Here is a 48,619-nt window from a genome sequence, read left to right on the forward strand (position 1 = left end):
CACGGTGTGCTCGACCTGGATGCGCGGGTTCATCTCGATGAAGACGTGGTTGCCGCTCTCGTCCACGAGGAACTCGACGGTGCCCGCGTTGACGTACCCGATCGCCCGCGCGAACTTCACGGCGTCGTCGCAGATCTGCGCGCGCAGCGCGGGGTCCAGGTTCGGCGCGGGCGCGATCTCGACGACCTTCTGGTGCCGCCGCTGCACCGAGCAGTCCCGCTCGTAGAGGTGCGAGACGTTGCCCTCGGCGTCCGCGAGGATCTGCACCTCGATGTGCCGCGGGTTCACCACGGCCTGCTCGAGGAAGACGGTCCCGTCGCCGAAGGCGGACTCGGCCTCGCGGGAGGCCGCCTCGATCGCATCACGCAGCTCGGCCGGGTCCTGGACCCGGCGCATCCCGCGCCCGCCGCCACCGGCCACCGCCTTGACGAACACCGGGAACCCGATGCCCTCCGCCGCCGCGACCAGCTCGTCCACGTCCGACGACGGCTCCGACGACGCCAGCACCGGCACCCCGGCCTCCCGCGCGGCCGCGACCGCCCGGGACTTGTTGCCGGTCAGGTGCAGCACGCTCGCGGGCGGCCCGACGAAGGTGATCCCCGCCTCCGCGCACGCCGCGGCCAGGTCCGGGTTCTCCGACATGAAGCCGTAGCCGGGATAGACGGCGTCCGCCCCGGCCTTCCTCGCCGCTTCGATGATCTCCTCGACCGACAGGTACGCGCGCACCGGATGGCCGCGCTCGCCGATCAGGTAGGACTCGTCCGCCTTCGCGCGGTGCAGCGAGTTGCGGTCCTCGTACGGGAACACCGCCACCGTGGAGACACCCAGCTCGAAGGCGGCCCGGAACGCCCGGATCGCGATCTCACCACGGTTGGCCACCAGGACTTTCTCGAACATCCGGCTCCTCGTTCCGTCGGACGTTGACGCAGGCCCCCGGATCAGGGACCCCGGCAGCCTGACACGGGGCCCGCAGCCCGTCGACTCTTGATTCACCAGATGAGACCACCGGTGTCACACGGGCGTCCTCTGAGGTTCCGCTGAGACGGTCGGGGTCCCGCCGTGCGGCCGACCGGGGCATCTCGGATCGAGGTCGGTGCGCCCGTCCCCCGGGTGGGGTACCAAGGAGGGATGACACGGCGTCCGCATCACCCGGGCGGCTTCGGGCCTGGGAACGGCTTCGGCTGGGAGTCCCCGGGAGAGCGGACGGCCCGGCGCGTCCGGCGGGCCGCCGGGCGGCGCCACCCGGGCCACCCGCGCTCCCCGCACCACGGCTACCGGCCCGGGGTGGCCGTCCCCTCGCCGTGGATCGCCCTGCCACTCATCGTGTTGCTGATCGGGTTGCTGGGCAGCGCCGCGGCGGCCACGGCGTTCATGGCGGTGTCGTTCTCCCCGCTGTTCCTGCTGGCCGTCATCGCGATCACCGCGCACCGCTCCGGCAGACGACGCGTGATCGCCCCGCCACCCGCGCCCGTCGCCGCCCCGCCGCCCCCGCCCGCCTGGAACGCCGCGCGCGAGCGGTTCGACCGGCTCCGCGAGGAGTACACGGCCTACGAGTGCGACGCGATGGCCGTGCTGCGCCTGCCCGCCCTGGCGGACGTGTCGGTCCCCAGCACGGGCCGGTTCGTCGAGGCGTTCGCCGAGGCCCAGGCGCTGGACACCGACACCCGTCCGGCCGACCGCGCACACGCCCAGGCTTTCGTCGCCGCGGTGGACCGTGCGGTGCGGGCGTGGGAGGCGGCACGAGACGCCGCCGAGCGGATCCGCCACTCCACCCTCACCCAGCCGGAGCGCACCGCGGTCGAGCGGGCCATCAAGCTGCTCACCACGGCCCGGGACTCGGACAACGACGCCGAGCGCCACGCCGCCTACGCCCTCGCCCGCTCCGAGCTGGCGAAGCTGGAGAAGGCCGGCGTGGTCCACCTCCCCCGCCAGGCCACGATCGCCCTGGAGAACGACGGTCGAGGCCACCTGAGCGCCTGAGCGGTCACAGCGTGGGGGGCAGGCCCAGCCAGGGCTTGTCGGCCGCGGCGAACCCGGTGATCGCGGCGATCCTCCCATCGACGATGTCCAGGACGTCGACGGCGAACAGCCGGTACACCGGGTCCGCCGGTGTGCGCAGGTACTCCACGACCGCGGGCATGCGGTTGACGGTCGCGACGACACAGCGCCAGTCGTCGTAGCCGGGCCCGCCGAACCCGCCCTCCACCCAGGAGTCCAGCGCGGCCCGCCCGCCGACCACGACGCCGGGGTCCGGAGGCATCGCGAAGCGCAGGTCCTCGCGCATGAGCGACAGCAACCCGTCGAGGTCGTTGCGCTCGTGCGCCTCCACCCACGCCTTCACCGTGGCCCGCTCGTCGTCCGACAGCTCCCGGGTGGCGGGGGTGCGCCAGTCGAGCCGTCGCTCGGGTAGCCGCTCGCGCATCGTCACGCGCGCCCGCTGCAGGGCACTGGTCACGGAGGCGACGGTCAGCTCGAGCGCGTCGGCGGTCGCGGCAGCGGGCCAGCCGAGGACGTCGCGCAGGATCAGCGCCGCCCGCTGGCGCGGCGGCAGGTGCTGCACGGCGACGATGAAGGCCAGCTCGATCGTCTCCCGGGCCACCGCCGACTCGTGCGGGTCCTCGGGGAGCATCCGGTCCGGGTAGGGCTGCAGGTAGCGCACCTCCGAGCCGCCACCCGGCAGCTCGGCGGGCACGGGCGTGCGGTGGTTGCGCTTGTCCAGGAAGTCGAGGCAGGCGTTCGTCGCGATCCGGTGGAGCCAGGTCCGCAGCGCGGCCCGGCCGTCGAACGACTCCCGCCCGTTCCACGCCCGCAGGAACGTCTCCTGGGTCAGGTCCTGTGCGTCCTCGTAGTTCGCGAGCATCCGGTAGCAGTGCACCTGCACCGCACGCCGATGGCGCTCGGTCAGCAGGGCGAACCCCGCGGTGTCACCCGCGCGGGCCGCCACGATGAACGTGTCCTCGTCGGTGCGCTGCGGGCCGGCGTCGGTCATGTCGCTTCCTTCCGGTCAAGGGGGCTACCAGAACCGACGACGCGGTGGAGGATTTCTGATCGGTGGCGCCGGGCGCTCGGGTCAGACCTTGTCGAGGTAGGCCGCGGCCGACTCGTCTCCGATCGTCTCCGTGACGAGGGCGCGGAGGCCGGGGTGGTTCTTCAGGCCCGGGTCGCTCGCCACCACGCGGGCGGCGGCGAGGCGGGTCTCCGCGATCACCTGCTCGTGCCGGAGCAGGGACAGCAGCTTGAGGCCGGAACGGGTGCCGGACTGCGTGGAGCCCAGGATGTCCCCCTCGCGCCGCAGCTCCAGGTCCAGCCGGGCGAGCTCGAAGCCGTCCGTGGTGGAGGCGATCGCGTCCAGCCGCTCGCGGGCCGTCGTGCCCGGCGGCATGTCCGTGACCAGCAGACACACCCCGGGCGCCGACCCGCGGCCGACGCGGCCGCGCAGCTGGTGGAGCTGTGAGAGGCCGAACCGGTCCGCGTCCATGATGATCATGCCGGTGGCGTTCGGCACGTCCACGCCGACCTCGATCACGGTCGTGGCCATGAGCACGTCCGTCTCGCCCGCGTCGAAGGCCCGCATCCGGGCCTCCTTCTCGTCCGCGGGGAGCTTGCCGTGCAGGATCCCGATCCGCAGCCCGGCGAGCGGTCCCTCGGCGAGCTGCGGGGCGACGTCCTCCACCGCCAGCGGCGGGCGGCGCTCCTCCTCGTCCGCCCCCGCGTCCTCATCCGGCTCCTCCTCGGTGTCCTTCTTCCTGGACACCGCGTACTCCCCGCCCACCCGCGGGAACACGACGTAGCACTGGTGCCCGCCGGCGACCTCCTCGCGGATCCGCGCCCACACCCGGTCCAGCCAGGAGGGCTTCTCCCCCGCCGGGACCACCGTCGTCCTGATCGGCGAGCGGCCCGTGGGCAGCTCGGTGAGCGCCGAGACCTCGAGGTCGCCGTAGACCGTCATCGCGACGGTCCGCGGGATCGGCGTGGCGGTCATGACCAGCAGGTGCGGGGTCCGCTCGCCGCGGCCGCGCAGCGCGTCCCGCTGCTCCACGCCGAAGCGGTGCTGTTCGTCCACGACCACGAGCCCCAGCTCGGCGAACCCGACCGTGTCCTCGATGATCGCGTGCGTCCCGACGACGATCCCCGCGGCCCCGGACTGGATGTCCAGCAGCGCCTTCCGCCGCTCCGCGGTGCTCATCGAGCCCGTGAGCAGCGTGACCTGCGTGGCGTTGTCGGCGGAGCCGAGCTCACCGCCCGCCCCGAGCGGACCGAGCATCGCCCGCAGCGACCGCGCGTGCTGCGTGGCCAGGACCTCGGTGGGCGCCAGCATGGCCGCCTGCCGGCCGGAGTCGACGACCTGCAGCATCGCCCGCAGCGCCACGATCGTCTTGCCCGCGCCGACGTCCCCCTGCACGAGCCGGTTCATCGGCAGCGGCCGCCCGAGGTCCGCCGAGATCTCCTTGCCCACCGCGACCTGACCCGCGGTCAGGGTGAAGGGCAGCCGGGCGTCGAACGCCTCCAGCAGGCCGCCCGCCAGCCGGGGCGACGGCGCGGCGGGCCGCCGCATCGCCCGCTCCCGCTGCAGCGACAACGCCAGCTGCACCCCGAACGCCTCGTCCCACACCAGCCGTGCCTTGGCCGCGTGCCGCTCCCCCTCGGACTGCGGCACGTGGATCCGGCGCAGCGCCGAGCCCAGCGACGACAGCCCGTGCTCCTCGCGCAGGGCGAGCGGCAGCGGGTCGGTGGGATCGTCCAGCAGCGTGAGCACCTGCCGCACGCTGCGCCCGATCGCGCTCGAGGGGACCCCCTTCGTGGCCGGGTAGATCGAGATGAAGGGCCGGTCCGCGGAGTCCTCCTCGAGCTCCTCGAACTCGGGATGGGTGAGCTGGAGCTGCGAGACCCGCCCGCGCCGGTAGACCGACACGGTCCCGGAGAACATCAGCGTGGCGCCGACCTTCACGATCCCCTGGACCTTGTAGGCGTTGAAGAAGGTGCAGGCCAGCTCGGCGCCCTTGGCGTCCCGGATCACCGCGTTCATCAGCGACCCGCGCCGGTTCTGCATCTTCCGCGTGGTCGCCGACGCCACGGTGGCGATCACCGTGACGTGGTCCCCCACCGCGAGCCCCGCGATGTCCGAGAGCTTCCCGCGCTCGACGTACCGGCGCGGATAGTGCCGCACCAGGTCCCCGACGGTGTGCAGCTCCAGCTTCCCGCCGAGCGCCTTCGCCGACGCGGCGCCGATGACGTCCACCAGGCGCGTGTCCAGATCGACCTTCACTCGACCCCCAACACCAGCGGGAAGTCCACCTGCCCGCCCCGGTAGACCACGACGTCCACCGCCGGGTGGGTGCGCCGCAGGTCCGCGGCCAGGTGCTCGCCCAGCTCGTCCGCGGCGTCCGCCCCCAGCAACGCGGTCACCAGCTCACCCCCCGCCGTCAGCATGCGGTGAGCCAACCACAGGGCACCGACACTCAGGTCGGGGGCGATCAGCACGACCTCCCCCTCGCTCATCCCGAGCACCTCGCCCGGCGCGCAGCGGCCGACGTAGGTCAGCGCCTCCTGCTCGGCCACCACCAACCCCCCGGTCCGGGTGCCCGCCGCGGCCTCGGCCATCGCGACGACGTCGTCCGCCGGGTTGCGGTCCAGGTCGTGCACGGCCAGCGCCGCCAGCCCCTGCGGCACGCTGGTCGACGGCACGACGACCACCTCCCGCCCCGCGTCCCGGGCCTCGGCCGCGACCCGGCCCGCGAGGTTGGACAGCGTCGCGTCGCAGACCAGCAGCGAGACGTGCGCGGCCCCGGTCTCCTCCACCGCCGCCAGCAGCCGCCGCCCGGTGACGGCGTGTCCCGGCCGGGTCTCCAGCACGTCCGCGCCCGCGTTGCGCGCCAGCGCCGCGGCCTCCGCGCCCGCCACGACCAGCAGCACCGCGCGGTGCCTGCGGAACTGCTGCGCCACGAACCGCATCACCGTGATCCGGTGCGGCCGCCCGGCCTCGATGCCCGCCTCGACCGCCGCGCCGACGTCCGAGCAGTGCACGTGGACGTTCCAGGTGCCGGTGCCGTCCCCGACGACGACCACGGAGTCCCCGAGCTCGGTGAGCCGCTCGCGCAGCGCGTCGACCGCCTCGTCGGAGGTGGTGTCCAGCAGGTACATGACCTCGCTGTCGTAGTCCGGCGACCCGGACTCGCGGGCGGTGGTCAGCGCGTCCGACGGGCGCACCGCGGGTCGGACGGGGCCGCGTGCGGGCGCCGTGCCGGTCACCGCCTCGACCAGGGCGTCGAGCACCACGGCGATGCCCAGTCCGCCCGCGTCGACCACCCCGGCCCTGCTGAGCTCGGCGAGCTGCCCGGTGGTGGCCGCGACGGCGGCGTGGGCGGCCGCGGCGACCTCCGCGGGCTCGGTGCCCGCCTCCGCCGCGGCGGCCAGCACGCTCAGGATCGTGCCCTCCCGCGGGACGGCGACGGCCGCGGTCGCCAGCTTCGTGGCCCGACGCAGCGCCCCGTCGAGCCCCTCACCCGCCGCCGCCGCGTCCGCGACGCCCCGCAGGAGCTGCGACAACAGCGTCCCGGAGTTCCCCCGCGCCCCCCGCAGCGCCCCGCGGGCCAATGCGGCCGCGGTGTCTCGACCGGGCCCGCCGCCCGGGGCCAGCGCCGCGACGGCCGCCTCCATCGTGAGCAGCATGTTGGTCCCGGTGTCCGCGTCCGGGACCGGGAAGACGTTGAGGCCGTCGATCTCGCCCGCCCGCTCACGCAGCCGCGCGACGGCGGTCTCGGCCCACCGCCGGAGCAGGGCGGCGTCGAGCTCGGGGGGCACGCACGCAAGCCTAATCGCGTCGGTTACCCTGGTCCCACGTGCCCGGCCTCTGCTGGGCCCACCTCCCATCGTCTACCCCGAGGAGTGTCCGACGTGGCTGCCGTCTGCGACGTCTGCGGCAAGGGTCCGGGCTTCGGCATGTCCGTCTCGCACTCGCACCGCCGTACCAACCGCCGCTGGAACCCGAACATCCAGACCGTTCGGGCCGTGAACTCCGGCGGGAACAAGGTGCGCAAGAACGTGTGCACCTCCTGCCTGAAGGCCGGCAAGGTCGCGCGCGCCTGAGCGCTCGCACCTCTCGCGGGGCGGTTCCCTCACGGGGCCGCCCCGTTCCGCTGTCCGAGGACCCGCACTCCCGACGCCGCCGGACCCGAGGCGGGTCAGGCGCTGAACCACTCCTTGAGCCCCTTGCGGGCATAGCGGATGGACAGCGTGCCCATCCCCGCGCTCCCGGTGACGACCAGGTGCGGGCCGGAGCCCGTGGGGCTGTGCGGCACCTTCGTCGACACGGTGCCCCACGAGGTCCGCACCCCGTCGACGTCCGCGGACGCGCCGGGCGGCAGTACGAGCGTGACCGAGCCCATCCCGGTGGAGACGTCCACGGACATCTCCGGCGGGACCCGGGTCTCGGTGAGGTCCAGGTGGATCGAGCCCATCGACGTCGTCAGGCGCAGCTGGGCGGGGACCGGCCAGTCCCCCGTGCGCTTGATCGAGCCGACCTCGGTGGTGAGGTGCGCCGACTCCTTGCGGGCGGGCGGCGTGACCGGACCCGGCGCGATGCTCGCGCCCGGCAGGTCCGCCAGGGGCGGCTCGAGCTCGGCGAACGTCTTCGCGGCGTAGACCACCCCGAGACGCTCCTCCAGCTCGCTCAGCGTGATCCGACCCTCGCCCATCGCGGTGTGCAGCCGCTGCGCGGCGGCCTCGCGGTCGGCGTCTGAGATGCGCAGGTTGCCCCCGTCCACGAGACCAGCCTAGTCGCCTCGAGCCCTGCCCTGAGATGGTCAGCCGCGGACCACCGAGCACCTGCGGACCCTCGCCCGGTCCGGGCTGGTCACGGTCGTACCCCTCGGCGCGCGCCGTGTGTACGAGGTGGAGGCGCCACCCCTGGCCGAGTTCGGGGCGCGGGTGCGGGGTCTGGTCGAGGCGCCCCGTGGTCGGCGTCGCGGTGCCGAGGAGCAGAACTCAGGGAAGCCGCCAGTCCACCGGCTCCCCACCGATCTCCTCGAGCAGATCGTTGGCTCGCGAGAACGGTCGGGAGCCGAAGAACCCACGGTCGGCGGACATCGGACTGGGGTGGGCGGACTCGATGAGCGGCACGTCCACCAGGAGCGGGGCGAGGTTGCGGGCGTCTCGCCCCCACAGGATCGCGACCAACGGCTCCGCGTCCCGCTCGACCAGCGCGCGGATGGCCTGCTCGGTCACCGCCTCCCAGCCCTTGTCCCGGTGCGACCCGGGCGACCCCGGCTCCACGGTGAGACACCTGTTGAGCAGCAGCACGCCCTGCTTGGTCCACGGCGTGAGGTCGCCGGTGGAGGGTGTGGGGAAGCCGAGGTCCTCGGTGTACTCGCGGTAGATGTTCGCCAGCGAGCGCGGTACCGGACGGGTCTCCGGCGACACCGAGAAGGACAGCCCGACGGCGTGGCCCGGCGTGGGGTACGGGTCCTGGCCCATGATCAGGACCCGGACCTCGTCGAACGGCTGCTGGAAGGCGCGCAGCACGTTCGCCCCGGAGGGCAGGTAGCGGCGCCCGGCGGCGATCTCCGCCCGCAGGAACTCGCCCATCTGCGAGACGACCGGCGCGACGGGCTCCAGCGCCTGCGCCCACCCCGCCTCGACGACCTCGGTCAGCGGCTTGGCGGCCATCAGACGTCCAGCCTGCGCAGGCCCGCGCGGAAGACCTTGCCGCGCTCCACGTAGGACTTCACCGCGTACTCGTACCGCCCCGGGTCCACCTCGAAGCCCTCGCGGACCCGGGCGGGCACCCCGAGCGCCATCCGATAGGCGGGGACCACGGCGTTCGGCGAGACGACCGCGCCCGCCGCGACGACCGCGCCCTCGCCGATCGTGGACCCGTTGAGCACCACCGAGCCGGACGAGATGAGCGCCCGGTCCGCGATGTCCGCGGCCTCGATGTGCACGTTGTGGCCCACGGTCACCTCGTCGCCGATCAGCGTGGGCACGTCCCGCGTGGTGTGGATGATCGTGCCGTCCTGGATGCTCGACCGCTCCCCCACGACGATGTGTCCGTCGTCCCCGCGGAGCACCGCGGTGGGCCACACCGTGGACTCCGCGCCGATCCGCACGTCCCCGATGACGACGGCGTCCGGATGCACGTAGGCCGTGGGATGGATGTCCGGTTCGAGATCTCCGAGCGCGTACACAGGCACCTCGGCAGACTACTTTCGGTGCCCGGGCGCCGTTCCGCCGGAGTCACCGCGCTCGGCGTCCATGCGCGCGGTCAGCTCGTCCACCACCAACAGGTCCCGGTCGAGGGTGCCCGTGCGGTAGGCCGAGCGCGCCACGATCTGCGAGATCACCGGGGCGGTGACGGCCTGGAACAGGATGACCAGCACCAGCGTGGCGGCGTTCTCGAACTCCAGCCGCACGGCGGTGCCGATCAGGATGAGCAGCAGCCCGAGGGTCTGCGGCTTGGTCGCCGCCTGCAGCCGGGCGGGCAGGTCCGGCAGCCGCAGCAGCCCGAGCGCGCCGAGCAGGCAGGAGAGCGCGCCGAGCAGCAGGAACACACTCGAGACGACGTCACGAAGCATCAGCGGTGTCGCTCCCATCGCTCCACGAGCCGGGCCGCGGTGGCGGACCCGACGAACCCGACGAGCGCCACGGCCGCGATCAGCGGCACCGTGGACCCGTCCCGGTAGATGGCGATGTAGACCGCCGACGCGGCCACGATCAGCACCACGAACACGTCCAGCGCGGCGATCCGGTCCAGCGTGCCGGGGCCCGTGAGCAGGCGCGCCACCGTCAGCAGCGCCGCGGCGCTGAGCATGCCCAGGACCAGTGCGAACACGATCGTCATGCCGCCTCCTCCCGCACCCCGACCGCGGCGATCACGATCTCCTGCAGCCTGCGCATCTGCCCGCGGACCTGCTCGGCGTCCGCCGCGCTGCGCAGGCCGAGCGCGTACACGTACAACAGGCGGCCCGGCCGGTCGATCTGCAGCACGAAGCTCCCGGGAGTCAGCGCCGCCGCGCCCGCGATCACGGTGATGATCCGTTCGGAGTCCGTGAGCAGCGGGACCGCGACGATCCCGGCCCGCGAGCGGGGCCCGTAGCGCAGCGTCTCGACGGAGACCTGCCAGCCGGAGCGGACGAGGTCCATGAGCAGGAACCCGACCAGCTGCAGCAGGGGCCGGGGCCGCAGCGGCAGCCGCGCCGCCAGCGGCAGTGGGAACAACGCCGTCACGACCGCCGCGGTGAGCACCCCGCCGACGACGATCGTGGGCGAGACCCGCCCCCACAGCAGGACCCACACGATGGTGAGCCACAGGATCTGCGGCCAGCGCCTGACCAGCGTCATCCGAGCACCGCCTCGAGGTAGGGCACCCGAGCGATGAGGTCCGAGCCCGCCCGCTCGGTGACCGCGGACAGCGGGCCCGCCGCCGCGGCGATGGTGATGCTCACCGCGATCAGCGAGGCGGTGGCCCAGTACATCGGCTGGGAGGTCTTCGCCGTGCCGACGACGAGCTCGTCCGTGGGGTCGGCGTCCGGCAGCGGCTCCTTCTCCGCGCCCCAGAACACCCGCAGCCACACCCGCACGACCGCCCACAGCGTGAGCAGGCTGGCGAGCACCACGAACCCGGCGACGACGGCCGTGCCGACCGTCCCCCCGGCGCCCGCCTGCAGCAGCGCCAGCTTGGCCACGAACCCGGAGGTCGGCGGGATGCCTGCCAGGGTGAGCGCCGGGACCGCGAACAGGATCGCCAGGACCGGTGAGCGCTTGGCCAGCCCACCCATCTGGTCGATCGACACCGTGCCGGTCCGCCGCGTGATCAGGCCGCTGACCAGGAACAACGTGGCCTGCACCGTGATGTGGTGCACGACGTAGAGCGCGGTGCCCGCCACCCCGTGCGGGTCGTGGACGGCGAGCCCGAAGAGCATGAACCCGATGTGGCTGACCAGCAGGAAGGAGAGCAGCCGGTTGAGGTCGTTCTGCGCCAGCGCCCCCAGCGCGCCGACGACCATGGTGAGCACCGCCAGCACCAGCAGGACCGCGCTGGGCCCGTCCCCCGGGAACACCAGGGTCTGGGTGCGCAGCAGCGCGTAGATCCCGACCTTGGTCAGCAGGCCCGCGAACAGGGCCGTGACCGGCGCGGGAGCGTTCGGGTAGCTGTCCGGCAGCCAGAAGTGCAGCGGCACCATGGCCGCCTTGATCCCGAAGGTGACGATCACGAGCATCGACAGCAGGGTCCGCAGCCCCGGCGGCAGCGCCGCGACCCTGCCCGCGAGATCGGCCAGGTTGACGGTGCCCGTCGAGGCGTAGACCAGCGCGATCGTGGTGAGGAACAGCAACGACGACGTGAGCGAGATGATCACGTACGTCATCCCGGAACGGATCCGGGAGGCGTTGGTGCGTCTCGTGATCAGCACGTACGAGGCCGCGAGCATGATCTCGAACGCCACGAACAGGCTGAACAGGTCGCCGGTCAGGTAGGCCAGCGACACCCCCGTCGACAGCAGCAGGAAGATCGGGTGGAACGTGGTGCTGGCCGTGTCCCGGCCGTAGTCGGAGATCCGCTGGTCGATGGCGTAGACCAGCACCGCGAGCGTGACCACGGTGGAGATCAGCAGCAGCAGGGCGGACAGCCGGTCCGCCACCAGCACGATCCCGACCGGCGCGGGCCAGCCCCCCAGCTCGACGACGACCGGTCCGGTCCGGTCCGCCGCCACCAGGAGCACCGCGGCCACCGCCGACACCGCGGTGAGCACCACGATGCCGATCAGCCGCTGCACGCGCGCCGACCGCGCGAAGATCACGGTCAGTGCGGCGCCGAGGATCGGCAGCAGCACCGGGAGCGTGACGAGGGTGCTCATCGCGCGCTCTCCGCGGCCTCGGCGGGCTCGTTGGACGCCGCGGCGGAGCCCGGGTCCTCGCCGTCGTCCGCGCCCTCGGTGTCCTCCTCCATCGAGCCGTCCGGCCGCTCGGCCTCCGCGATGCGGCGGTCCTCGAGGTCGTCCTGCACCTCGTCGTGGCCGGTCAGCACCCAGCTGCGGTAGCCCAGGGCGAGCAGGTACGTGGTGAGCGCGAAGGTGATCACGATCGCGGTGAGCGCGAGCGCCTGGGGCAGCGGGTCGGCGAACTCCTCGGGCAGCGCGGTGCCCAGCACGGGCGCCCGCGCGGGCGGGCCGCCCGCCAGCTGCAGCAGCAGGTTGGCGCCGTGGCCGAGGACCACGATGCCGATCAGGATGCGCATCAGCGAGCGCTGCAGGAGCAGGTAGAAGCCGACGGAGTAGAGCACGGCCAGGACCACCGCCATGGCGATGTTGATCGTGGTCACGGCGCGGCCCCCTCGGCATCGCCGGCATCGGCGGCATCGGCGGCGTCCCGCTCGATCCCGCTCCCGAGCGACCGCAGCAGGTCCAGCACCACGCCGATGATCAGCAGGTACACCCCGACGTCCAGCAGCAGGCTGGACACCACCTCGACGCCGAGGAAGGACACCTTCGCGCTGGTCAGCACCGGCTGCCCGAACGCGACGGGGGCGAACGCCGACACCATCGCCAGCAGCAGTCCGGTGCCCATCAGCGTGGGCGGGCGCAGCCGCAGCCGCGAGCCGATCTCGGCCCCCTCGGAGCCGCCGCCTGCGATGTAGCGCAGCACGAACGCCAGCCCGGCGGTGAGCCCGCCGGAGAACCCGCCGCCGGGGGCGTAGTGCCCCACGATCAGCAGGTACACCGAGAACACCAGCACGGTCGGGAAGAGGAACCGGGTCGCGGCCTCGAGGAGCAGGGTGCGGTTGGTGCGCACCGGGCACCGGCCGGGCAGGGTCCACTCGCCCTCGGGGGCGTCCCACTGCTCGAAGGGGATCTTCTCGGGGGTCGCGGTCACCGCAGCATCTCCTCCTCCGCCTCGGGGCTGCCGCCGCCGGCGCGGTCCCGGCGGTCGAACCGGGTGGCGAGCACCAGGCTCGCCGTGCCCGCGGCCGCGATCAGCAGCACGGTGATCTCGCCGACGGTGTCCAGCGCCCGGAAGTCGACGAGGATCGCGGCGATCACGTTGTCCGCACCGGCCTCCGGGGACCGCGCGACGAACTCCGCACTGACGGCGGGCGGTGCCTGCCGGGCTCCGGACAGCACCACGCCCGCGACCGCCACGAAGGTCCCGGCGACGCCCGCGAGCACGGCCTTGCGCAGCTCGATCCCGCGGCGGGGGCGCGGATCGGACTCGAAGTGCGCGGGCAGCCTGCGCAGCACGAACACGAAGGCGACCATCGTCAGCGTCTCGACCAGGAACTGGGCCAGCGCGAGGTCCGGCCCGCCGTCCACCACGAACAACCCGCCGATGGAGTACCCGATGGCCCCGACCAGCAACACCGCGGTGAACCGGCGCCGGACGCGGGTGAGCGCGAAGGCCGAGGCCACGATCACCAGCCCCAGCGGCAGCTGCATGAGCGAGCCGAAGGCGGGCACCGTCGCAGGCAGCGTCCCGCCCGTGACCAGCGCGATCCCGGGCAGCACCAGCACCGTGAGCAGCAGCACCGCGAGGTAGACCGGCAGCGAGCCCGCCTGCACACGACCGGTCACCCACACCGCGAACCGCTCGATGCCGCCGATGGTGCGCTCGTAGCCGCGCTGGGCGGACAGCGGGTGGTGCAGCCGCTCGTGCAGGGCGGTGACCCGGGCGCGCTGGGCGTGCAGCCCGAACCCGACGAGCAGCGCGACCGCGGAGAACAGCAGCGGCAGCGACAGCCCGTGCCACAGGGCGAGGTGGTAGTCCGCCTCGACCGCGTCCGCGGCCCGGTAGACCGCGGCGTAGTCCTGGGCCAGGGCGTCCACCAGCGGCGGGACGCAGCCGAGCACCAGCCCGGACAGCGCGGCGATCCAGGTCGGGGCCAGCAGGCCGGGGGCCGCGGGCGTCGGCTCGGTCTGCTCGACGCCCGGCTTGGTGGCGAACGCGCCCCACAGGAACCGGGCGGAGTACGCGACGGTGAGGGTCGAGCCGACGAGCAGGCCGATCGCGAGGGTCCAGTTCCCGTCGTGCACGAACGCCTCGAAGGCCGCCTCCTTGCCCAGGAAGCCGAGCAGCAGCGGGATCCCCGCCATGGACGCGGCCGCGAGCGTGGCCGCGACGGCCAGCCCCGGGAGCCTGCGCCCGAGCCCGGACAGGGCACCGACCTCGCGGGTCCCGGTGACCTTGTCGACGATCCCGACCACCATGAACAGCGGCGCCTTGAACAGCCCGTGGGCCAGCAGCATGGTGAGCGCGGCGATCTCGCCGATCCGGTCGCCGGAGCCGAACAGCACCATCAGGAATCCCAGCTGCGAGACGGTCCCGAAGGCCAGGAGCCGTTTCAGGTCCGTCTCGTGCAGCGCGCGCCAGCCGCCGACGAGCATCGTGACCAGCCCCAGGACGGCGATCGGCAGCCACCAGTAGCCGCGGTCCGCGAACGCGGGCGAGAGCCGCCCGACCAGCACCACTCCGGCCTTCACCATCGACGCCGCATGCAGGTACGCGCTCACCGGCGTGGGTGCGGCCATCGCGCCGGGCAGCCAGGGATGGAAGGGGAACTGCGCGGACTTCGTGAGCGCACCGACCAGGACCAGCACGATCCCGGTCGCCGCGAGCCCGCCCGCGGGCGGTGCGGCCACGAGCGCGGAGATCCGGTAGGTCCCCGCGGTCTCGCCCACGATCACGATGCCGAGCAGCATCGCGAGCCCGCCCATCACCGTGACCAGCAGCGCCTGCACCGCCGCGCGCCGGTTGGCCCGGTGCAGACCCCCCTGCCCGACCAGCAGGAACGACGCGATCGACGTCAGCTCCCAGAACAGGTAGAGGGTGAGCAGGTCGTCCGCCAGGACGAGGCCGAGCATCGCGCCGGCGAAGGCGAGCAGCAGCGCCGCGTTCCGCGGGGCGTCTCGGCTGTCCCTGCCGAAGTACCAGGCGCTGTAGGCCAGGATCAACGCCCCGAGCCCGCCGACCAGCACGATCATGACGACGCCGAGCGCGTCCAGCCGGAAGCCGAACTCCAGGTCCAGCGCGCTCGCCCACACATGGGTCTCCGACAGCCCCGGACCGAGCGCGACGCCGAGGTTCGCCAGCCCCCACACGAGCGTGGCGGCGGGCAGGACCGCGGCGGCCCCGAAGGCGGCCCGCCGGCTGCGCCGCGACACCAGCGGTAGCAGGGCTGCCACCACCAGATGGGCGACGACCAGCGCGAGCACAGCACCTCCGTGGCGTGGTGACCGGCGGCGCGCATGCTGCGGGGAGCGGCCCGGCGCGGCGGTCGGGTCGTAACGGTTTCTCGGGGTCGGCGCGAGAGCGCCGCACACCACCCTACCGGCCGCCGAGCGAGGTCATGAAATGATCGTGAAGTAGCAGCGGCTGCCGGGTTCGCCGCGGGTCGCCGGGTTCGCCGTCGCGCGCCCGCCAGCCGCGGAGGCGACCGGACGGCCGTCGACGTACCCGACGAGGAACAGCCCCGCGGGCGGGTCGAACTGTCGGGGGTCGACGGGGGTCTCGTCCGGGCCGCCGTAGCGGACCACCATCTCCTGCTGGATCGCGGCGATCATGGTCTGGGCGTCGGGGTGGTCGAACGGGACGACCTGCAGGATCACGCCGCGACCGTACGACGCGCTCCGGCCACGACCAGGGTGGCCAGACAGAGCGCGGCCAGCCCCGCGACCAGCAGGATCAGCATCGGGTACCCGACGAGCGGGGCCAGCGGGGCCAGCACGACCGGCAGCAGGAAGCCGACGTAGGTCAGCGAGTAGTACACGGCCGTGAGCCCGGCGAGCTGCTCCGGCCGGGCGATCCGCTGGACCTCGATCAGCCCCGACACCAGCGCGATCCCGAACCCGGCGCCGAGGACCGCCGCGGCGGCCACCGCCACCACCAGCGAGCCGCTCACCGCGGTCGCGGCGGCCACCAGCGCGCCGACCGTGATCAGCGCCAGGCCCAGCCTGCCCCCGGCGAGGGGGTTGCGGGAGTCGAGCCTGCGGGCGGCGGACTGGATGCCGACCCCCGCGGACAGCGTGACGGCGGTGAGCAGGGTGGCGAAGACCAGCCCGAACCCCGCGGTCCGCGCGGCCCCGAGCGCCGCCGGCTGCACCGCGAACGACAGTGCGGGACCGGCGAACACCCACGGCGCCAGGGGCAGCACGAGCCCGCGGAACCGGGGGTGGGCCACTGCGGGCACCCGCAGGTCGGCGAGCCACCCGCGCGACCCGACGCGGGCCTGCAGCGTCTCCGGCGCCCTGGCGACCAGCACGATCACCGGGACGGTGAGCAGGATGTGCGCCACATAGGGCAGCTCCATCGGCAGCGGCGCCCACTGCGCGAGCACCCCGCCGATCGCCGGACCCACCCCGAACCCCGCGGACAGCGACAGCGCGGCACGTCGGGCACCCGCGGCGGGATCGGACCCCGGGTCGTGGGGGGCCTGGGAGAGCTCCTTCACCCACGTCGACCCGACGGCCATGGCGACGCCCGTGACCAGCCCGAACAGGAACCGTCCGGTGAACAGCAGGGACTCGGAGAACGCGCCGAGCGCCAGCACCGCGCTCGCGGGGACCGACGCGGCCACCGCGGGCAGCAGGAGCGCGCGGCGGCCGTAGCGGTCCGAGAGCGGCCCGCCCACGAGCAGCCCGGGCACGAGCCCGGCGACGTAGACGCCGAAGAAGGCGGCCACGACCGTCGGCGAGTAGTGGCCCTGCTCGCGGTACATGACCATGAGCGGGCTGAACTGGTTGGCGCCGTAGCCGATCGCGAACAGCACCGCCGCGACCCGCGCCCAGGACTTCACGTGCACTCCGGAATTCTGCGTCGGCGAGCCTTCGACCGGGGCCGAAGGATCAGGCCTTCGCCTTCTGCCGCCAGGTCGTCAGGACGCGCTCGGTGTAGCCGTTCGGCTCGGACCGCCCGGTGAAGACGAGCTCGAGCGCGGCCTGGAAGCTCTCGCTGCCCTCGAGGTCCTTCGCCATGGGCGGGTAGCCCGCCTCCCCCGCGTTCTGCTCGTCGACCAGGGTGGCCAGCCGGGCGAAGGTCTCCCGGACGGTCGCCTCGTCGATGACGCCGTGGTGCAGCCAGTTGGCCAGCAGCTGCGCGGAGATCCGCAGCGTGGCGCGGTCCTCCATCAGCCCGACGCCCTCCAGGTCCGGGACCGTGGAGCAGCCGATGCCCAGCCCCACCCAGCGGACGACGTAGCCCAGGATCGACTGCGCGCTCGTCTCCAGCTCGTGGGTGATCTGCTCGGGCGTGAGCTGCTCGGCGAGCAGCGGCAGCGCGAGCAGGTCCGCCCGGTCCGCGGGCGTGCGCGAGGCCAGCTCGGCCTGGACGGCGTGGACGTCCGTGCGGAGGTAGTGCAGCGCGTGCAGGGTGGCCGCGGTGGGAGAGGGCACCCAGGCGCAGTTGGCGCCCTGCTTCGGCTGCGTGCCCTTCTGCTCCAGCATGTCCGCCATCGCCGCGGGCTTGGCCCACATCCCCTTGCCGATCTGGGCGGTGTGCGCGAACCCGGAGGCGAGCGCGACATCGACGTTGCGGTCCTCGTAGGTGGTCAGCCAGGTCGTGGTCTTCATGTCGCCCTTGCGGACCACCGGACCCGCGAGGAAGCAGGTGTGGATCTCGTCCCCGGTGCGGTCCAGGAAGCCGGTGTTCACGAAGATCACCCGGTCCGCCGCGGCCGCGATCGCGGAGGCGAGGTTCACGCTGGTGCGCTTCTCCTCGTCCATGATCCCGATCTTGAGGGTCCGCGCGGGCAGGCCGAGCTTCTCCTCCACCGCCGCGAACAGCTCGACGGTCAGTGCCACCTCGTCCGGCCCGTGCTGCTTGGGCTTGACGATGTACATCGACCCGGTGCGCGAGTTCGACCACGCACCCTTCCCCTGCAGGTCGTACTGTGCGGCGGCCGCGGTGACCAGCGCGTCCAGCACGCCCTCGGCGATCTCCGCACCGTCGACCAGGACGGCGTTGGTGGTCATGTGGTGCCCGACGTTGCGGACCAGGAGCAGCGACCGCCCGGGCAGGGTCAGCGGCGCCCCGTCCGCCCCGGTGTACTCGCGGTCCCCCGCGACCCTCCGCGTGACGGTCCTGCCGCCCTTCTGGAACTCGGCGACCAGCTCACCGGTCATCAGACCCAGCCAGGTGCGGTAGGCGGCGGCCTTGTCCTCGCCGTCAACGGTGGCGACCGAGTCCTCCAGGTCGACGATCGCGGTGACCGCGGACTCCAGCACCACGTCCGAGACGCCCGCGTGGTGCTGCTTCCCGACCGTGGTCGACGGGTCGAGGGTCAGCTCGACGTGCAACCCGTTGCGCCGCAACAGGATCGCAGTCTCGGTGAACCCGGCGTACTGGCCGGAGTCGGCGAGGCCGGACTCCCCCGCGCCGGTGTAGGCGACGAAGCCCTTCGCGTCCCCGGTGTAGCGCGTGACGTCCGCGTGTGAGCCCTGCGCCAGCGGGAACAGCTCGTCCAGCAGCTCGTCCGCGGCCGCGATGACCTGGGCGCCGCGCTCCTCGTCGTAGCCCTTGGCGAGCTCCCTACCGGAAACGCTGTCCCGGGGGAGCGCGTCCGTGCCGTAGAAGGCGTCGTACAGCGAGCCCCAGCGGGCGTTCGCGGCGTTGAGCGCGTAGCGCGGCACGGTGGCGGGCACGACGAGCTGCGGGCCGGGGATCTCCGCGATCTCGGCGTCGACGTTCTCCGTGGTGATCGACACGGGCTCGTCGGCGGGCAGGAGGTAGCCGAGCTCGGTCAGCAGCGCGGCGTACTCCTCCGCGGTGCCTGCGCCGTGGGTGGAGTGCCAGGTGTCCAGCTGCTCCTGCAGCGCGTCCCGACGGGCGAGCAGCTCGCCGATCCGCGGGGCGAACCGCGCCTGGAGGTCCTCCAGCGCCGACCAGAACGCCTCGGGCGTGAGGTCCAGCCCGGCGAGCAGCTCCCCTTCGACGAACTCCTCAAGGTGGGGGTCGACCTGCAGGGCCATCGGGATTCCTCTCGTTGCGACTGGTCTCTTTTCTACCAGATGGAGTCGCTTTTCCGCATCATGGAATGTATCGTCATCTCCCGTGACCACCGACATACCCCGTTCCGGAGGTGTCCAGTCCCTCGCGCGGGCCTTCGGGGTGCTGGAGTCGCTGGCCGAGCTGGGCGGCGAGGCCGGGCTCTCCGAGATCGCCTCGGCCACGGGACTGGCGCCCGGGACCAGCCACCGACTCGTCCGCACGCTGGTCGACCTCGGGTACCTGCGGCAGCTGCCGTCGCGGCGGTACACGCTGGGGCCCAAGCTCGTCGGGCTCGGGGAGACCGCGGCGCGCCAGTTCGGGCGGTGGGCGCAGCCGGTCCTCACGGAGCTGGTCGCACAGATCGGCGAGACGGCCAACCTCGCGGTGCTGGACGGCGACCAGGCCGTCTACGTCGCCCAGGTCCCGTCCCCGCACTCCGTCCGGATGTTCACCGAGATCGGCCGCCGGGTGCCGGTGCACTGCACGGGGGTGGGCAAGGCCCTGCTCTCCGCGCTGCCCGCCGCGGAGTCGGCCGCGATCGTCGCGCGCACGGGCCTGCCCGCGGTCACCCCCACCACGATCACCGATCCCGCCGCGTTCGCCGCCGAGCTGGAGGCGGGCCGGGCCCGCGGCTACGTGCTGGACGAGGGCGAGCAGGAGACCGGCGTCCGCTGCGTCGCGGGCCCCGTCGTCGGGCCGGGCTCGGCGGCGGTGTCGGTCTCCGGCCCGTCCTCGCGGATGGACGACTCCACGGTCGCCCGGATCGCCCCCCTCGTCGTCGCGGCGGGCAGGCGCCTCGGAGCCCTGCTGGCCACGGCCTGACGCCTCCGTCCCGACCGTGGTTCCAGCGTTGAGACAGCCGGCGCGCCCGTCCCGTCCTACGCTCATCCCGTTCCCACCACGAGGAGGTCACCGATGCCTCTCGATCCCGTCGCCCGGGCCGCGATCACCGCGGCCCTGGCTCCCGACGAGGTCGTCGACGATCCGGTCCGCACCCGCGCCTACGAGTGCGACGGCCTGACCGGCTACCGCGTCCGCCCCGAGATCGTGCTCCTCCCACGGGACGCGGCCGGGGTCGCGCGGGCGGTGAAGGCCTGCCACCGCAACGGGGTGCCGTTCGTCGCGCGCGGGGCGGGCACCGGGCTGTCCGGCGGGGCGCTGCCCGTGGCGGACGGTGTCGTGATCTCGCTGTCCCGGCTCAAGTCGATCCGGGAGGTGGACGTCGAGAACCGGCGCGCGGTCGTCGAGCCGGGGGTGACGAACCTGGAGATCACCGCGGCCGTCGCGCAGCACGGGCTCTACTACGCGCCGGACCCCAGCTCCCAGCAGGTCTGCACCATCGGCGGGAACGTGGCGGAGAACTCCGGCGGCGCGCACTGCCTGAAGTACGGGTTCACCACCAACCACGTGTGGTCCCTCGACGTGGTCCTGCCGGACGGGTCGGAGGTCACCCTGGGCGGGGACACCGGCGAGCAGCAGGGCCCGGACCTGCGCGGGGTGGTCCTCGGCTCGGAGGGCACGCTCGGGATCGTCACGTCGGTGACCGTGCGGCTGCTGCGCACCCCGGAGACCGTCCGGACGCTGCTGGCGGACTTCCCGTCCATCGCGAAGGCGGGCGAGGTGGTCAGCGACATCGTGGCGGCCGGGATCGTGCCCGCGGCCGTCGAGATGATGGACACGCTCGCCATCGAGGCCGCCGAGGAGGCCGTGCACGCCGGGTACACCGTCGGCACGCCCGCGGCGCTGGTCGTGGAGCTGGACGGCCCGATCGAGCAGTGCGACAGCGAGTTCGCGCAGGTGAAGGAGATCTGCGACCGGCACGGCTGCACCCGGCTGCACATCGCGGGCTCGGCGGAGGAGCGGGCGGCGATCTGGCGGGGCCGCAAGGCGGCATTCGCCGCGGTGGGCCGGATCTCGCCGGACTACTTCGTGCAGGACGGCGTGGTCCCGCGGACCCGGCTGGCCGAGGTGCTGCAGCGCATCGCGGACATGGGAGACGAGGCCGGGCTGCGCGTCGCCAACGTCTTCCACGCCGGGGACGGCAACCTGCACCCGCTGGTGCTCTACAGCGCGGCGGCGGGTGAGACCGAGCGCGCCGAGGAGCTGTCCGGCGCGATCGCCGAGCTGTGCGTCGAGTTGGGCGGGTCGCTGTCCGGCGAGCACGGCATCGGCACGGACAAGGCGTGCTCGATGCCGAAGATGTTCGGCGAGGAGGACCTCGCCGTCATGGGACGGGTGCGGGAGGCGTTCGACCCGACCGGGATCTGCAACCCGGGCAAGGTCCTGCCCACGCCGCGGCTGTGCGGGGAGCGGCCCGGGAAGTACCGGGCGCACCCCCTGGAGGAGGCGGGAGTGATCGAGCGGCTATGAGGACCGCACTGAAGCCGACGTCGCCGGCCGAGGCGCGCGAGGCGATACTGGACACCGCGGGCCCCGTCGCGATCGTCGGGGCCGGGACGGCCGCGGACTGGGCCGGACGGCTCGGACCGGTCGCGTCCGAGCTCCACACCACCGGGCTGCGCGGCGTGATCACCCACAACCCCGGCGACATGACGGTCTCGGTGCGGGCCGGGACCCCCCTGCGGGAGCTGCAGTCCGAGCTGGCCGAGCACGGCCAGCACGTCTCGTTCGACGCGGCCAGGGTCGGCGAGGGCGCGACCGTCGGCGGGCTCGTCGCCACGGCCGACGCGGGACCGTCCGCGCTGGTCCACGGCTCGCTGCGGGATCTCGTCATCGGGACCACCACCCTGCTGTCCGACGGCTCGATGGTCCGGTCCGGTGGGCACGTCATCAAGAACGTGGCCGGGTTCGACGTCTCGAAGCTGGTCCACGGCTCCTACGGCACCCTCGGCGTGCTGTGCGAGGTCGTGCTGCGGCTGCACCCGATCCCCGCGGCCGTCGGGACGGTCGTGGTCGAGTGCCCGCTGGCCGAGGCCGCCCGGTTGGCGGGCACTCTGTTCGAGTCGCAGCTGGAACCGACGGCGGTGGAGTGGCTGTCCAGCGGACGGCTGCTCGTCCGGATCGACTCCACCGACGAGGCGCTGCCCACGCGGCTGGACCGACTCACGGCCCTCGTCGGCGGCACCGTGGCCGACGCCGACCCGTGGGCCGAGCACGCGGAGCTGACCCGCGGGCGGTCCGGCGAGGCCGTCCTGCGGATCGGGGTGCGGCCGAGCCTGCTGCCCGGCCTGCTGGACCGGCTCCCCGTCGGCACCGTCACCGCGGGCCTCGGCACCGGGGTGGCCACCGTGTCGGTGCCGGTCGGCTCGGTCGGCGAGGCCCACGAGGCCGTGCACGCCGTCGGCGGGACCAGCGTGCTGCGCACCCGGCCCGTCTCCGGGCTCGACGCCCCCGCCTGGGGTCCGCCGCCCAGCGCGGTGGCCGTGCTCCGCGCCGTCACGCAGCAGTTCGACCCGGACCGCAGGCTCGGTCCCGGCCGCTTCGACCCCTGGGAGATCTGAGTGAGCACGACCCCCGCAGGCTCCGCGGACACCAACCTGCCGCGGACGGGCCCCAGCGCGTTCGACGACCACCACCCGCCCCAGCGCGAGCTGCTGGACGACTGCGTCCACTGCGGCTTCTGCCTGCCCACCTGCCCCACCTACCAGCTGTGGGGCGAGGAGATGGACTCCCCGCGCGGCCGGATCTACCTGATGGACCTGGCCGAGAAGGGCGAGATCGGGCTCGAGGGCCCGCTCCACGAGCACATCGACGCCTGTCTGGGCTGCATGGCCTGCGTGACGGCGTGCCCCTCGGGCGTGCAGTACGACAAGCTGCTCGAGTCCGTGCGACCCCAGCTGGAGCGGCACGTCGAACGGTCCACCCCGGACCGGCTGTTCCGCGAGGCGATCTTCGCGCTGTTCCCCTACAGGCGGCGGCTGCGCGCGGCCGCGCTGCCCGGGGCGCTCTACCAGAAGCTCGCCACGGTGCCCGCGATCCGCAGGCTCGCGGCGAAGCTGCCCGGCCGCCTCGCGGCGATGGAGTCGCTGCTGCCGCCGGTCACCGTGCGCGAGGCGTTCGCGCGGCTGCCCGAGCACACCGCCGCCGTCGGCGAGCGCCGCGGCCGGGTCGCGCTGCTGTCCGGCTGCGTGCAGGACGTGTTCTTCCACCGCGTCAACGAGGCCACCGTGCGGGTGCTCACGGCGGAGGGGTTCGACGTCGTCGTGCCCCGTGACCAGCAGTGTTGCGGCGCGCTGGAGCTGCACGCGGGCCGCGAGGACCCGGCGCTCGCGCGGGCGCGGCGGACCATCGCGACCTTCGAGGGACTCGGTGTCGACCACGTCGTCGCGAACGTCGCGGGGTGCGGATCGTCCATGAAGGACTACGGCCACCTGCTCGCCGACGACCCCGCGTGGGCCGCCCGGGCGAAGGCCTTCTCCGACTCGGTCCGAGACGTCTCCGAGGTGCTCGCCGAGGCCGGGCCCGTCGCGCCCCGGTCGCCGGTCCGCAGGCGCGTGGCCTACCACGACGCCTGCCACCTCGGGCACGCCCAGGGTGTCCGGGAGCAGCCGCGGGCCGTGCTGCGCAGCATCCCCGAGCTGGAGCTCGTCGACATCCCCGAGGCCGCGCTGTGCTGCGGCTCCGCGGGCATCTACAACATGATCAACCCGGAGGCGGCGGACGAGCTGGGGGCCCGCAAGGCGGAGAACGTGCGCTCGGTGGCCCCGGAGATCGTGGTGACCGCCAACCCCGGCTGCCTGCTGCAGATCGGCAAGCACCTCGGCCGGGACCTCCCGCTGCTGCACCCGGTCCAGCTCCTCGACGCGAGCATCCGCAACGTGGACGTGCCCCGGAACTAGACGCCCGTGCGCGGACGGCGGTCAGGGCCACCGACCGCGCACGGGGCTACGGTCCCGGGGCATGATGCGCACGCTCACGACCGAACTGGTCGAGCAGCTCACCTTCCACTGGGAGGGGCTGGTGCGGCCGAAGCTGGCCGGGCTCACGGACGAGGAGTACCTCTGGGAGCCCGCGCCGGGCTGGTCGATCCGCCCGGCCGGGTCGCCGGAGGCGAGCCCCTTCGGCACGGGTGACTTCCGGATCGACTTCGCCTTCCCCGAGCCCGATCCGCCGCCGGTCACGACGATCGCGTGGCGGATGGCGCACGTGATCGTCGGCGTGTTGGGCGCGCGGACGGCCTCGCACTTCGGCGGCCCGCCCTCCTCCTACGAGTCCCACGAGTACGCGGGCACGGCCGCGGCGGGCCTGGCACAGCTGGAGGACGCGTACGCGGGGTGGATCGAGGGCGTCGCCGGGCTGGACGACGAGGCGCTGGCCCGCCCGGTCGGGCCCGCCGAGGGGCCGTACGCCGAGTACCCGATGACCACCCTGGTGCTGCACATCCACCGCGAGGTCATCCACCACTGCGCGGAGATGCTCCTGCTGCGCGATCTCCACCGGAACTCCAACGAAAGTCGGCGCGTTATGTGAGAGTCAGCTCTCGGTACCGCCGATCGGGGAGGCCGAATGACCGAGACCTCAGCGCCCACCACAGCGCCCACCTCAGCGCCCCTCACGCTGGACGATCTGCCACTGCACATGCGCCGGGACCGTTTCGCTCCCGCGCCCGAGCTCGCCGCGGTCCGCGAGGGCCCGGCCGTCACCAGGGTGCGGGGCACCTTCGGGCACGAGATGTGGCTGGTCACCCGGCACGAGGACGTCCGGGAGGTACTGGGGGACGCCGCGCGGTTCAGCAACGCGGGCCAGACGGTGTTCGTCGGCCGGGACCGGCGCAGCCCGGAGGAGATCGCGCGCATGCGGGCGGGCAACCTCCTGCTGCTCGATCCGCCGGAGCACACTCGGCTGCGCCGCATGCTCATGCCGGAGTTCACCGGCAGGCGGATGCAGCGCCTGGAGCCGCGGGTCCACGAGATCGTGACCGAGCACCTGGACGCGATGGAGCGCACGGGTCCGCCCGCGGACCTCGTCGCCGACTTCGCCCTGCCCGTGCCGTCGCTGGTCATCTGCGAGCTGCTGGGCGTGCCGTTCGAGGACCGCGCGGACTTCCAGGCCCGCACCGCCTCACTGCTGGACGTCTCGCGCCCGGTCGAGGAGCGGATGCGCATGCAGCAGGCCTCTCGCCGGTACATGGCGGAGCTGGTCGCGCGGGAGCAGGCCGATCCCGGGGACGCGCTGCTGGGCATGCTCGTCCGGGAGCACGGGGACGAGCTCACCACGGACGAGCTGGTCGGCATCGCCGGGCTGCTGCTCGTCGCCGGGCACGAGACCACGTCGAACATGCTCGGCCTGGGCACCCTCGCGCTGCTCCAGCACCCGGAGCAGCTCGCCCGCGTCCGCGAGGACCCCGACGCGGTGGTGCCCGCGGTCGAGGAGCTGCTGCGGTGGCTGTCGATCGTGCACTCCGGCGTGGTCAAGACCGTCACGGAGGACACCGAGATCGCGGGCACCCCGCTCGCGGCGGGAGACCTGGTCGCGCTGTCGCTGCCCGCCGCCAACCGGGACCCGCGGGCACACGAGGCGGGCGACCGGTTGGACGTCGCGCACGGGGCGCCGGGGCACCTGGCCTTCGGCCACGGCGTGCACCACTGTCTCGGCGCTCCGCTGGCGCGGATGGAGATGCGGATCGCGTTCCCGGCACTGCTGCAGCGGTTCCCGGACCTGCGGGTGGCCTCGACCGAGGAGCGGTTCCGCTCGTTCACCGTGGTGTACGGCATGGAGACCCTGCCCGTGACCTGGGGAGCAGAAGTATGAGCGAGCTGCGGGCGGACCGCGGGACGTGCATCGGCGCAGGGATGTGCGTGATGACGGCCGCGGAGGTGTTCGACCAGGACGACGAGGGGATCGTCGTGCTGGTCACCGAGGATCCGGAGGTGGACGAGGCGGTGCGGCAGGCCGTCGCGCTCTGCCCGTCGGGCGCACTGTCGATCACCGACGGCTGACCGGTTCGCCCGATAGGGTGCGATCCGTGCACACCCGGCCCGGGCCCCCGCGCCGGGCGGACGCCCGGCGCAACGCCGAGCGGATCGTCCGGGTGGCCATCGACGCGCTCGGCGAGGGCGGCGGCCCGGTGCGGCTGGAGGAGCTGGCCGACCGGGCCGGAGTCGCCGAGGCCACTCTGTACCGGCTCTTCGGTGGCCGCCGCGGGTTGATGACCGAGGTGTTGGCCACCTTCGTCACCGAGCAGATCGAGCCGCTGGTGGGCCCGCCCGGTCCCGATCCGACGGCGGAGCTGGCCACGGCGTTGGCGGCCACCGTGGAGGTACTGGCCGAGCACCGCGCCCTGGTGCGGGCGGCCCGCGAGGCGGGTCCGCTGGGCGTCGGGCCGGTCCAGGGCTTCCTCGGGCGGCTGGCCGCGGTGCTGGCGGCCGCCCAGGAGGCGGGCGGCGTCCGGCCGGATGCCACGGTGCGCGACCTCGGCGCGGTCCTGATCATGGCGCTGGCGGCGGTGCACGAGGGCGACCCCGCGGGCGCGGACCGTCGCCGCGCGCTGGCCCTGCTGCTGGCGGGCCTGCGCCCGGGCGGCCCGCCGCTGCCGCCGCCTGCACCCGGGAATCTGCTCGCCTGAGCCCGGGTGCGCCTGCGAGGGTGCGGGCGTGAAGCGCACGATCGACGAGTTCGAGATCGACGACGACCCCGCCCGGGTGGACCGCGCGGCCGCCTGGGCCTGGCTGTCCACCCAGGCCTACTGGGGCCGCTGGCGACACCGTGAGCACCTGGAACGCCAGTTCGACGCCGCCTGGCGCGTGGTCGGGCTCTACCGCGGTGACCGCTTGCTCGGTTCGGCCCGCGCGGTGTCCGACGGCGTGTCCTTCGCCTACCTGGCGGACGTCTGGGTGGACGAGTCGGTGCGCGGCCACGGTCTCGGCGTCGCGCTGGTGGAGCACATGCTCGCGGGCGGCCCCGGCATGCGCTGGGTGCTGCACACGAAGGACGCCGAGGGCCTCTACCAGCGGTTCGGCTTCCGCCCCGCGGACGCGACCGTGTGGGAGACCGACGCCGATCCGGAGCGCCTGCTCGCGGGGAGATGAGTTCCGGGGCCGACCCCGGTCTCCCCCTCCGACCGGCTCGGCACGCGACGCCGAGCCCCCACGGAGGGACCCCCGCCATGACCGCCACGACCGTCTCCACCACCCGTTCCCCCGCCCGCATCGCGCTGTGTGCGCTGCAGGTCGTGCTGGGTCTGTTCCTCGCCGTCGGCTCCGGGCTGCCGAAGCTGTTCGGCGAGGCGAGCGCGGTGCAGATCTTCGACCAGGTCGGGGCGGGCCAGTGGCTGCGCTACGCGATCGGGCTGTGCGAGGTGGCGGGCGGAATCGGGCTGCTGGTCCCGCTCGTGGCCGGGCTCGCGGCGACCTGCTTCGTGGCTCTGCTGATCGGCGCGACGGTCGTGCAGGTCACCGTGGTGCACGCGTACTGGTACACCCCCGTGATCATCGGCCTGCTGATGGCCGTCGTCGCGTGGGCCCGCCGCACGGAGATCACCGCCGTGTTCCGCCGCCGTCGCCGACCGTGATCCAGCCGTGGGGAGCGGGACGGTCGCCGATCGACCGCCCCGCTCCCCGATTGTGGATCACCGGGGGTGCGCGCTCAGGCGATCCAGTCCGGGATGCCGCGGTCCGTCCCGTCCGGGAGCAGGGCTCGACCGTCGCCCGCCCCGGTGACCAGCGCGGTCACCCCGGCGGGGCCCGCGACGATCCGCCGCGTGACGCCGGCGGGGAGCACCACCGTGTCCCCCGCCGCCAGCGCCTCGAACGGCTCGACGGTCATCGTCCCCTCCACGACGGTCCACACCTGCTCGCGGTCCATCACGTGCTCCGGGCCCACCTGCCCGGCCCGCATCCGGACCTGCCACAGGGACTGCCCCGCGCCGCCGAGGCTCGGGGAGGCGAGGGTGGTCATCACGGCGTTCGGGGTCTCGTGGGTGCGCTGCTCGGCGCGGCGGACGACGGTCACGGCGATCTCCGGTACGTTCGACAATATGGTTGTCGAAATAGTGAACCCGGTTGTCGACTGATGTCAACCGCTCTGCCCCTGCTGCTGCTGGCGGGCTTCCAGACGTTGGTCGACCGGCTCCACGAGCGGCTCGCCGAGCAGGGCCATCCGCAGGCCCGCCCGATGCACGGGTTCGCCCTGCAGGCGATCGGGCCCGGCACCACCGCGGCGGACCTCGGTCGCGCCCTCGGGGTGAGCAAGCAGGCCGCCGCCAAGACGGTCGCGGGCCTCGAGGCGGCGGGCTACGTGGAGCGGGCGGCGGACCCCGCGGACGCGCGCCGCGTCGTCGTGCGCCCCACGGCCCCGGGCCGCGAGATGCTCGCCCGCTCCGCCGCGATCTTCGCCGAGCTCCGCGGGGAGTGGGCCGCGGAGCTCGGCGAGGAGACGGTACGGACCGTCGAGGAGGCCCTGACCAGGGTTGCGGGCAGGCCCCGCCTCGACGCCCCGTCCTGGTTCAGTCGCTGACGGTCTCGCGACCCACGAACGCCACGGCCACCGCGCCCACCGCCGCGACCAGCGCGAACGCGTAGAAGCCCCACGGGTACGCGATCCCGGCGCCGAGCAGCGCACCCCCGACGAGCGGGCCGCAGATCGCGCCGAGCCGCCCGATCCCCGAGGCCCCGCCCAGTGCCGTCGCCCGGACGGCGGCCGGGTACCGGCGGCTGACGAAGGCGTAGACGAGCACCTGCGAGCTGAACACGAACACCCCGGCGAGCAGCACCGACACGTACACCCCGATCCCCGGCAGCCGGATGGACAGCAGCGCCAGGAACACCGCCGCCGCGGCGAACCACGCGATCACCGCCGTGCGCACCCCGATCCGGTCGGCCACCCGACCGGCCAGCAGCAGCCCGAGCACGGCGCCGACGTTGAGCGTGAGCAGCAGCGCGAGCGCGGCGCCGAGCTCGTAGCCCGCGGACCGCATGATCTCCGGAAGCCAGGTGTTCAGCCCGTAGACCAGTAGCAGCCCCATGAAGGAGCTGACCCAGAAGGCGATCGTCGCGCGCAGGTAGCCCCGCGAGAACAGCGTCGAGACGGGGTTGCGGCCGGCGACCCGCTCGGCCGGGACGGACTCGGGCAGCCGCGCCCGGACCAGCGGCACCAGCGCGAGGGCGGGCAGCGCGCCGATGACGAACATCGCCCGCCAGCCCCAGGTGGGGATCACCAGGATGCCGAGCAGCGCGGTCAGCACGGCGCCCACGTGGTAGCCGGTCATCAGCGTGGTCGTCGCGGCGCCGCCACGCCCGTCCCCGGCGAACTCGTTGACCATCGCGATCGCGACCGGCAGCACCCCGCCGAGGCCGAGACCCGCCAGGAACCGCAGCGCCCCGAACCACACGGGGCCGGGCGCGAACGCGCAGAGCAGGGTGAGCACGGAGAAGGACAGGACCGTCCAGATCATCATCCGCCGCCTGCCGAACCGGTCGGTCAGCGGACCGACCGTCAGCGCCCCCACCATCACCCCGAGCAGACCGACGACCGAGATCAGCGAGGCCGTCCCCGGGGTCAGCCCCCACGCCGGGTCACGCAGCAGCGACGGCAGCACCACGCCGAGCACCACCAGGTCGAAGCCCTCCAACGCCACCGCGGACCAGCAGAGCGGGGCGACCCACCCCGCCCGTGTCCCGGTGGTAGCCCCCGACGTCGCTGTCATGGCACACCCTCCTCGGTGTCCGGATCGCCGGAGTATGAGGGTGTGCGCGCGGTCTGTCAGCGCGGCTTCCGACCCGCGGAAACACGTCCGGGATTGAGACACCGCGCGGGGCCGGTTGATGGGAGGCTCGGCCCACCGACCCCGGACCGGCCGGGGTACGAGCACGCGCAGGGAGCAGTCGTGATCCTCATCGTCCTCAAGGCGTCGATCAAGCCGGAAAAGCGCGAGGAGTGGCTCAAGGGCATCACCGAGTACACGGCCGCGGTGCGGTCCGAGCCCGGCAACGTCTCGTTCGACTTCTACGAGAACGCGCAGGACTCGAACGAGTTCGTCATCGTCGAGACGTTCGCCGACGGAGACGCGGGCAGCGCGCACGTGCAGACCGAGCACGCGCAGAACTTCTTCCCGTGGATGGGTGGCGTCGTCAGCCGCAGGCCCTCCATCAACTACCAGGACCTGGACGGGGACGCCTGGAACGAGATGGCCGAGGTCGAGCCGCGCTAGCGGCCACGCGGCCGTGCTCCGGGACCAGCCGGGGCACGGCCCGCACGGCCACCACCATCCCGACGACCTCGACCAGCGTCTGCGCCACGACCACCGCCGCGGCCCCCTCCGGCAGCGTGAGCGCGATCGGCAGCACCACCAGCGAGTTGCGGGTGGCCCCGGTGAACGCCACCGCCCTTGCGTCCGCGGTGCCGAGCCGGAACAGCCGGGCCACGAGCGCCCCCGCCGGCATCATGACCAGCAGGAAGACCACGGAGAACGGGACCGTGCCCAGCACCGTCGTCGTGAGGGCCGGGACCTGCGAGGCGACGACGACCACGAGCGTCGCCACCATCAGCGGCACCATCGCGGTCCCGATCGCCGCGCGGACCCGCTCCCCGACCAGTGCCTGGGTCAGCCACGCCGCGGCCAACGGCAGCACGATCAGCAACCCCAGGGCCTGGAGGAACGGCCCGGGATCCATCCCGGCGGACGCGCCGCCCAGCACCAGCAGGAACACCGGCAGCAGCGCCATCTGCGCGAGCAGCAGGAGCGGGGTGAGCGCCAGCAGCCGCCCGGCGCTGCCGCCGGCGAGCCCGGTGAACACCACGACGTAGTCGACGCAGGGTGCGAGGAGGACGAGCAGGACGCCCAGCCGCACCGCCGCGTCGGCGGGCAGCAGGGGTGTCATCGCCGCCACCACGAGCGGCACCACGGCGAAGTTCACCACCAGCACCGCGGCCACGAACCGTCCGGACCGCACGGCGCCGACCAGCTCCCGGGCCGGGACCTGCAGGAACGTCACGTACAGCAGCGCCCCGAGGACCGGGTTCACCGCGGGGGCCACCGCGCTCCCGGTCGCGGGCGCGACCAGCCCGAGCAGCACCCCGACCCCGATGGCCGCGACGTAGATCGGGACCTGGTGTCGTTCCAGGCCCGCGGCGACCGCGCTCAGGCCGGTGTCCCGGGCGAGACGACCTCGGTCGCCACCGCGGCCGTCAGGCCGGTGACCTCGACGGCCCGCGCGGCCGCCGAACCCGCCGCCACCACCAACGACACCCGGGACTGCGCCGCGGCCTCGGCGAGCAGCGCGATCCCGGCGCTCGCGAGGTAACCCACTCCGGTGAGGTCCACGACGACCGCCGCCCCACGCACCTCCGCCAGCGCCGCGGCGACCTCCGCGCGGGCGGCGAGGTCGAGGTCCCCGGTCAGGGCCAGCTCCCAGCCCCCGGTCCGCGCCGTGCGACGCACGGAGATCGGCCGGGGGTCCGGCGCGTCGCGCGGCGCACGGCCCTGCACCGGAGGCGGCTCGGTCGCCGCGGGCGCGGGCACCCGGAACCGCACCCGCGTCCCGTTCGGCGCGCGGTCGATGTGCAGGTCCCGCCCCAGCTCGCGCAGCACCCGCAGGCCGTGCCCGCGGAAGCCCCGGTCCGCTGGGACGGGCCGCCACCGCCCCTCGTCCCGGACCGTGACCTGCACGCCGCCGGTCCGGTCCCGGGACAGGGCGACGTCGAACTCCGCCGCCCGCCCCGGCGGGTACGCGTGCTCGACGGCGTTGGCCGCAGCCTCCCCGAGGGCCAGCTGCAGGTCGTCGACGGTCTCCGCCGCCAGGCCCGCCGCGGCCGCCCAGTGTCGCACCCGGCGGCGCATCGCCCCGAGGCTCGGCGGCACCGCAGGCAGCCGCGCGACCAGCGGCTCGGGGACGGCGCGCACCACCACCAGGGCCACGTCGTCCGCCGGGCCCTGCTCGCCCAGCGAGCCGCTGACCAGCGCGGACGCCAACTCCTCCGGCGGCAGGTCGGCCGCGGCCCCGGCGAGCCGGACCAGCCTGCTCAGCCCGACGTCGAGGACCTCGCCGCGCCGCTCGACGAGCCCGTCGGTGTAGAGGACCAGCGACCCTCCCGGGGGGAGCACGCCGTGGGAGTCCCGGTACGGCTCGCGGGGGCGCAGCCCGAGCACCGCACCCGCGGGTCCGGCCAGCAGGCGCGCGCTGCCGTCCTGCTCGGCGAGCACCGCGGGCGGATGCCCGGCGGTCGCCCAGGTCAGCGCCCCGTCCCGCAGGTCGAGGACCAGGCAGGCACAGGAGCTGCCGCCCGCGTCGGCGACCCGGACGGCGAAGCGGTCCAGGCGCTCGAGCGCCGCCGCCGGGCCGTGCCCGTCGAGCAGGTAGGCCGCGACGGCGCTGCGCAGCTGGCCCATGACGGCCGCGGCGGCGGGTCCGTGCCCCACCACGTCCCCGACGACGAGCGCGACCCGCGCGCCGTCGTCCAGCGGCAGCAGGTCGTACCAGTCCCCGCCGGGCTGCGCGTGCTCGGCGGAGGGCATGTAGCGCGCGGCCGCGGCGAGGCGTTCCAGCTCCGGCAGCGCACGCGGTAGCAGGCTGCGTTGCAGGGTCTCCGCGATCTCGCGCTCGGCGGCCAGCAGCCGCTCGCGTTCGGCCTCCACGCGGAGCCGTTCGGTGATGTCCCGTCCGATGGAGAACGGCCGCCCGTCCGGCTCCTGGCGCATGCTGAGCTCGACCGGCACGGTGCCGCCCGCGCGGGTCCGCAGGTGCCAGACCTCGGTGACCGGCTCGCCCGTCGCGAGCCGGGCCTGCAGATCGGCGAGCCGGTCCAGGTCCTCGGGCCGGGCGACGTCCAGCAGGGTCAGCTCGCGGTGCTGCGCGAGGGTGTGGCCGAGCAGGGCGCAGGCCGCCGGGTTGGCGTCGACGTAGCGGCCCTCGGCGTCCGCGATCCAGATCGCGTCCGTGGTCCGCTCGGCCACCGAGCGGTAGCGCGCCTCGCTGTCCCGGGCGGAGGCCCGGGCGTGCACCCGCGCCAGCGACTCCCAGCACCGCACGACGACGGCGTCGAGGATCGCGACGTCGTCCGCGGTCCAGTGCCGCGGGGTGGCGTGGTGCACGGCCATCGCGGCCACGAACCGGCCCTCCTTGTGCAGCGGCGTGCAGATCACGGCTGCGATGCCGGTGCGGTGGTAGATCGCGCGCTGCTCGGGGAGAACTCGCGGGTCGGTCTCGGCGTCGTCGAGGACGTACGGCTCACCGGCGCGCATGCAGCGCAGTGTGTTGGCGCTGAAGTCCGACATCGCCATCCGGCCGACCAGCGGCGGCAGCCCCCGGGTGTAGCTGCCGGTCATCGTGAAGTGGTCCTCGTCCGCCTCCGCCTCGGCGTAGGCGCTCCGGTCGACCCGCAGGTGCTCGCCGAGCATGCGGGCGGCGACCCGCATGATCTCCTCGGGCTCGTCGATCGACTGCAGGGCGCGTTCGAGGTCGGCGACGAAGCCGTAGTGCTCGGACCGCTCCGTCCCCACCGCGCCGCCCGAGCGGGTCTCGGGGGAGGGATCCGGGCCGGCGCGCACGACTGGATGGTATCGACGCGGGACGCCGGTCACCGGGCCGAACCCGCGGGCCCGGGTCGGCGGCGCCCACCGGACCGCCTCTCGGGAGGAGATCACGCGCCGTCACCGAACGGCGAGCCTCCGTGACCGTCTCGTGTCCGACACCCCAGACATGATCACCTTCCGTGCCCGCGTGAACCGAATCGTCGTTACGGATCTTCACCACTTCAGAGCGTTTCGAAATGCCGAATACCCCATCGGGTGATTAGCGGCCGAGCGTCGAACCGAAGAGGGATCCCATTCGATTATCTGAGTGCGATGGGCACACGCCCTCGGCGAAAAGATCCCCTGAAGTGGAGTACTCCAATGGGTCGCAACGCGTTCGACAGCGTCACCTCCGTGTTCAAGCGCAAGTCCTCCGAGGAGTCGGGCTCGCGCCTGGCGTTCGAGTACGAGACCTACGAGAAGTCCAAGGAGGAGGAGTACCGCTCCTTCGAGGGCAAGCGTCGCGGCGGCCGTCACTGAGCTAGGCCGAGCTTCTCCGGCGACCCCGCCCCGCCCGCACCACCGGCCGGGCGGGGTCGCCGCTCGTCCGGGCCCTGCACAGGGCGATGACCAGCACTGACAGCAGTCTCGGAGGCGATGCAGTGACAGCCCCATCCGGCGGGACCCCCGCACTGCCGGTCCGCACGGTCCTCGCGCACTTCCGGCCGTACACCCGGCCGTACCGCGGACGGCTCGCCGTCTGCCTGGCGTTCATCGCGGTCGGCCCGATGGTCGACGCCGCCAACCTGTGTCTGTTCAAGGTCCTCGTCGACGACGTGCTGACCCCCCGCGATTTCGGCGCGTTCGGCACTGTTGTCACATTGTTCGTCGGCATCATGGTGCTCGGCGGAATACTCTCGTTCGCTGACGATTATCTGTGCACGTGGGTGGGCGAACGATTCGTCCTCGACCTGCGTGATCGGCTCTTCGCGCACATGCACCGCATGTCTCCGGGATTCTTCGAACGGCGTCCGGTCGGCGATCTGCTCTCCCGACTCTCCGGTGACGTCAACGCGATCGAGTCACTCGTCGTGTCCGGCCTGATGCAGCTGGTGTCCTACGGGGTCCGGCTGCTGGTCTACGGCGGTCTGCTGTTCTTCCTCAACTGGCAGCTCGCGCTCGTCTCGTTGGTCAGCGTGCCGCTGTTCGCGCTCGCCTCCCGGTACTTCGGCAAGCGTCTCAAGGCCGTCGCCCGCGAGACCAGCAAGCGCGGCGGACGGATCGGCGCGGTCGCCGAGGAGAGCCTCGGCAACGCCGCGCTCGTGCACGCCTACAACCGTCAGCCTGCCGAGACCCGCCGCTTCCGCACCGAGAACCTCGGGTCGTTCGCGGCGTCGATGGCCGCCGCCCGGCTGCGCGCGATCTTCAGCCCGCTGATCGACCTGTTCGAGATCGGCGCCGTCCTCGTGGTGGCCGCGTTCGCCGTCTGGCAGATGTCGCAGGACGCCCTGTCCCTCGGCGGGCTGCTGGTGTTCCTCGGCTACCTCTCGCAGATGTACTCGCCGATCAAGGGGCTCGCCGGGCTCAGCAACACCGTCTTCGCCGCGAGCGCGGGCGCCGAGCGGATCATCGAGATCCTGCGCGAGGAGCCCTCGGTCGCCGCACACCCGCACCCGGTCCCGCTCGAGCGGGCGCACGGCGCGATCCGGCTCGACGACGTGCGCTTCACCTACCCCGGCGCCGAGCGTCCGGCCCTGGACGGGATCAGCCTGGACGCCCCGCCCGGAGGGACCGTCGCCGTCGTCGGGCCGAGTGGGGCGGGCAAGACCACGCTGACCAAGCTGCTGCTGCGCTTCTACGACCCGGAGGCGGGCCGGGTCGCCCTCGACGGCGTGGACCTGCGCGAGCTCGACCTCGTCCGGGTCCGCGAGAACATCGCCGCGGTGCTGCAGGAGACGCTCGTCTTCGACGGCAGCGTGCGGGACAACATCCTCTGGGGCCGCCCCGACGCGACCGAGCCCGAGATGATCGCGGCCGCGCGGGCCGCGGACGCCCACGACTTCGTGACCGCGCTCCCCCAGGGCTACGACACCCCCGTCGGGCAGCGCGGCAGGCTGCTCTCCGGCGGCCAGCGCCAGCGCCTGGCCATCGCCAGGGCCATGATCCGCGACGCGCCCGTGCTGCTGCTCGACGAGCCGACCACCGGCCTCGACGCCCACTCCACCGAGCAGGTCATGGGGCCGATGCGGCGGCTGATGTCCGGGCGCACCACCATCGTGATCAGCCACAACCTGCTCACCGTGACCGACGCCGACCGGATCCTCTACCTCGAGGAGGGCCGGATCCTGGGCGCGGGCACCCACACCGAGCTGCTCACCGACTGCCCCGGCTACGCCCACCTCTACCGGCTGCACCATTCCGCGAACGGCACCCGCCGACCGGTCCCGACGCCCCATGTCCGGGGCGCGGTGTGGGCGGATCTGGACCGCGAGCGCGCCCGCGCCCGCTACCCCGTCGGCCACCCGCTGGGCCCGCCCCCGCAGCCCTTCCCCCGCCGCCGCAACCGCGTCCCCGCCGGACCGCTCTTCCGCGCCAACGGCCGCTGACCCCTCCTTCTTCGCACAAACGGCACTCTTGTGCGCTAGGTCCGCACAAAAGTGCCGTTCGTGCGAAAAGGGGGGCGGGTCAGGTCCCGGTCGCCTCGGCCTTCGCCCGGACCTTGTTGACGAGCTCGACGAGCTGCTCGTCCTCCTTCAGCGCCTTGCGGGCCCGCGGGGGCAGGGCCTGCAGCCTGCTCTCCTCGGCCCGCAGCAGGTCGGCGAGCCGCGCCTGCTCGGTCGGGTCCTCGCAGGCCAGGTACTCCTTGGCCCGCCGCCGCACGGTGGCGGAGGCATTGACCGCCTTGCCCTTCGGGCTCAGCAGGGACGCGATCACCGTGATCACCAGGACGCCGAGGATCACGCTCAGCGAGACCGGCGTGCTGATCTCGACGACGTTGACGTGCTCGCCGTCGTTGATGAAGGGCACGTTGTTCTCGTGCAGGGCGTGCAGGATCAGCTTCACGCCGATGAAGGCCAGGATCGCCGCGAGCCCGTAGGAGAGGTAGACCAGCCGGTCCAGCAGGCCGTCGATGAGGAAGTAGAGCTGGCGCAGGCCGAGCAGCGAGAACGCCGTGGCGGTGAAGACGACGAACGTGTTCTGGGTGAGCCCGAAGATCGCCGGGATGGAGTCCAGTGCGAAGAGGATGTCCGTGCCGCCGATGGCGACCATGACGAGCAGCATCGGGGTCATGACCCGCTTGCCGTTCTCGACCGTGAAGAGCTTGTCCCCGTCGTAGTGCTCCGACGTGCGCAGGAACCGCCGCGCGAGCCGGATGACGAAGTTGTCCGCCTCCTCGTCGTTCTCGCCCTTGAGCAGGTTCCCGGCCGTGATCAGCAGGATCAGCCCGAAGAGGTAGAACACCCAGGCGAACGAGTTGATCAGCGCGGCGCCCACGAAGATGAACGCCGTCCGGGCGATCAGCGAGAAGACGATCCCGAACAGCAGCACCTTCTGCTGGTCGGCGCGCGGCACCGAGAAGCTGCCCATGATGATCAGGAAGACGAACAGGTTGTCCACCGAGAGCGCCTTCTCGGTGATGTAGCCCGCGAAGTACTCGGTGCCCATCGTGGCGCCGCCGAGGAACCAGACGCCGACCCCGAACAGCAGCGCGATGCCGACGTAGAGCGCGGACCAGATCCCGGCCTCGCGCAGCGTGGGGATGTGCGCCTTGCGGACGTGGAAGAAGAAGTCGAACACCAGCAGGGCGATGATCCCGAGGACGGTCGCCCCCCAGGCCAGAGCGGGTACGTCCACGCGCGATCTCCCGGGGTCCGGTGCGGCTGTCCCCCGCAGCATAGGGACGAACCGGGCATCGGCGCCGGGTCACACCGGAATGTCACCGACGCACACATGAACCGAGTGACGTGGGGGTAACCGTCCGCTGTGCCCACCACGCTGCGCGCCGCACCGGCCGTGCTCACGACCTCGTTCCGGGATGCGGGCTGCCTCCCCGGCCTGCGCGCCTGGATCCGTGAGCACGTGACGGGTGACGAACTGCGCGGCGACGTCGAGCTCGTCTGCACCGAGCTCGTCACCAACGCGGTCGAACACGCCCGTGGTCCCCGGTCGGTGGTGGTCGTCGTGCAGCCCGGCGGCGCGCGGATCGAGGTCACCGACGGCAGCCCCACGACCGCACCGGTGCCCGGCCGCTCCCGGTTCGGCGGCGAGATGCGCGGGCGCGGGCTCACCCTGGTCGCGGCGCTGAGCCGGTGGGAGGTCCGCCGAGTGGGGCGACGGAAGACCGTGACGGCCCTGCTTCCCGCGTGACTTTGTGAGGACATAAGCTCGCCGGGTGATGGACCGGCGGCTGGCGTTGCTCGTCGCGGGCGCCTTCTTCATGGAGATCCTCGACGGGACCGTGATCGCTCCCGCGGCGCCGCACATCGCCGCCGACCTGGGCGTCTCCCCCGTCGACGTGAACGTGGCGGTCACCGCGTACGTGCTCACGGTCGCGGTGCTCGTGCCGGTCAGCGGGTGGCTCGCGGACCGGGCCGGGCCGCGGCGGGTGTTCGCGGCGGCCCTGGTGGTGTTCACGCTGGCCTCGGTCGGCTGTGCGCTCGCGCCGACCCTGCCCGTCCTGGTGGGCACCAGGGTGCTGCAGGGTGTGGGCGGCGCGATGATGGTCCCCGTCGGACGGCTGGTTGTGCTGCGGACGACGGACCGTGCCGATCTGGTCCGGGCGATCGCCTATCTGACCTGGCCCGCCCTGCTGGCCCCGGTGCTCGCGCCCGCGATCGGCGGGCTGCTGGCCCAGTACGCGTCCTGGCGGTGGATCTTCCTGGTCAACGTGCCGCTCGGCGCAGCGGCGCTGGCGGCCGCGCGGGTGCTGGTCCCCCGGCTGCCCGCGCACGACCCCGGGCCACTGGACCGCTGGGGGTTCCTGCTCGGCGCCTCGGGGATCGCCGCCCTGGTCGGCGGGCTGGAGCTACTCGGTGCGCAGGCGCCCCGGTGGAGCGTCGTGGCAGTGCTCCTGGTGGCGGCGGTGGTGCTGCTCGGCACGGCGGTCCGACACCTGCTGCGCACCCGGCGGCCGCTGGTCGACCTGCGGGTGCTCACCGTCCACACCCTGCGGGTCACGGCGAGCGCCGGGTCGCTGTTCCGCGCCGTGATCAGCGCCGTCCCGTTCCTGCTGCCGCTGCTGTTCCAGCTCGGCTTCGGGTGGTCCGCCGCGCAGGCCGGGCTGGTCGTGATCGCGCTGTTCGTGGGCAACGTGGGGATCAAGCCCGCGACGACGCCCCTGATGCGCCGTTTCGGGGCGCGCACGGTGATGCTCGCCGCGCTCGCGGCCTCGATCGCGATGCTCGCCGCGATCGCGTTCCTGCGCGCGGACACCCCGCTGTGGCTGGTCCTGGCCGTGCTCGTGGCCAGCGGGATCGGCCGCTCGGTCGGCTTCACCACCTACAACAGCATCGCCTTCGCCGACGTCGAGCCCGCCCGGATGACGCCCGCGAACACCCTGGTCTCCACCCTGCAGGAGATCAGCGCGGGGCTCGGGGTGGCGGTCGGGGCGCTGCTCGTGCGACTCGGCGACACGATCACCCCCGCCGCACCCTTCCGCCTCGCCTTCCTCGCCCTCGCCGCCCTCCTGACACCGGCGGTGCTCGTCGCCGTCCGACTGCCGCGGAACGCGGCGGCAGAGGTCACCGGCCACCACCCCTGACCCGCGAGCCGGACATCCCCGATCCGCGAGTCCCCCACTTCCCGACGCCCGAGACGGACTCCGTCCAGTGGCCGCTGCGGGCCGCGTTCCGTCACGCCGCCTCGAGGTCTGGTCCAGACTGGGCACCGTGGCCGAGCGAGTCCTGTCCCGCGACCAGCAGCTACGCGCGCTGCTCGCCCGGCAGCTGTTGCTGGAGCGGGCCGACCTGGACCCGGTCCGCGCCGTCGAACGGGTGGGTGGGCTGCAGACGCAGTACTCGCCGTCGGGCTACGTCGGTCTGTGGTCGCGGACGGCGGGTCTGCGCCGCACGGACCTGACCGACGCGCTGACCTCGCGGCGCGTCGTCCAGGGCTGGATGATGCGCTGCACGATCCACATGGTCTCCGCGGCGGACTGGGCGCCGCTGACCGAGGCCGTCCGCGAGCCGCGGCGGACGTGGTTCCTGCGGACGGTGCCCGAGGCGCGCTCGCTCGACATGCCCGCCGTCGCCGACCGGGTGCGCGGCTACCTGGCCGACGGCCCGCTCAAGCAGGCCGAGATCGTCGCCCGGCTCGCTGCCGACGGCCTGCCCAAGGCGGCCTGGACGGGCGTGCAGCTGTGGCTCGACCTGGTCCGGGTGCCGCCCGCGGGGACCTGGGGCAGCCCGCGCGCCCACGTCTACGAGCTCGCCGAGCGGTGGCTGGGCCGCCGCGCGGCCCCGGTGGCCGGTCGGGAGCTGCTGGTGCGACGCTACCTGCGCGGCTTCGGCCCGGCCACGCCCGCGGACGTCGCCCGCTACGCGGGCTGGACGATCACCGAGACGAAGGAGGCCCTCGCCGGGATCACCCTGCGGGAGTTCCGCGGCGAGGAGGGCGAGCGCCTGGTCGACCTGCCCCGTGCGCCGCTGCCGCCTGCCGACGCACCCGTCCCCGTCCGGTTCCTCGGTGCGTGGGACGCCGTGCTGCTCCTCGGCCACGCGAGCCGCACCGGGATCCTGCCCGCCGAGCACCGCGACAAGGTCTTCCACGTCCGGATGCCCCAGTCCACGCCGACCTTCCTGGTCGACGGCCGCGTGGCGGGCACCTGGCGGTTCGTCGACGGCGAGGTCCGGCCCGTGCCGTTCGCCCCGCTCGCCGATCCCGAGGCCGTGGCCGCCGAGGCCGCCCGGCTCACCGACTTCCACTCTTGACCCTGACACGGTGTCAAGGTCTTCGCTGAGCACATGACCACGACGGAGAACATCCAGCAGGCGCTGCGGGGGCTGGTGAGCGACGACGCGTCGGTGCGACTGCGCGCCGCGCTCGCGATGGGCACGTCCCCGGACCCCGGGTTCGTCGAGACGCTGGTGGCGCGCTGCGCGGTCGAGCCGGACTTCCCTGTGCGCGAGATGCTCACCTGGGCCCTGCTGCGCCAGTCGCCGACGCTCACGGTCCCGTTGCTGGTGGCCGAGCTCCGGTCGCCGATCGCCCGGGCCCGCAGCCAGGCGTTGCACACCCTGTCCAAGATCGGGGACCGGTCCGCCTGGCCCGCGATCACCCGGGAGCTGCTCACCGACTCGGACGACGAGGTGGCCCGCACCGCCTGGCGGGCCGCGGTCGCGTTGGCGCCCGAGGGTGCGGAGCCCGCGCTGGCCGCCGTCCTCGCGACCCAGCTCGGGCGCGGCGGGCGCGAAGTGCGGCTGAGCCTGAGCCGCGCCATGATCGCGCTGGGCGAGGCGGTCGTGCCGGTCCTGGACGCCGCCCGTCGGCACTCCGACCCCGAGGTGCGCGCCCACCTCGGCGCCACCGAGCGGCTGCGGGCGGACCCGGAGGCAGGGTTCGACCTCGCGGTCGAGGAGGCGAAGCGCGTCGTGGCGTTGGGCCCTTCGTGAGGAGGCGGGAGAGGATCGGCTCGTGTTGATCGGTGAGGTCGCGCGGCGGTCGGGGGTCAGTGCCCGCATGCTCCGCCACTACGAGTCGCTGGGTCTGGTCCGTCCCACGGGGCGGTCCGGGTCCGGCTACCGGGAGTACTCCGGCGAGGACATTCGGCGGATCTTCCACGTGGAGAGCCTGCGGTCGCTGGGCCTGTCGCTGAAGGAGGTGGGCCGGGCGCTGGACGATCCCGACTTCCGGCCCGCGGACCTGGTCGCCGACCTCGTCCGGCACACCGAGGAGCGGCTCGCCGCCGAGACGGAGCTGCTCACCCGGCTGCGGCGGATCGGTGCCGCCGATCCCGCGGACTGGGAGGAGGTGCTGGGGATCGTCGGGCTGGTCCAGGCGCTGGGCTCGGAGAGCGCGGGACGGCGGCAGCGGGCGGCACTGTCGTCGACGGACACCGTCCCGGTGGAGGCACTGGTCGAGGCGGTGCTCGCCGAGGCGGACCCGAACGTCGCCGGCGCGCTGAGCTGGGCGTTGGCGGGTGCCGGTGGGGGCGTCGCACACCTGCTGGCCGAGGGCCTGGACTCGCCGCGGGTCGGGGTGCGCAGGCGAGCGGTCCGCGCGCTCGTCGAGCTGCCCGGTGAGGAGACCACCGCGCTGCTGCGGCGCGCCCTCACGGACCCGGACGTCGTCGTGCGCAGGCACGCCGCCCTCGCCCTCGGTGTCCGAGGGATCGCAGGCGCGGAGCCGACACTCGTCGGCATGATCGTCGACGAGGCCAACGACGTGGACGCGGCGGATGCGCTGAGCGTGCTGGCAGGCGACCCCGAGTCCGCGGACCGCATCGCGGGCCTGCTCGTCGAGCGCCTGACCGCTGCGGACCCGTCCGCCCGGCGCAGGCTGACCCAGGCGCTCACCGACATCCCGGGGCCGCGGGCGGCGCAGGCGCTGGCCGACCTCGCCCGGGACGCGGACCGGGCCGTCGCGCTCACCGCGACCTACATCCTCGGCATCCGCACCGTGGACTGAGCTCGCCCGGGCAGCATCCGTCGGTCGGATCTGTCCATGCCCGTCCGGTTCCGGTTGACTACGGCCTCATGCCGGACCGACGGTGGTGGCACCTCGCGGAACCGCGACACGGGTCGCTGCCCCTGCTGTTGTTGCTGCTCACCTTCGTGACGGGCGTGATCGACGCGGTCAGCCTGCTCGCGCTGGGCCGGATCTTCGTCGCCAACATGACGGGGAACGTCGTCGTGACCGGGTTCGCGCTCGCAGGGGTGCCCGAGTTCTCGCTGCTCACGTCGTTCGTGGCGCTCGGGGGGTTCCTCGTCGGGGCCGCCGCCGGCGGGTTCCTGGTCGACCGCCTCACCACCCGCGGTCCCCTGTTGCGCGCCGCGGTCGGGGTCGAGTGGGTCCTCCTGGCCTGCTGTCTCACCCTCGTGGTGCTCTCTCCCCCGACGACCGACTCGGGCCCCACCGTCGCGGCCGTGGCCCTGGCCGCCCTCGCGATGGGTGTGCAGAACGCCGTCGCGCGCCGCATCGCCGTCCCGGACCTCAACACCAGCGTGATCTCGATGAGCATGACGGGCCTCGCCGCCGACCACCGGCACTCCACCCGCGTGGCGGCCGTCCGCCGGCTGTGCGCGGTGACCACCCTGCTGCTCGGTGCGACGGTGGGCGCGGTGATCGTGCGGACCGCGGGCCCCGCCGCCGCCCTGGGCCTCATCCTCGCGCTGCTCGCCGCCGTGGGCCTCGGTGCGCACCTCCTGCTGCGCCGCGGTCCGGACTGGGAGGAGTGAGCCCGCGCTTCGGGTGACCGCCGGAGTCGCGGCCGGTGGTTCCTGAGATGGGCGTGTCGGCGGACCGACGGTCTCCGCCGACGCCGCGCGACCGCCGCGCCGCGGTGCTCACATCCCGCGGTACGCGGCCATCGCGCCGGCGAGGAGGTCGCCCAGGCCGAGCTTCTCCTCAGGGACGGCGGCCGCACCGGGTTCCGCCCCGGGGGACCCGCCCGAACTCGATACCGCGTTCCTCGACGGCCCGTCGCCCGCAGCGGCACCCGCCGACGGTGCGGTTCGCGACGGAGCAGTCGCCGACGGAGCAGTCACTGACGGAGCAGTCACTGACGATGCGGCTGCTGCCGATGCGTTCGCCGAGCGGACGGGGGCGGAGTGCGCGCCGGCCCGGGCAGTCGCCGCGGCGCCGGACGGGGTGGGGTCGGCGGCGGGTTCGGAGTCGTCCTCCTCGTCGGCCGGTTCGGCCGCGCGACGGTGCCGCCGACGTCCACCGGCCCGCCTGCCCGCGAGGTCGTCCGGGTGCGCTGTACCGCCTCGGCCCGAGTCGGCCCCGGGTTCCGGGAGCTCCTGGACCAGTTGGACGCCGGGCTGCCCGTCCGTGCCGTAGACCGTGCCCCTCAGCCGGAAGGCGGTCATCCCGCCCATCCCGATCGGGTCCAGGGACATCGCACCCGCGACGGCAGTGGCGAGATCCCGGATCACCGGGTGCAGCCAGGCGGCGCACTCGGCCTTGTCCCTGCCGGGCAGGTCCACCTGCAGCGTGGCCGGGTCCTCGTCCCGGATGCGGCCGCGGCTGGGCAGGTGCACCCGCATGCGGTCGGCGAGGTCCCGCATCACCCGCTCCGCCTGCCTGGTCCGGAGCCGGTCGAGGCCCTCGACGAGGTCGATCACCACCGACACCCCGACCGCGGACGGGTCGTCCGACCCGTCCGCCGCTCCGCGCTCGCCGTGCCGCACTACCGGGGGCCGGTCCTCCGCTCCCACGGCCCGGCGGTCCTCGCCGGCACCCGGGTCCGACGGCTCGCCTCCACCGGCGCGCCCCCACATCCGGTCCAGCTCGGCGAGCGTGGACCGCAGCCAGTCGTCCGCGGCGGTCTCGGCGACCGGCTCGGCGACCCTGCCCAGGGTGCTCTCCGTCGTGGACCCGGCCCGTCCGACGTCCCCTCCCCGCCCATCGGACAGCGGCGCTCCCTGCTGATCCGGTGCCGGTTCGTCGCCCCGGGTGGCAGCCGGATCACGCGGCACCGAACGCGACGGGTGAGCCGCCGCCTCCGCGGCCCGCCTGCGAGCCGCACGACCCTCCCGTCGCGATCCCTGCTCCTGCCGGCGTGCATGATCGGGCACGGGATCGTCCAGCACCGACCGCCCGGATCCGCCTGCACCCGACACCGGCGCGGCCTCACTCACCGCATCCCGGTCCCGGTCACGCGCAAGGCGCGGCCACGCGCCCGCGCCGTCGTCGCTCCACCGACCGGACGCGCGCAGCTCGCAGATCAACGCGTCGCCGAGCAACGCACCGTACGAGAGCGGGGCCGACTCGGCGCCCTCCTCGATCTCCACCGCGGTCGCCCGCGCCCGACGCCGCGCCCGCGCCGGCCGCCCGGTGTCCTGCGACAGCGCGTCGACCTGGACCGAGGGCCCCACCCCGCCCGACCCCGCCTGCTCCGCGCCCGGCTGCCGCGCGCCGGACCGCTCGGCACCGGACTGTTCGGCGCCGGACGGTTCGCCGCCGACCGGGATCTCCCGCGCCGAGTCATCTCCTCCAGCCGGTCCCGACTCGACCGGCGCGGCACGCCGCCTCCCGGCCGGTCCCGCGCCGACCCGCGGCGCCTGCGCCGAGTCCTCCCCCGCGGCTGATGCGGTCTCGACGGACGCGCTCCACCGCGCACCGGCTTGCCCGGTATCGACCTGCAGCGAGTCGTCCCACCCGGCCGATGTCCCGACCGGCGCGGGCCGACCCGCTCCGACACGCCCGTCGGCCGGCTCCGCCTGAGCGGGATCGTCCCGGTCCGACGGGTGACCGTCGGCGCTGGTCGCAGGCGCGGTGGCGGCCCGCCTTCCCCGCCCGACGGCCGCGTCGGCCCGCCGCGCCGGGACCGGGGAGGCCAGCGGGTCCGCCCCCAGTGCCTCGGCGGCGGTGTCGAAGCTGCCCAGCAGAGCATCGATGGCACTCAGCGTGCTCGCCCGGGAAGACGACGGCGACGTGGACCGCGACGCACGCGCCTCGGCCACGGGAGCGGAGGACACCGCCGCCTGCGCGGCGGTGCGCGCCTCGCCCAGCGCACGCTCGTACTCCGTCACGAGCTCGCGGAGGCGACGCCCCCGCTCCTTGTCCCGCTGTTCGGCAGCCATCCCGGCCCGCATCTCGCGCAGCGCGACGTCCAGGGCCCCGCTCCGCTCGGCCAGCTCGGCCGAGGCCGTCCTGCACGCCGCCTCGAGCCCCGGCGCGTCCACGGCGGATGCATGGTCTGCGGCCTCGGCGAGCACACGCCCCGCTGCGTCGGGATCGTCCGCCGTCGTCTGGGCGACGACGAGCCGCAGCTGGGCCGCCTGCCTGCTCGATCCGGCGCGCCCGCCCGCCGCCAGCGCTTCCCGCGCGGCCTCCCGGGCCTGCGGCATGCGCGCGAGTGCGATCAACCCCCCGATGCGGTGGGCGGCCAGCGCGTCCACCAGGGCGGGTGCCGATCGTGGGGCCGCGTCGCCGCAGACCCGCAGACCCGCCTCCGCGGCCTCCACCGCCTCGGCCGGTCGCCCCGCTGCGCGCGCCACCGCGGCGGCGGCGAGCGACACGGCTGCCGCCGGCCCGACACCGGGCAGGGCCCCGGCGTCCGCGCGGGCCTCCGCGAGCAGCCGCTCGACGTCCAGCCCCGGACCGGGAGCCGCCACGGCGATCCGGACGAGGACCAGCCGAGCGTCCAGCCGCAGCTCCGTGGAATCAGGCGCCGCGGCCAGCACCCGCTCGGCCAGCCGACGGGCCACCCCGGTGTCTCCGTTGTCCAGACACACCGCCGCGGCCTCGACGACCAGCCGTAGTCCGCCCGCGCCACCGGGGTCGACGCCGGCGCGCACGATCTCGCCGAGCACCTCGCCGAGCACACTGCGGCCGTCCCCGGTCGCCGCGACACCGTGCACCCTCCACCCCGAGGCGAGCAGCCAGCCGGGGTCGCCGCCGGGTGTGACCTCGGCGGCGTGCCCGGCGAGCCCCGCGGTGAGATCGGGCCTGCTCCACCGTAAAGACGCCGCAACCGCCGTCATCCCCGCCCCGGACGACTCGTCCCCGCCGCGCCGGACCGCCTCGGTCATGCACCCTCCCGTGCAAACCCGACCATCCGGGTTCGATCCCGCCGTCTACTGCGCGACGAACAGCCGCCGCGAGAACCGATTGCTCTCAGTCACGGGTGAGCTTACGGTGTGTGACCCGGTGCGGTCGCGCGGCATCCGCTCCGAGCCGCTCGACCTTGTTCTTCTCGTATGCCTCGAAGTTGCCCTCGAACCAGAACCAGGCCGCCGGGTTCTCGTCCGTGCCCTCCCACGCGAGGATGTGGGTGACCACGCGGTCGAGGAACCACCGGTCGTGGGAGATGACCACGGCACAGCCGGGGAACTGCTCGAGGGCGTTCTCCAGCGATCCCAGCGTCTCGACGTCCAGGTCGTTCGTCGGCTCGTCCAGCAGGATCAGGTTGCCGCCCAGCTTCAGGGTGAGCGCCAGGTTGAGCCGGTTGCGCTCCCCACCGGAGAGCACGCCCGCGGGCTTCTGCTGGTCCGGCCCCTTGAACCCGAAGGCTGCGACGTAGGCGCGGGACGGCATCTCGGTCTGCCCGACGTGGATGTAGTCCAGCCCGTCCGACACGACCTCCCACACGTTCTTCTTGGGGTCGATGCCCGCGCGGTTCTGGTCGACGTACGACAGCAGGACGGTCTCGCCGACCTTGACCTCACCGGAGTCCGGCTTCTCCAGCCCGACGATCGTCTTGAACAGCGTGGTCTTGCCGACGCCGTTCGGCCCGATGACACCGACGATGCCGTTGCGTGGCAGCGAGAACGACAGGTCCTTGATGAGCTGGCGCCCGTCGAACCCCTTGTCCAGGTGCGAGACCTCGACGACGGTGTTGCCCAGTCGGGGACCCGGCGGGATCTGGATCTCCTCGAAGTCCAGCTTCCGGGTGCGCTCCGCCTCGGCCGCCATCTCCTCGTAGCGGTCCAGCCGCGACCGGCTCTTCGCCTGCCGGGCCTTGGGGTTCGACCGGACCCAGGCCAGCTCCTCCTTGAGGCGCTTCTGCAGCTTCTGGTCCTTCTTGCCCGAGACCGCCAGACGCTCGGCCTTCTTCTCCAGGTAGGTGGAGTAGTTGCCCTCGTAGGGGAAGGTCCGCCCACGGTCCAGCTCGAGGATCCACTGCGCGACGTTGTCCAGGAAGTACCGGTCGTGGGTGACCGCCAGGACGGCGCCGGGGTAGGAGCTCAGGAACTGCTCGAGCCAGAGCACGCTCTCGGCGTCCAGGTGGTTCGTGGGCTCGTCCAGCAGCAGCAGGTCGGGCTTGGACAACAGGAGCTTGCACAGCGCCACCCGGCGCCGCTCCCCACCGGAGAGGGTGGTCACCTCCGAGTCCGGAGGCGGGCAGCGCAGGGCATCCATCGCCTGCTCCAGCTGGGAGTCCAGCTCCCAGGCGTCCGCGTGGTCCAGCTCCTCCTGGAGGGTGCCCATCTCCTCCATCAGCTCGTCCGAGTAGTCCGTCGCCATCTGCTCGGCGATCTGGTTGTACCGGTCGAGCTTCTGCTTGATCTCGCCGACGCCCTCCTCGACGTTGCCCAGGACGGTCTTCGCCTCGTTCAGCTCGGGTTCCTGCTCGAGGATCCCGACCGTCGCCCCGGGAGCCAGGAAGGCCTCACCGTTGTTGGGGTGATCGAGCCCGGCCATGATCCGCAGCACGCTCGACTTGCCGGCGCCGTTGGGACCCACGACGCCGATCTTCGCTCCGGGGTAGAAGCTGATGGACGCGTTGTCGAGGATGACCTTGTCGCCGTGCGCCTTGCGCACGCTCTTCATGGTGTAGATGAACTCCGGCACGCCCACGATGGTAGTTCCGGTCACTTCACGCCCCACCGACAGGTACACCGACCCCCACCTCCACGACCGGCGGCACCTTGTCGAGCGCGGCGTCGTGCTGTTCCTCCCCGAGCACGGACGCCGATCCCGGGCCCCGCGGTCCCTCCGACACAGGCGACCCGTCGCCGATAATCGTCCCCTCCGCATCTCGCCGAACCCTGGTCACAGCCACGGTCGCCGTGTTCAGGTCCGGCCCGACCGACTCGGCGACGAGCGCCACCGCGGTGCGCGGTCGCCCCTCCTGCTCGTACTCGCGCACGTACAACCGGCCGTGCACGATCACGGGGTCGCCCTTCGCGAAGGAGGCGACCACGTTCCGCCCGAGGTTGCGCCGCCACACGTCCACCGCCACGTACGACGTCGAGGACTCCCGCCAGGCGCCCGCCTCACGGTCGAAGTAACCGTGGTTGCAGGCGATACGGAACGAGGTGACCTCGCGGCCGCTCTCCAGGATGCGGGTCGTCGGCGCGTTCGTGAGCCTGCCGAGAACGGTGGTCAGGATGTCGGTCATGGTCTCTCCTCGGTTCGCTGCGGTGCTCGTCGGTAGGACCAGCATCGAGTGCGAACCGAGGCCGTCGCGGCGTCGGCGAGAATCTGTGGACAGGTGCGGAAAGGTGTGGAGAACCGTTGTCCTGCCCTGCGCGGCAGCGCGGTTCTGTCGGTGCCCTCTGCTAGGGGCGAAGCCATCGGGAACGCAGAAAAGCCCCGGAGCACGAGGCTCCGGGGCTTTTCCGATGTTTGATGTCGGCG

The 48,619-nt window shown here is 73.6% G+C and carries 47 protein-coding genes (1 of these 47 running past the window's edge); 22 read left to right on the forward strand and 25 right to left on the reverse strand.

The features are described 5' to 3' along the window. Positions 1-897: the 5' end (the start) of a pyruvate carboxylase gene (locus tag ABD993_RS22425; RefSeq protein WP_345421800.1), read on the reverse strand. It extends 2,481 nt beyond the left edge of the window; 897 of the gene's 3,378 nt are visible here — the first part of the coding sequence; it begins with the start codon at positions 895-897; its stop codon lies beyond the left edge, outside the window. A gap of 231 nt (positions 898-1,128) precedes the next feature. On the opposite strand from ABD993_RS22425, the gene ABD993_RS22430 reads away from it, so the two are divergent. Beyond that, the gene (locus tag ABD993_RS22430) at positions 1,129-1,980 is read left to right on the forward strand and encodes a hypothetical protein (RefSeq protein ID WP_345421803.1); all 852 of its coding nucleotides are present in this window, start codon (positions 1,129-1,131) and stop codon (positions 1,978-1,980) included. A 4-nt stretch (positions 1,981-1,984) separates the two neighbouring features. On the opposite strand, the gene ABD993_RS22435 is transcribed toward ABD993_RS22430, so the two are convergent. The 3 genes from ABD993_RS22435 to ABD993_RS22445 all read right to left on the reverse strand — a co-directional run bounded on the left by ABD993_RS22435 (position 1,985) and on the right by ABD993_RS22445 (position 6,801). After that, positions 1,985-2,989, reverse strand: coding sequence for an RNA polymerase subunit sigma-70 (locus tag ABD993_RS22435; RefSeq protein WP_345421805.1), 1,005 nt, complete (start codon positions 2,987-2,989; stop codon positions 1,985-1,987). Between the two features lie 81 nt (positions 2,990-3,070). Further along, complete coding sequence (gene recG, locus ABD993_RS22440) at positions 3,071-5,266, reverse strand: ATP-dependent DNA helicase RecG (protein WP_345421808.1); 2,196 nt, start codon at positions 5,264-5,266, stop codon at positions 3,071-3,073. After that, positions 5,263-6,801, reverse strand: coding sequence for a DAK2 domain-containing protein (locus ABD993_RS22445; RefSeq protein WP_345421811.1), 1,539 nt, complete (start codon positions 6,799-6,801; stop codon positions 5,263-5,265). Before ABD993_RS22445 ends, recG begins: the two co-directional genes overlap by 4 nt. 93 nt (positions 6,802-6,894) lie before the next feature. Between ABD993_RS22445 and rpmB the strand changes: the two genes are divergently transcribed. Beyond that, positions 6,895-7,086 carry a 50S ribosomal protein L28 gene (rpmB, locus tag ABD993_RS22450; protein WP_345421814.1) on the forward strand — a complete coding sequence of 64 codons (192 nt, stop codon included), beginning with the start codon at positions 6,895-6,897 and terminating at the stop codon, positions 7,084-7,086. A 95-nt stretch (positions 7,087-7,181) separates the two neighbouring features. On the opposite strand, the gene ABD993_RS22455 is transcribed toward rpmB, so the two are convergent. The 13 genes from ABD993_RS22455 to ABD993_RS22520 form a co-directional block, all read right to left on the reverse strand. Then, positions 7,182-7,763: a DUF1707 domain-containing protein gene (locus tag ABD993_RS22455; RefSeq protein ID WP_345421817.1), complete on the reverse strand. Its 582-nt coding sequence runs from the start codon at positions 7,761-7,763 to the stop codon at positions 7,182-7,184. Positions 7,764-7,983: 220 nt separating this feature from the next. Then, positions 7,984-8,664, reverse strand: coding sequence for a uracil-DNA glycosylase (locus ABD993_RS22465; RefSeq protein WP_345421820.1), 681 nt, complete (start codon positions 8,662-8,664; stop codon positions 7,984-7,986). Beyond that, positions 8,664-9,188, reverse strand: a complete 525-nt coding sequence (locus ABD993_RS22470) for a gamma carbonic anhydrase family protein (RefSeq protein ID WP_345421823.1) — start codon at positions 9,186-9,188, stop codon at positions 8,664-8,666. Before ABD993_RS22470 ends, ABD993_RS22465 begins: the two co-directional genes overlap by 1 nt. A 9-nt stretch (positions 9,189-9,197) precedes the next feature. Next, on the reverse strand, positions 9,198-9,587 hold the full coding sequence (mnhG, locus tag ABD993_RS22475; RefSeq protein ID WP_425569099.1) for a monovalent cation/H(+) antiporter subunit G: 390 nt from the start codon (positions 9,585-9,587) through the stop codon (positions 9,198-9,200). Then, on the reverse strand, positions 9,569-9,835 hold the full coding sequence (locus ABD993_RS22480) for a monovalent cation/H+ antiporter complex subunit F (RefSeq protein WP_345421826.1): 267 nt from the start codon (positions 9,833-9,835) through the stop codon (positions 9,569-9,571). The genes mnhG and ABD993_RS22480 overlap by 19 nt, the downstream gene beginning before the upstream one ends. Further along, positions 9,832-10,335 carry a Na+/H+ antiporter subunit E gene (locus ABD993_RS22485; protein WP_345421829.1) on the reverse strand — a complete coding sequence of 168 codons (504 nt, stop codon included), beginning with the start codon at positions 10,333-10,335 and terminating at the stop codon, positions 9,832-9,834. Before ABD993_RS22485 ends, ABD993_RS22480 begins: the two co-directional genes overlap by 4 nt. Next, the gene (locus ABD993_RS22490; RefSeq protein WP_345421832.1) at positions 10,332-11,849 is read right to left on the reverse strand and encodes a Na+/H+ antiporter subunit D; all 1,518 of its coding nucleotides are present in this window, start codon (positions 11,847-11,849) and stop codon (positions 10,332-10,334) included. Before ABD993_RS22490 ends, ABD993_RS22485 begins: the two co-directional genes overlap by 4 nt. Beyond that, positions 11,846-12,313: a Na(+)/H(+) antiporter subunit C gene (locus ABD993_RS22495; protein WP_345421834.1), complete on the reverse strand. Its 468-nt coding sequence runs from the start codon at positions 12,311-12,313 to the stop codon at positions 11,846-11,848. Before ABD993_RS22495 ends, ABD993_RS22490 begins: the two co-directional genes overlap by 4 nt. After that, positions 12,310-12,864, reverse strand: a complete 555-nt coding sequence (locus tag ABD993_RS22500) for an MnhB domain-containing protein (RefSeq protein WP_345421836.1) — start codon at positions 12,862-12,864, stop codon at positions 12,310-12,312. The genes ABD993_RS22495 and ABD993_RS22500 overlap by 4 nt, the downstream gene beginning before the upstream one ends. Then, on the reverse strand, positions 12,861-15,197 hold the full coding sequence (gene mbhE / locus ABD993_RS22505; RefSeq protein ID WP_345421839.1) for a hydrogen gas-evolving membrane-bound hydrogenase subunit E: 2,337 nt from the start codon (positions 15,195-15,197) through the stop codon (positions 12,861-12,863). The genes ABD993_RS22500 and mbhE overlap by 4 nt, the downstream gene beginning before the upstream one ends. A 132-nt stretch (positions 15,198-15,329) precedes the next feature. Beyond that, entirely contained in the window at positions 15,330-15,590 is a 261-nt protein-coding gene (locus ABD993_RS22510) for a hypothetical protein (RefSeq protein ID WP_345421842.1), read from the reverse strand. Then, positions 15,587-16,777 (reverse strand): MFS transporter, encoded by a 1,191-nt coding sequence (locus tag ABD993_RS22515; RefSeq protein WP_345421845.1) that lies wholly within the window; start codon positions 16,775-16,777, stop codon positions 15,587-15,589. The genes ABD993_RS22510 and ABD993_RS22515 overlap by 4 nt, the downstream gene beginning before the upstream one ends. Positions 16,778-16,826: 49 nt before the next feature. Then, positions 16,827-18,947 (reverse strand): malate synthase G, encoded by a 2,121-nt coding sequence (locus tag ABD993_RS22520; RefSeq protein WP_345421847.1) that lies wholly within the window; start codon positions 18,945-18,947, stop codon positions 16,827-16,829. Positions 18,948-19,029: 82 nt separating this feature from the next. Between ABD993_RS22520 and ABD993_RS22525 the strand changes: the two genes are divergently transcribed. The 10 genes from ABD993_RS22525 (at position 19,030) to ABD993_RS22570 (ending at position 27,436) form a co-directional block, all read left to right on the forward strand. Continuing rightward, entirely contained in the window at positions 19,030-19,788 is a 759-nt protein-coding gene (locus tag ABD993_RS22525; protein WP_345421850.1) for an IclR family transcriptional regulator, read from the forward strand. A 93-nt stretch (positions 19,789-19,881) separates the two neighbouring features. Continuing rightward, entirely contained in the window at positions 19,882-21,336 is a 1,455-nt protein-coding gene (locus ABD993_RS22530) for an FAD-binding oxidoreductase (RefSeq protein ID WP_345421853.1), read from the forward strand. Next, positions 21,333-22,427 carry an FAD-binding oxidoreductase gene (locus tag ABD993_RS22535; RefSeq protein WP_345421856.1) on the forward strand — a complete coding sequence of 365 codons (1,095 nt, stop codon included), beginning with the start codon at positions 21,333-21,335 and terminating at the stop codon, positions 22,425-22,427. The genes ABD993_RS22530 and ABD993_RS22535 overlap by 4 nt, the downstream gene beginning before the upstream one ends. After that, complete coding sequence (locus ABD993_RS22540) at positions 22,428-23,765, forward strand: (Fe-S)-binding protein (protein ID WP_345421859.1); 1,338 nt, start codon at positions 22,428-22,430, stop codon at positions 23,763-23,765. A gap of 61 nt (positions 23,766-23,826) precedes the next feature. Continuing rightward, positions 23,827-24,396 carry a DinB family protein gene (locus ABD993_RS22545; RefSeq protein ID WP_345421862.1) on the forward strand — a complete coding sequence of 190 codons (570 nt, stop codon included), beginning with the start codon at positions 23,827-23,829 and terminating at the stop codon, positions 24,394-24,396. Between the two features lie 36 nt (positions 24,397-24,432). Next, entirely contained in the window at positions 24,433-25,677 is a 1,245-nt protein-coding gene (locus ABD993_RS22550; RefSeq protein ID WP_345421865.1) for a cytochrome P450, read from the forward strand. Beyond that, a complete protein-coding gene (locus ABD993_RS22555; RefSeq protein WP_345421868.1) occupies positions 25,674-25,865 on the forward strand; it encodes a ferredoxin in 192 nt (63 codons plus the stop codon). Before ABD993_RS22550 ends, ABD993_RS22555 begins: the two co-directional genes overlap by 4 nt. Positions 25,866-25,891: 26 nt before the next feature. After that, the gene (locus ABD993_RS22560; protein WP_345421871.1) at positions 25,892-26,491 is read left to right on the forward strand and encodes a TetR/AcrR family transcriptional regulator; all 600 of its coding nucleotides are present in this window, start codon (positions 25,892-25,894) and stop codon (positions 26,489-26,491) included. Positions 26,492-26,519: 28 nt separating this feature from the next. Then, positions 26,520-26,954: a GNAT family N-acetyltransferase gene (locus tag ABD993_RS22565; RefSeq protein WP_345421874.1), complete on the forward strand. Its 435-nt coding sequence runs from the start codon at positions 26,520-26,522 to the stop codon at positions 26,952-26,954. A 77-nt stretch (positions 26,955-27,031) separates the two neighbouring features. Beyond that, positions 27,032-27,436, forward strand: coding sequence for a DoxX family protein (locus ABD993_RS22570; protein WP_345421877.1), 405 nt, complete (start codon positions 27,032-27,034; stop codon positions 27,434-27,436). A 74-nt stretch (positions 27,437-27,510) separates the two neighbouring features. On the opposite strand, the gene ABD993_RS22575 is transcribed toward ABD993_RS22570, so the two are convergent. Then, a complete protein-coding gene (locus tag ABD993_RS22575) occupies positions 27,511-27,876 on the reverse strand; it encodes a cupin domain-containing protein (protein ID WP_345421880.1) in 366 nt (121 codons plus the stop codon). Between the two features lie 60 nt (positions 27,877-27,936). Here ABD993_RS22575 and ABD993_RS22580 point away from each other — a divergent pair, with 60 nt between their 5' ends. Beyond that, a complete protein-coding gene (locus ABD993_RS22580; RefSeq protein ID WP_345421883.1) occupies positions 27,937-28,380 on the forward strand; it encodes a MarR family winged helix-turn-helix transcriptional regulator in 444 nt (147 codons plus the stop codon). Here ABD993_RS22580 and ABD993_RS22585 read toward each other — a convergent pair. Further along, positions 28,370-29,569 carry an MFS transporter gene (locus tag ABD993_RS22585; RefSeq protein WP_345421886.1) on the reverse strand — a complete coding sequence of 400 codons (1,200 nt, stop codon included), beginning with the start codon at positions 29,567-29,569 and terminating at the stop codon, positions 28,370-28,372. The two genes, ABD993_RS22580 and ABD993_RS22585, sit on opposite strands and share 11 nt — an antisense overlap. 180 nt (positions 29,570-29,749) lie before the next feature. Between ABD993_RS22585 and ABD993_RS22590 the strand changes: the two genes are divergently transcribed. Then, positions 29,750-30,073 carry a putative quinol monooxygenase gene (locus ABD993_RS22590; protein WP_345421889.1) on the forward strand — a complete coding sequence of 108 codons (324 nt, stop codon included), beginning with the start codon at positions 29,750-29,752 and terminating at the stop codon, positions 30,071-30,073. Here ABD993_RS22590 and ABD993_RS22595 read toward each other — a convergent pair. Together ABD993_RS22595 and ABD993_RS22600 are read right to left on the reverse strand one after the other, a co-directional pair. Further along, positions 30,012-31,007, reverse strand: coding sequence for an arsenic resistance protein (locus ABD993_RS22595; protein WP_345421956.1), 996 nt, complete (start codon positions 31,005-31,007; stop codon positions 30,012-30,014). The two genes, ABD993_RS22590 and ABD993_RS22595, sit on opposite strands and share 62 nt — an antisense overlap. Continuing rightward, positions 31,004-33,409 carry a SpoIIE family protein phosphatase gene (locus tag ABD993_RS22600; RefSeq protein ID WP_345421892.1) on the reverse strand — a complete coding sequence of 802 codons (2,406 nt, stop codon included), beginning with the start codon at positions 33,407-33,409 and terminating at the stop codon, positions 31,004-31,006. Before ABD993_RS22600 ends, ABD993_RS22595 begins: the two co-directional genes overlap by 4 nt. 345 nt (positions 33,410-33,754) lie before the next feature. Here ABD993_RS22600 and ABD993_RS22605 point away from each other — a divergent pair, with 345 nt between their 5' ends. After that, complete coding sequence (locus ABD993_RS22605) at positions 33,755-33,913, forward strand: hypothetical protein (RefSeq protein ID WP_345421895.1); 159 nt, start codon at positions 33,755-33,757, stop codon at positions 33,911-33,913. Positions 33,914-34,035: 122 nt separating this feature from the next. Next, positions 34,036-35,979: an ABC transporter ATP-binding protein gene (locus tag ABD993_RS22610; protein ID WP_345421898.1), complete on the forward strand. Its 1,944-nt coding sequence runs from the start codon at positions 34,036-34,038 to the stop codon at positions 35,977-35,979. Between the two features lie 79 nt (positions 35,980-36,058). On the opposite strand, the gene ABD993_RS22615 is transcribed toward ABD993_RS22610, so the two are convergent. Then, positions 36,059-37,228, reverse strand: coding sequence for a TerC family protein (locus ABD993_RS22615; RefSeq protein WP_345421901.1), 1,170 nt, complete (start codon positions 37,226-37,228; stop codon positions 36,059-36,061). A 129-nt stretch (positions 37,229-37,357) separates the two neighbouring features. Between ABD993_RS22615 and ABD993_RS22620 the strand changes: the two genes are divergently transcribed. The 6 genes from ABD993_RS22620 (at position 37,358) to ABD993_RS22645 (ending at position 42,768) form a co-directional block, all read left to right on the forward strand. After that, positions 37,358-37,741 (forward strand): ATP-binding protein, encoded by a 384-nt coding sequence (locus tag ABD993_RS22620; protein ID WP_345421904.1) that lies wholly within the window; start codon positions 37,358-37,360, stop codon positions 37,739-37,741. A gap of 28 nt (positions 37,742-37,769) precedes the next feature. Next, positions 37,770-39,134, forward strand: a complete 1,365-nt coding sequence (locus ABD993_RS22625; protein WP_345421958.1) for an MFS transporter — start codon at positions 37,770-37,772, stop codon at positions 39,132-39,134. Positions 39,135-39,261: 127 nt separating this feature from the next. Next, positions 39,262-40,302: a winged helix DNA-binding domain-containing protein gene (locus ABD993_RS22630; RefSeq protein WP_345421907.1), complete on the forward strand. Its 1,041-nt coding sequence runs from the start codon at positions 39,262-39,264 to the stop codon at positions 40,300-40,302. A 33-nt stretch (positions 40,303-40,335) separates the two neighbouring features. After that, positions 40,336-40,983, forward strand: coding sequence for a HEAT repeat domain-containing protein (locus ABD993_RS22635; protein ID WP_345421910.1), 648 nt, complete (start codon positions 40,336-40,338; stop codon positions 40,981-40,983). Between the two features lie 22 nt (positions 40,984-41,005). After that, entirely contained in the window at positions 41,006-41,998 is a 993-nt protein-coding gene (locus tag ABD993_RS22640) for a HEAT repeat domain-containing protein (RefSeq protein WP_345421912.1), read from the forward strand. Positions 41,999-42,066: 68 nt separating this feature from the next. Continuing rightward, positions 42,067-42,768 (forward strand): YoaK family protein, encoded by a 702-nt coding sequence (locus ABD993_RS22645; protein ID WP_345421913.1) that lies wholly within the window; start codon positions 42,067-42,069, stop codon positions 42,766-42,768. 108 nt (positions 42,769-42,876) lie between these two features. Here the strand turns inward: ABD993_RS22645 and ABD993_RS22650 are convergent, their stop codons facing one another. The 3 genes from ABD993_RS22650 to ABD993_RS22660 form a co-directional block, all read right to left on the reverse strand. Beyond that, the gene (locus ABD993_RS22650) at positions 42,877-46,068 is read right to left on the reverse strand and encodes a hypothetical protein (RefSeq protein ID WP_345421916.1); all 3,192 of its coding nucleotides are present in this window, start codon (positions 46,066-46,068) and stop codon (positions 42,877-42,879) included. An 85-nt stretch (positions 46,069-46,153) separates the two neighbouring features. Then, on the reverse strand, positions 46,154-47,830 hold the full coding sequence (ettA, locus tag ABD993_RS22655) for an energy-dependent translational throttle protein EttA (RefSeq protein WP_345421919.1): 1,677 nt from the start codon (positions 47,828-47,830) through the stop codon (positions 46,154-46,156). 25 nt (positions 47,831-47,855) lie between these two features. Further along, complete coding sequence (locus ABD993_RS22660) at positions 47,856-48,380, reverse strand: single-stranded DNA-binding protein (RefSeq protein ID WP_345421922.1); 525 nt, start codon at positions 48,378-48,380, stop codon at positions 47,856-47,858. Positions 48,381-48,619 lie beyond the last annotated feature (239 nt).

Origin of the sequence: Pseudonocardia xishanensis, assembly GCF_039541715.1 — a bacterium.
Lineage (GTDB): Bacteria > Actinomycetota > Actinomycetes > Mycobacteriales > Pseudonocardiaceae > Pseudonocardia > Pseudonocardia xishanensis.

Coding starts and splice junctions, on each gene's coding strand:
- ABD993_RS22430 (WP_345421803.1), top strand. CDS start 1,129: ATGACACGGCGTCCGCATCACCCGGGCGGCTTCGGGCCTGGGAACGGC.
- ABD993_RS22435 (WP_345421805.1), bottom strand. CDS start 2,989: ATGACCGACGCCGGCCCGCAGCGCACCGACGAGGACACGTTCATCGTG.
- ABD993_RS22465 (WP_345421820.1), bottom strand. CDS start 8,664: ATGGCCGCCAAGCCGCTGACCGAGGTCGTCGAGGCGGGGTGGGCGCAG.
- mnhG (WP_425569099.1), bottom strand. CDS start 9,587: ATGGGAGCGACACCGCTGATGCTTCGTGACGTCGTCTCGAGTGTGTTC.
- ABD993_RS22480 (WP_345421826.1), bottom strand. CDS start 9,835: ATGACGATCGTGTTCGCACTGGTCCTGGGCATGCTCAGCGCCGCGGCG.
- ABD993_RS22485 (WP_345421829.1), bottom strand. CDS start 10,335: ATGACGCTGGTCAGGCGCTGGCCGCAGATCCTGTGGCTCACCATCGTG.
- ABD993_RS22490 (WP_345421832.1), bottom strand. CDS start 11,849: ATGAGCACCCTCGTCACGCTCCCGGTGCTGCTGCCGATCCTCGGCGCC.
- ABD993_RS22520 (WP_345421847.1), bottom strand. CDS start 18,947: ATGGCCCTGCAGGTCGACCCCCACCTTGAGGAGTTCGTCGAAGGGGAG.
- ABD993_RS22530 (WP_345421853.1), top strand. CDS start 19,882: ATGCCTCTCGATCCCGTCGCCCGGGCCGCGATCACCGCGGCCCTGGCT.
- ABD993_RS22535 (WP_345421856.1), top strand. CDS start 21,333: ATGAGGACCGCACTGAAGCCGACGTCGCCGGCCGAGGCGCGCGAGGCG.
- ABD993_RS22545 (WP_345421862.1), top strand. CDS start 23,827: ATGATGCGCACGCTCACGACCGAACTGGTCGAGCAGCTCACCTTCCAC.
- ABD993_RS22550 (WP_345421865.1), top strand. CDS start 24,433: ATGACCGAGACCTCAGCGCCCACCACAGCGCCCACCTCAGCGCCCCTC.
- ABD993_RS22555 (WP_345421868.1), top strand. CDS start 25,674: ATGAGCGAGCTGCGGGCGGACCGCGGGACGTGCATCGGCGCAGGGATG.
- ABD993_RS22570 (WP_345421877.1), top strand. CDS start 27,032: ATGACCGCCACGACCGTCTCCACCACCCGTTCCCCCGCCCGCATCGCG.
- ABD993_RS22580 (WP_345421883.1), top strand. CDS start 27,937: ATGTCAACCGCTCTGCCCCTGCTGCTGCTGGCGGGCTTCCAGACGTTG.
- ABD993_RS22585 (WP_345421886.1), bottom strand. CDS start 29,569: ATGACAGCGACGTCGGGGGCTACCACCGGGACACGGGCGGGGTGGGTC.
- ABD993_RS22605 (WP_345421895.1), top strand. CDS start 33,755: ATGGGTCGCAACGCGTTCGACAGCGTCACCTCCGTGTTCAAGCGCAAG.
- ABD993_RS22625 (WP_345421958.1), top strand. CDS start 37,770: ATGGACCGGCGGCTGGCGTTGCTCGTCGCGGGCGCCTTCTTCATGGAG.
- ABD993_RS22635 (WP_345421910.1), top strand. CDS start 40,336: ATGACCACGACGGAGAACATCCAGCAGGCGCTGCGGGGGCTGGTGAGC.
- ABD993_RS22645 (WP_345421913.1), top strand. CDS start 42,067: ATGCCGGACCGACGGTGGTGGCACCTCGCGGAACCGCGACACGGGTCG.
- ABD993_RS22650 (WP_345421916.1), bottom strand. CDS start 46,068: ATGACCGAGGCGGTCCGGCGCGGCGGGGACGAGTCGTCCGGGGCGGGG.
- ABD993_RS22660 (WP_345421922.1), bottom strand. CDS start 48,380: ATGACCGACATCCTGACCACCGTTCTCGGCAGGCTCACGAACGCGCCG.